Genomic DNA, 42742 nt, shown 5'->3' with positions numbered 1-42742 from the left:
AAAGCAACATGGTTTAATTCAAAGTATGTCTCGTAAAGGAAATTGCTTAGATAATGCTGTAATAGAAAGCTTCTTTGGAATATTAAAATCGGAGTGCTTTCATGGTGAAAAATTTCAATCAACTGATGAGTTAGAGAAAACTATACGAGAGTACATTCATTATTATAATCATGAGAGAATCAAGGTGAAGCTACAAGGTTTATCCCCTGTACAATATAGAAACCAGTTTTTAAAAACTGCTTAACTAACTGTCCAACTTTATGGGGTCAGATCATCCTACCGCAAAGAAAAGGGGACGCAAGGGTCTAACGAATTATAGTAGAACTATAACCCGCTACGAGTTACGGTCTGTCAAAACCGTCTGGCAATGTAGGCCAGCAACGAGATAATAATCGGTGATTTTAATTACGTCAATTTAATGTTTAAAATATTTTTGATTTAATAATAAAACTAAATGTATTTTTAAAATAATAGGATTAATATTTATATTTAATTAGAAAAAATAAATAATAAAATAATCTTATTAATAATAGGGTTCAGTATCTTATAAATAAAATATTATAGAGATAGCTGCCTATTCTAAACTTTTAAGCATTTCTTTAGCATCCGAATCACCTGCATCGGCAGCGTGCTGAAACCATTTCTTTGCCAGTTGTAGGTTTTTCGGTGTGCCTTCACCATTTAAATACATCTGGGCCAAGTTGTACTGAGCATCGCTTTCATTGTGCTCAGCCGCTTTGGTGTACCACTTAAGTGCTTGCTCATCGCTTTGTGAGACGCCGTGACCTTTTTTATATAGATGAGCTAAATTATATTCTGCGGGTGGGTAGCCTTGCTTGGCAGCACGACTAAACCATTCAAACGCCTTTCCATAATCTTGCGCAGTTCCTTCACCTCTGTCATATAACACCCCTAAGTTATATTGTGCTTTCGCATGGTCCTTGGCCGCAGCCTTAGTAAAATAATCAAAAGCGCGCTTGGCATCTTTTTCGACGCCCGTGCCTGTGTAATACATCATCCCTAAACTATATTTTGCCCCCATACTTCCATTTTGATCAGCCACAGTTAGCCATTTAAACGCTTGCTCATAGTTTTTAACAACGCCTTGTTCGCCACTTAAAAGCATCATCCCCAGATGATATTGAGCAACGGATTGTCCTTGTTCTGCACGATATTGAATATCGGCCACGCTCGGTTCAGCAAATGCTGAAGAATGAAGAGAGAAAATCATCGTAAATATATAAAAAGTAGTATTTTTTATTTTCATATCTCATCCTGCATTTTATTAATTTGAGTAGTTGTTTTCTTCAATATCTATTTGAATATAAAAGAAAAATATTAAATATATTTGGTTGGTTTATAGTGCTTTAAAATGATCTGATTTTACGGTTTAAATACCTATTTAATAAAAAATTAACCTAAAACTGCATATTTAGACTAGTTACATTTTGAAAATGAGTATAGATAGACAGATTAGTCTTTTTTTAATTAAAATGCGGCCTAAATATAAGTTTGATTGATAATAAAAATGCAGATGAGTGTGTCGAGTATATTGGAGCGTTTAGGCCTTGTTTCACAAAATCGCGCTGTTCATATCCAATTCTCAAATCAGTCTTTAAATCAGCAAGTTTTCTTGCAACGCATTGAGGGTGAACATACCCTCAATCAAGGTAGCGTTGCTGAGTTACTGTGTCTATCGACAAACGCACATATTGCATTAAAACAATTTATTGGCTGTCAGGTTGCCGTAGATCAAGTCACCGATACAGGCCAGTTCTTTAGAACCACGGGCATTATTACCGAAGCGAGCCAAGGGCAAAGCGACGGCTCACTCACCATTTATAACCTCACCTTAAAAGACCCAACTGCACTCTGGCATAAACGCCGTAATAGCCGCGTGTTTATGAACAAAAGCGTGCGCGATATTAGCGAAATTCTATTTAAAGAATGGCAGGGGAAAAGCCCGTTATTTGCCGCAAGCTTAACACTCGACACATCTGGCTTAACCAAAGACTATGATGTGCGTCCATTTGTGATGCAGTCAAACGAAAGCGATTATGACTTTTTAACCCGTTTATGGCGTAGTGAAGGCATTAACTGGTTGGTCGATGAATCGCAACTTTTTGTCACTGACCCGAATGCTTCCATTCAGCCACAAATGTTACGTTTAATTGATGATAACCAAAACTATCAGGCACTTGAACGTCGTAGTCTCCGCTACCAACGCAGCAGTGCGACAGAACAGTTTGATACCATTACTCAAGTCAAGGCAGAGCGAAGCTTGCAGCCAACGTCTGTTCATATTCAACGTTGGCAAGCCGATGCGCTGCAACAAGAAGAAGGCAGTGGCAGCGTACAAGGCACACAAAAGCACAGCGAACACTATGACAATGCCAGCTTAAACCTTGAAGATGCATGGCATGTCAGCCCCGCGTGGATGCAGGACTTAAATGGTAAAGACCAAGCTACAGCTTCAGGCAATAACCAGATTGAACAGCTGAACCAGCACATCAATGCTTATCATTACCTAAGTTCGAAACAGTTTACGGTTTCAGGTAACGTCCGTGATGCACAGGTCGGTTACTGGTTTGAACTTAATGATCACCCGGAACTCGACCAACATGACAGTGCCGATAAAGAATTTTTAATCTTAAGCAAGCACTACTACAACCAGAATAATTTACCGAAAGAATTACAACAGCAACTTGAGCGTTTATTACCAAAAGACAAGCTCAAGGCAGCCCAACTCGATAGCCAAAACCCTGAGCAGCGCCACTATGCTGAGCTGAACGTGGTTCGTCGCAATATTAAAGCTGTGCCTGAATATAACCCACTAGAGCACCGACCAGCCGCTCACCCGCAGCGCGCTAGAGTGGTGGGGCTAGAAGGCGAAAGCATCCATGTCGACCAGTGGGGACGCATTAAAGTCCGTTTCTTGTTTACCCGAACTGACGACCATAGTCATGACGGTGGAGCGGGAAGTAACGACAATGACACCGACTCCGCTTGGGTGGATGTGCTGACCCCATGGGCAGGTGCGGGTTATGGCGCACGCTTCCTGCCACGTGTTGGTGAGATTGTTGTCATCGACTTCTTTGACGGCAATGTTGACCGCCCATTTGTGGTGGGACGCATCCACGAAGCCGAACGCCACCCAACCCAGTTTGATCAGAAAGGCCAATTACCTGATACTAAAAAACTTAGCGGCATCCGCTCAGAAGAAGTCGACGGTAAAGGCTTTAACCAGCTACGCTTTGATGACACCACAGGGCAAATCAGTGCCCAGCTACAGAGTAGCCATGCGGCCAGCCAACTTAACTTGGGTAATTTAAGCCATCCAAAAGATAAAGCGGAAAGTGATGGCCGTGGTGAAGGTTTTGAGCTAAGAACAGACCAGTGGGGTGCGGTAAGAGCTGGCAGTGGCTTACTCATTAGTACTCACAAACAGGACCAAGCTCAAGGCGTACACCTCGATGCAAATGAGGCCAAGCAACAAATCGAAGGCGGCCTCAACAATGCCAAGGCACTCAGTGAAGTTGCTAAAAATCAGCAAACTGACCCGTTAGAAAATTTAGAAAACTTAAAATCTTTTATTGAAAAACTTGAGCAGCAAGACAACGCAAAAGCCAAAACCTTTAAAGAAGCGATTATGCTGCTGGCAAGTCCGAATAGTGTCGCGTTGAGTAGTAACGAAGACATTCACTTAACCGCAGATGGGCAGCTAAACCAAACTGCTGGAGACAGCATTAATCTGTCTACCCAAAAGAACCTGATTGCACATGCCCAAAATAAAATTAGTCTTTTTGCAGCTCAAGAAGGGGCAAGACTCTATGCAGGCAAAGGCAAAGTTGAGATACAAGCGCAAGGCGATGGAGCAGATTTGATTGCCCGTAAAGCTGTTCAGGTGATTTCGACTGAAGACAAAATCGAAGCGACCGCAGCCAAAGAAATTGTACTCACCGCAGGCGGTTCTCAAGTCAAAATTACCGGTTCGGGCATTTTTATGACTACGAGCGGCAAGTTTGAGGTGAAGGCTGGACAGCATTTGTTTAAAGGAGGAGCTGAAGTAGGCATGAACCTTCAAGGGTTACCTGCTTATGAAGCCTATAATGAGAGGTTCAAGATGTTATTACCTTCAGGTGAACCACTTTCATTTGTTGATTACAAGATATCTTCTGAAGGTAAAGAAATTTTTGCTAACTCAGATAAGAAAGGTCAAACCAAAGAAATACATAGCCCTAAAGAACAGGGGCTTAAGCTCGATTTGTTATGGTTGGATCTAGAAACAGTAGATGAAGCCGAAGTTTGGGTAGATCCAGCGCAAGGAAGTAAAAATGTCTAACAGTTTAGATTGGAACAGTAAAACGAACATAAGTGAACATAGTTGTAAGGATGCTCACTGTGACTGTTTGACATTTTGGGAAATATATCAGCAAGAAGCGATCAAGAGATTATCTAATTTACAAAGAGCGAATAACTATAAACTTGAGCCAGGATATGAGGCAAGAGCAAGAAGAATTGCCTCTGTATATGCCAAAATATTTTTAGAAATAGAGCTCGGTGGGAATAAAAATCTACTAGGACGATATTATTGGATGGGCTTAGGAGCCTTTGCCTCAAAAACAGTTGCAACTATATTCAAGCATTGGGGGAGTCTGCTTGGCTATAATGTCGGTGTACAAGAGGCTATAAATCTTTTTGCTCGTGGCAATTTGTGGTTGTTTATGGATATTGCTCCTTGGCATTTAGCTTGGAGTGTATCTTCGGAATCTTTTAAGAGTTGTAAAGATACACGAGATACAAGTACATTCAAATTTGTTAAGCCAGCATTAATGAATTTGCCATGGTCATCGTGTTTACCTAGTATTAAAAATTTAAAAGCGACAAAAGAAATTAGAAAGGCTTTTGCTCTATTACCTGAAATTGAGAAAGCTTTTGCGAATGAAAAAAGTGAACAAAAAAAATTTAAAATTGCTAAAGATGATTTATTTGCGCATTTAATGTTTATTGCTGTACAGGAGCAACATAATATTCTTCAAGTTGTTGTTTGGGAAAATACATCAGTTAAATTTGGCGCGTGGATGCAACGTTGGTTTATAGGTATGCCAGATGCCACACTTGTTCTATCAAGTGATTATAGTGTAGACGCGGTAAAAAAGAATTGGTTTGGTAATTATACAGGTAGTAAAGCTGATCAATTAGTAGAGCTAAAAGAGGATGTCTATATTGCTCCTCTCAAGGATACGATTGCTGAAGATTATGATAGTCGTATGAAATGGATTGGTAAAGCAGCTGAAAAATATCACCGTTTAATGCTTGATGAAAAAGGTCGGCCATTTTTACAACAAGAATTGAAAACCATTTCTAAATGGGGAAATAGTAAAGCCGATTTTAAAATACATTCAAGTAGTAATGAAGGGAAGGTGTGATGTTAGACAAGGCTGGAAACTTATCATGAAAAACTATTTATCTTTATTTATCTGCATTATTACATGCATCTTTTTAACTTCTTGTAAGCCCGCAAATAATACTACCCAAGGAAATAAGTCGATGAACCAAAATCAAGATGTAATAGCCCTTCATTTTGGTGAACAAGGCATGCAGGATTTTAGTAAAAATAGTACTACGCCAGTTGATCGTCAGCCTGCAGGGATGAATTTTTTATCATTAGATTGGACTCCACCAAAACTAGGTCGAGTACGTGTGATTACTGAAAAGAGTAATTTAGAAATTGAAAATGTGATCAGTGTGCTAGGTACACAAGTAGCTCGACGAAGCAATGATGGTATTCAAATCATGGACATTAATGCTAGCTTACATCCAAATGAATATACCACGAGCCAAGAAGCCTATACTGCTTATACTAAATTAGTACATCAGATTAATGACAAACAATGGAAGCAATATTTTTTACCTTTTAGTGCTCGAATTGATAAGCAAGATAATTTTAAGCATATGAATGAAACGATGGGTAAGGTTATCGATCCGACTTATGTATTAAGTTTTAAAGAATGGCAGGACATTTTATCGAAAACAAATAGACTCGTATTTAACTTATACAATGGTGATGCAGAATTAAGTATTAGCCTTCAACAAACGTATCAAGATGATAAAAAAGAACAGTATATGGTGAGGTATAGCTTTGAGAACTTTAAATATGCAGGACGAAATGCTATATCTGATACAGATAAGATGAATTCAGAGCAGTTAAAGCAAGCATTTGAAACTGAAGTTGCCAATAATAAGAAAGCCCGTAAAACTGAAGAAAATAATATGAAAAAAGAGGGTTACCATATAGATGAGAGCTATATAGACCCAGATATTTGGCCTTATGTGCAATAAGCTGTAAGAAGCGTAATTGATTACGCTTCTCTTGTCATAAGAAATAGTTTAAGCAGCTTGAATGGGCTTCACCACAAAAGGAAACAGTTTCTTGCTTATGCTGGTGTAAGTACCAGAACTGCTCCGCAATGGTTTCTGGATGTACCGTGTAGGTCTTATCTTGTGCTCCAGATGTCCCATCAACAAAATCATTCACAATCACTTGGCTCACATAAACATTTGAGTCCGCTAGACTATGAGCAAGTAAGTTGGTGGTTTTGTATTGGGCGGCAGCTGTAGTTGCTAAGGATGAATATTCTTTGGCAACAAAGTCGATGCCAACTGCATCGAAAGCAAAAATCCCGTTTGTCGATAAAATACTGCCATGATTCTTTTCTAAATCACCAGAGCAAATATTGCAAGCCGAATTAAAAAAGGTTCAAGTAAAATGAAATTTTTATCATGTATATGGATATTTTTATTATTTGGTTGTACTTCTAAAAATATAGATTATCAATCTACCGATATTAATTTTGGAAAATTTAAATATTTCCAATCTATGTATAGTGGAGAAAAAACATACCAAGGTTTTGTTACAAGCTCTTCTTCTTTAAAAGAAATTTCTGAAAAAAATGCATTTCCTATTTCTAAGCTAAATTGTTTGGAAAATCAGTTTATGGTAAGAGGTGGAGTAGACTTAGATTCAGAAGAAATTAATAATCAATTATATAAATATATGGCACATGTCGAAATATGTAAAAATGATGATTGTTCAGTCGATATTAAAAAAGCAAAAATTGATACTGAATGTAGAATCGAATTAAGAAAAAATTACTCAAATGATGCTTATCAATCAAATAAAGCAAAGTTGACGAATGCTAATTTTGAATAAAATCAATTTGTTGGTGCTAAATTTGATCTATAATTTATTAAGTTGAGAACTAGAAATGTAATAAACCCGCCAAAGCGGGTTTATTTATTTATCAGAGAAGCGTAATTGATTACGCTTCTTCTGTCATAAGAAATAGTTTAAGCCGCTTGAATGGCTTCTCCACAAAGAGAAACTGTTTCTTGTTTATGTTGGTGTAAGTACCAGAACTGCTCTGCAATGGTTTCTGGATGTACTGTGTAGGTCTTATCTTGTGTGCCCGGTGTTCCATCAACAAAGCCATTCACAATCACTTGGCTTACGTAAACATTTGAGTCAGCGAGACTATGAGCAAGCAAGTTGGTGGCTTTGTATTGAGCGGCAGCGGTGGTTGCTAAGGATGAATATTCTTTGGCAACCAAGTCGATACCCACTGCATCGAAAGCAAAAATTCCATTTGTTGATAAAATACTGCCGTGGTTCTTCTCTAAATCACCTAAGCAAGTTTGAACCGTCGCAATATAGCTCGAAACACGAATATGAAAGCTTTTACTAAGCTCTAGTGGAGGGTTTTCTAAGATATTTCCTTCAATATCATGGAAAGCATTCCAATGAATATTTTTAATCTCTCCTAATCGGTCTTTAATACGATTAATAAGATTTGGTATATCTTCAAGAACCGCTAAATCACATGCAAAAGCGTAAGCTTCAATACCTTGTGTTTTAAGTTCTAAAATGGCTTTTTCGAGTTTTTCAGCATTACGTGCCACTAAACCGATTTTATAGCCTTCTTTACCAAATTTATGTGCTACGGCTTTGGAAATACCCGTTCCATAACCAAAAATTATAATATTGTTGTTCATTATAAAGTTCCAAAAAACCAATTATTTGGTTAGAAATAGTTTATAATATGTTTTTATAATGTATTCAAGCGCAAAAGTTATCTCTAAGAATAGTACTCAAAGAATAAAAATGCTTAAAAGCGGGGATTAGGGAGTCAGCTTTACATGAGTTATTGGGCTAAACATGCGCGGTTGAACGAACTTCCAATTTGGCTTAAAAAATTTTCTTGGTAAAATAAACCGGAAAATACAAATAAAGTGGAATTTAAATTTAACTAATTATGTTTAAATGGGAATAAATTCTTTTAAATTGGCTTAATGTTGTAAAAAATCCCAAAAATAATAAAAATTCGCTTTTCTTAGAAAAACAATCCCGCAGGGTGGTGGCTAAACTATATCTCAAGGGTGTGATAGGGATCGAAAAGAGTAGCATGCACCAAAACGTATAACGTTAGTGTGTACTCACCCAAAAGGTCTCGATTCGGCTTAGGACGCTATAGATCAAAAGTTTATAGGCACAAGGTTATAACTTACAAAGTTATGATTGTTGAAGTAAACCATAGATGTTTTCCCTTGACACCCTAAAAAATTCTCTATAATAAAAACGATACTTTACAAGAATATAATTTATGAATAAGCCTTATCTTTCTTCGCTACCTTCTGACAGTCAAATCTCATCTCAATTGAACAATGCCTACTTCCACGACTCGTGGAGCATTGTGCTTGGTCAACCTGATCTAAGTGTATTTGAGCAGCTTATTAAGCTATTTCAGCACACTCCGCAGTGGATAGAGTGGAGCATGAATATGCGTAATAAAATTACTTCAAAGATTGGGCTTAAAGATTTAGGAAGTTTTAAGCAGATTGATACTCATAAAAAAGAAAATGAGTATGTGGCAGGTGACCGAATTGGAATTTTTACTTTTTTGCAGCGTACCGAAAATGAATTAGTGATTGGAGACGATGACAAGCACTTAAATGTGACTTTATCTATTTATAAAAATGAAGATACCCAAGTGCTTACCGTAACTACAATAGTGCATATTAAAAATTGGCTTGGGCGATTGTATATGCTACCTGTAATTCCTGCCCATCGAAAAATCGTACCAGCGACTTTACAGATTTTAGGTTAGATTACTATTTTTATTTACGATGTGATCAGCCAAAATTGTTTATATAATAATCTTATTATCATAATAAAGAGCTGAATAATATGGAAAATAAAAATCAGTGTCGGCAGTGCGCCGTTTGTGGGAAAAATTTTTCTTTAAAAGATCTAGTGTCTGGTGAAGTCATCCGTAATGTGATTAGCGACGAAATTTTAAAAGACTATCCAGATTGGAATTACTCAAGTTTTATTTGTCGGGCCGATCTGGCAGATTATCGAATTAAATATGTGCAGTCGCTATTACGCTCAGAAAAGGGTGAACTCTCTAATTTAGAAAATGAAGTGATTGGCAGTATGCAACGCCACGAGCTAATTAGCCGAAATACCGAATCCGACTTTGATCAAAAATGGACGTTTGGGGAAAAACTGGCAGATAAAATCGCATCATTTGGAGGAAGTTGGGCTTTCCTTATTTGCTTTGCTCTATTTTTGACAGGCTGGATTATTCTAAATACGGTCGTAATGGTAGTACGGCCTGTTGATCCTTATCCCTTTATTTTGCTGAATTTAGTATTGTCATGTTTAGCTGCAATTCAGGCGCCTATTATTATGATGAGCCAAAATCGCCAAGAAGCAAAAGACCGCTTACGTTCTCAACATGACTATCAGATTAATTTAAAAGCCGAGCTTGAGATTCGCCATTTGCATGAAAAAATGGATCATCTTTTGTCGCATCAATGGGAAAGACTTGCGCATATTCAAGAAATTCAGCTCGATCTTTTGGCTGAAATGAATAAAAAACGATAAAGATTTTCTGAGTTTCACGTGGAACATGAGTAGAGCGTTATAGATTATTTTGCGGTAGAACCGAAATTTCTTTATGATTTGCCGCCATGCTCCATTGCTGCTTCTACGACCATGCCTTTAAACGACAACTTTGTTTACGCTCCACCACAAGATCCACTTTCAATTCTATTTGAAGATGACGATTTAATTGTGGTTGATAAACCTGCGGGTTTGTTGTCGGTAATGGGCCGTTTACCAGAGCATCATGACAGTGCTTATTTAAGGGTGCTGGAAAAGTTCCCTTTGGCTAAAGTGACGCATCGTTTAGATATGGCGACGTCGGGCTTACTTATGTTTGCCAAGCATCGTGATGCAGAAGTTGCTGTAAGTAAAATGTTTCAGGCCAGAACAGTTAAAAAGCATTATATTGCGTTGGTGCAAGGCCAAGTCGCACAAGAGGGCAGCGTTGAAGTTCCTCTCATTACTGACTGGGAAAATCGCCCAAGACAAATTGTACATTTTGAATTAGGAAAACATGCTAAAACCTTGTTTCAACCACTCATTTATGATGAAAAGAACAATCAAAGTCGAGTATTACTTGAACCAGTAACAGGACGTTCACATCAGCTACGTGTGCACATGATGCATATAGGACATCCGATTATGGGGGACAAGTTATATCACCCTGAGCCTAAACGTTTTCGCTTAAACCGCATGGCCTTACATGCCGCATATTTGGCTTTCCAACATCCCTTAAATGGAACGGATGTAGTGATTGAGTCACAAGTGCCTTTTTAAAATTTATATAATTAAAAAATTAATTTGATGCAATTGGGAACGGAATATATACCCAAACTGCAATAAAAGTCGGGTATTCTTGATGTCGAATAATATTAATACTGCGACAACAACAAGGAACATTTTATGACTCGTGACTACGAACAATTTCCAGATGACGATAACGGCAACGTACTTTGGCAAATGGCTGAAGATGGGGATGACTTAACCGAGCTGCATGAAATTGAATTTTCTATTGCTTTTCATGATCAGAAAAATGCAGAGCAATGTGCGCTGTATTTGCTTTATCAAGAACAAAAAGTTTCACTTTTTCAAGATGACTCTGTTGAGCCAAATGAATGGGTGATTACTATCTTCGTTAACATGGAACCTGAGTATTCAGACATTGTTGACTTGGAACAATGGTTTGCCAGCATCGCTGAGAAATTTCAGGGCGAATATGATGGATGGGGCTGTATGGCCTATGTCTTCGAGGAAGACGAAGAAGATGACCTGTTGCAGTAAGGTCTAAAATAAAAAGTAGAAGATAATCATGAACTTATCTCAAAAACAAATTGCAGTACGGTTTTTAGAGCTTGCCGCAGCTGGTGAAGTCGATGAAGCTTACAGCAATTACACTGCGCCGAACTTCAAGCATCACAACCCTTATTATGCGGGTGATGCGACTTCTTTGAGGGAAGGGATGCGTGAAAGTGCAATTGAAACTCCCAACAAAGTCTTTGATGTTCAACATGTCATTGAAGAGGGCGATTTGGTTGCTGTGCATTCAAAACTTGAAATGCAAATGAATGGGTTAACCACCTTGGCCGTGGTTCATATTTGCCGTTTTGAAAAGGGTAAAATTGCTGAGTTTTGGGATATTGGACAAGTACAGCCCGACCCACTCGTCAATGAAAATGGTATGTTCTAATCAAAAGCCCGAAACTATTCGGGCTTTTTTATTTTATAGATAAATTAAAATTTCCACTGTGCCGAGATTGAAGCATTCAGTGGCTCACCTGGTTGAACCCATAAATCGCTATAACTTGAGACATAGTAGGTTTTATCAAACAGATTATTTACATTGAGCTGATAACGTAAACGGTCAGATGGTGCATAGTAGCTATTTAAATTGACCAGCGTATAACTTGGTAAGTTAAATCCATTATCTAGATTATGCCCGCTACGCTCATCCACATAGGTGAGGTTGGCACCTACACCTGCTTTTCTTGCACCTTCTTGTAGAAACTCATAGTTAGTGCTTATAGCACCTTGGTGTTTAGGAACATTGCTCAGCCGCGCGCCTTTTGCCAAGTCTTGGTCTTTTTCAATTTGAGCATTGGTATAACTATAGTTGACATTGACGAACCAGCGATCAGTGATCTGGCTATTTAAGTCAAACTCAACTCCTTTACTACTCACTTCACCTGCTGCGGTTTGAAAATTACTGTCGATTGGATCGGTTGTCAGTACATTCTGTTTTTTCATTTTAAACAAAGCGAGACTAAGCACACTTTGATCATTTATTTTATATTTGGTGCCGACCTCATAACTTTCGCCTTTTTCAGGGGCAAAAGTCTGACCATTTCGATTCATACCACTATTCATGGCAAATGAGCGACCATAGTTGCTATAAAACGCCCATTGGTCAGAGGCTTTAAAATTTACTCCGAAACGTGGACTATTCTGGTGAAGCGTTTGGTTGCTTTCAGTCTGAGTCAGGTGATTTTCAAAGTCTTGTTCGACCTGATCAAAACGGTTGCCAAATAGCACACTCCACTGATCATTAAAAAAGATCTGGTCTTGAATATTGAGTGCAAAATAACGCTGCTGTTCTTTGGTGTCGGTAAACGGGGCTAAGTTCGGTAAATATTTGCCATATTCGGGTTGGTAGATATCAATTGTGTTTGGCATGCCAGTACTGTGATTACGACGAAGCTGGTTTTGTTTATAGTCGAGTTGACCAAGCTCGGTCGAAAGCAAAATTTCATGGCGAGCCCACGAAGTATCAACCTTGCCAAGTACCTCTGTCTGAGCCAGCACATCTTGACTTGTATAATCACGATAGCGACGTTGACGCTCTAAAGTACGTCCATCGGCTTGCATACGACGAGGTTCGGTTGCAAAGCCGACCATTTTGGCGTCTTTATAGCTGACTGCACTGTTTAGCTTCCAGTCAGGGTTAAATTCGTGACTCAGACGTAATTGGTAAAAGTAATCTTTTATTTTCAAATCACCGTCGTCAGGTTCACCTGTAAAGGTTTTCGGGTCCATCACAAACTGGTGATTGACGGTGCTGACACCACGGTCAAAGGTTCCTTTGTGTTCTGTAAATTCACTGTCAAAGTCGAGTTGCGTCTGGTCTGAAATTTTCCATGTGAGCTGTGGTGAAAAGAACCAACGTTCACTACTGACATGATCACGGAAGCTTTGATTATCTTCATGAGCCACTGCTACACGATAAGCCAGTTCATCGTTGATAGGGGCTGTATGTTCCAGACTAATTCGATATTGTTCTTGGGTATTGGCACGTAGGTTAAGTTCACTTTCGCTTTCCCACTGCGGTTTTTTACTGTTGAGGTTAAGCAAACCACCAGTTTCGCCACGACCATATAGAGCAGCCATTGGCCCTTTTAAAAACTCTAAAGATTCAATATTTACGACATCTTTTGGCGCACTAATCCCTCGGTTGATACTCAAGCCGTTACGAATCATAGAGGCGCCTAAGTTGGGATCGGTACTAAAACCACGGAAAGAGTAGTTATCCCAAAAGCCACCACCAAAACTGTTTTGATGAAAAACCCCACTCACCAAGCTTAATGCGTCATCAATCCGTTGAACGTCTTGTTGTTCCATCATTTGTTTTGAAACATAAGCACGGTTAAAAGGGACATCTAAAACATCGTGAGTAAATTTAGTCGCCGAGCTATTTTGGCTCACACCTTCTTGGGTACTTTCAGCCTGCACGCGTATGGTCTCAAGTACTGTTGAGGTTTCGTCTCCCCAAGAGAATGTTGATATAAAAGATAACCCTAACGAAGACAACAATCCTAATTTGTGTTGCATAAATAATCAGCCATGAAAGACAAAAGAACTAAAATGTAATAGTATAACGTTACATTATTTTGTTTATTATCGCTATGCTTATAGAAAAAAATATTGAACGTTTACAGTCGATTGATGCATTGCGTGGTTTGGTCATCCTGATTATGTTGCTCGACCATGTAAGAGAAACATTCTATTTACATAAACAAGTTACCGATCCAATGGACGTAACAGTAACAGAACCAGCATTATTTGGCAGTCGATTATTGGCACATATTTGCGCTCCGGTTTTTGTACTTTTAACGGGTATTTCTGCATTTTTATTTCAGTCCAAAAAACAGGACTTACAACAAACGCGTGCCTTTCTATTAAAACGCGGCTTATTTTTAATTGTGTTAGAGCTTACGCTCGTGAACTTTGCATGGACAGCAACTTTTCCACCCGAAGTCATTTATTTACAAGTGATCTGGGCGATTGGTATTAGCATGGTGGTGCTAGCGTGCTGTGTAAGTTTGCCTTTACCTGTTCTTGCGGGCGCAGGTTTGGTTATTATTTTTGGGCACAATTTATTAGATTCAGTGCACTTCTCACAAGGCGTCTTGCAAAATATATGGTTTGTTTTACATGACCGTGGTTGGATTGAGATTGCAGACATCAAGCTTCGTACAAGTTACCCTGTTTTACCTTGGATTGGCGTGATTTTATTGAGCTATGCGCTAGGTCAGTTCTTTAGTTCAAAATATTCAGCAAAGCAAAGAAGCCGCACTTTACTTAGCCTTGGTTTAGTAAGTATTGGATTGTTTGTTTTACTGCGTTTTATCAATGTCTATGGCGACCAGCCGTGGCAACATTTTGAGTCATTACAACTGAGTCTAATGAGCTTTTTTAACCTCACTAAGTATCCACCGTCTTTATTATTTATTTTGCTGAATGTTGGAATTGGCTTGCTTGCGCTTGTTGCTTTTGAGCGTATGCAGCAATATTCATTCCTAAAACCCTTGGTGGTGTTTGGCTCGGTGCCTATGTTCTTTTACTTACTGCATTTATATGTGTTGAAACTCATGTATGTGTTTGCACTCAGTGTGTGGGGAGCTAACTACGGAAAGTATTTGTCGGTCAATCATGTGTGGATGCTGTGGTTAATCACGATTGTGTTGTCTTTTGCGCTCTATCCAGCAGTTAAGTGGTTCTCGAAGTTCAAACATCAAAATAAACATATTTCGTTTTTAAAATATTTCTAATTTTCAAAACTTGAGTAAAGCGAGTTCAATGGAGCTTCGCTTTACTTGCTTACATCTAGATATAGAGTTTCTTTGACTTCTTCCATAACCACATAACTGTGTGACGATGCCGAAGCAGGGAGTTTCTTTAGCAGATCTCCTAATAAGCGGCGATATGCACTCATTTCTTTTAAACGCGCTTTTACGAGGTAGTCAAATTCGCCTGAAATAAGGTGACATTCAAGCACTTCAGGAATCTCAACTAAATCTCTAGCCACCTGATCAAACACATCGCCAGATTTGGCAGATAACTTAATTTCTAAAAAGACAAGCAAGTTACGATCCACAAAGGCTGGGTTTAGTCGAGCGTAATAACCCATGATAATGCCATCGCGTTCAAGACGCTTTACACGCTCCGAACAGGGGGTGGTCGACAGGTTAACTCTCGATGCCAATTCACTAATCGCAATTCGTCCTTCACGCTGCAAAATGTCCAGAATCATGCGATCTATACGATCTAAGGGGCGCATAGATATTTCCTCTTTTTTTTAAATTCTCGCGAGAAAAACATAAATTTACCTAGATTATAGTCTAAAAAACAGTGAAATAAACTATTGAAACAGAAATATACTAGTTAAATAAACTGGTGTGCGTGAGGGAATGGAAATGCGCGTAATTGTTTTAGGTAGCGGCGTTATTGGAGTGGCAAGTGCCTATTATCTAGCTCAACAAGGAGCTGAGGTTACTGTTCTCGATCGCCAGTCAGGTCCTGCTGAAGAAACAAGTTTTGGTAATGCAGGTCAAATTTCGCCTGGGTATTCGACTCCTTGGGCAGCACCAGGAATTCCTTTTAAAGCTGTGAAATGGATGTTTCAACATCATGCACCGCTTGCGATTAATTTAGATGGCAGCATGTGGCAGTTACAGTGGATGGCTCAAATGCTAAAAAACTGTAATCCGCAAAGTTATGCTGTAAACAAAGAACGTATGATGCGCGTGGCTGAATACAGCCGTGACTGCTTACGTGAACTTAGAAAAGATACAGGCATTAATTACGAAAACCGTGCAAAAGGCACGTTGCAGTTATTCCGTAAAGAAGCACAAATGGAAGCGGTTCAACGTGACATTAGCGTGCTACAAGAATGCGGCGTAAGCTACGAATTATTAAATGGCAACGAACTTGGTCGTGTAGAACCAGCGTTGGCAAATGCGCAAGATAAATTAGTTGGTGGTTTACACTTACCAAATGACGAAACAGGTGACTGTTATTTATTTACCAATGCTTTAGCTCAAATTGCTAAAGAGTTGGGCGTTAACTTCCAGTTCAACCAGAACGTAGAAAAGTTGATTGTTGAAGGCGATGAAATTAAGGGTGTTTTGGTCAATGGTAAGGTCTTAACCGCAGATCGTTATGTCCTAGCGTTTGGTAGCTATTCACGTGATTTCTTGAAACCACTTGATCTACAGTTACCTGTATATCCTGTGAAAGGTTATTCGTTGACGATTCCAATTGTTGACCCTGCTTTTGCTCCGCAATCTACAGTGCTTGATGAAACCTACAAAATTGCGATTACTCGTTTTGACCAACGTATTCGCGTAGGTGGTATGGCTGAGTTAAGTGGCTTTAACTTAGGCCTGAATGAAGACCGCCGTGCAACATTGCAAATGGTGACTCAGGACTTGTTCCCGGGCGGCGATATGGCACAGGCGTCTTTCTGGACTGGTTTACGTCCAATGACACCAGACAGCACTCCAATTATTGGCGCAACTCGCTTTAAAAATCTGTTCTTGAATACAGGTCACGGTACTCTAGGCTGGACGATGGCGTGTGGTTCAGGAAAATTAATCAGTGACATCGTATTGAATCACAAAACTGATATCAGTACCGATGGCCTTTCAATTCAGCGTTATTCACACGCGCATGCTGCATAACGGACGTTAGGAAAGTAATCATGCCTCGTCCTATTACCGCAGTCATCCACCGTCAAGCCTTACAAAATAACTTGGCGGTGGTACGCAAGGCTATGCCAAACAGTAAGGTCTTTGCCGTTGTAAAAGCCAATGCTTATGGACACGGAATTGAACGTGTTTATGAAGCGTTTAAAGCAGCAGATGGCTTTGCCTTACTTGATCTTGATGAAGCAAAACGCATTCGTGCTTTAGGTTGGACAGGTCCAATTTTATTGCTCGAAGGAATTTTCTCCCCTCAAGATTTATTTGATTGTGTGCAATATCAACTCAGTTTCACTATTCATAGTGAAGCGCAAATAGAGTGGGTTCAAAAACATCCTTATCCTGCTCAATTTGATGTTTGCCTAAAAATGAACAGTGGTATGAACCGTCTTGGTTTTAAACCACAGCACTATGTTCAGGCTTGGGAACGTTTAAATAACTTGGCGAACGTGTCCAAGATTACGCACATGATGCATTTTTCGGATGCAGATGGCGAGCGTTTTGGCCAGCAAGGTATTGATTATCAAACCACTGCATTTGAAGAAATTATTAAAGATTTACCGGGTGAAAGGTCGGTAAGTAATAGTGCGGCAATTCTGCGTTATCAAGACCAGCTCAAATCAGATTATGCACGTAGCGGCATCATGCTCTATGGCAGCTCGCCAGACTACCCGACGCATAGTATTGCAGATTGGGGCTTACAACCGACCATGAGCTTACGCAGTGAAATTATTTCCGTTCAGCATTTAGAGCCGAATGAAAGTGTAGGGTATGGTTCAAACTTTGTCGCAGAGCAGCCCATGACGATTGGAATTGTCGCTTGTGGCTATGCTGATGGTTATCAACGTATTTCACCAACAGGTACGCCTGTTTTAGTGGACTCAGTCCGCACTCGCACAATTGGTCGTGTCAGCATGGATATGCTGGCAGTCGATTTAACGGGCATTGAAAATGCCAAAGTTGGTAGCGAAGTGGTGCTCTGGGGCCAATCAAGTACAGGTGTTGTTTTACCTATTGATGATGTCGCAGTTTCTTCCGGTACGGTGGGCTATGAACTGATGTGTGCTGTCACCGCCCGTGTTCAATTTATTAATCAGGTATAAGGAAATCCGAATGTCGAATTCAGATATACAAAAGATCAATACTAACGAAGTCATGAGTGCCGTGACTGTTTTTAACAAAGTGGTTTATCTGTCAGGTCAGGTGCCTAAAAATACCGAGCAAGATGTGGCAGGCCAAACTCGTGAAATTCTTGCAACGATTGATGAACTTTTGGCGTTAGCCAATACAGATAAATCTCGTTTGCTCTCTGCACAGCTCTATTTGAAAAATCTTTCTGACTTTTCAACCGTAAATGCAATTTGGGTTGACTGGTTAAAAGGGTGTGTTGCTCCATCGCGTGCCACAATTCAGGCCGATTTGGTCAATCCGGATTGGTTAATTGAAATTGCCGTGACGGCAGCACAAAAGTAATTCGTTTTTACTCCAAAAATGATGATGTATCTAACAGAAGGAAGATAGATACGGTTTAACCAGTCATTTTTGGTGAACAGATTCAGTGACCTATGGCATACGGTTCAATTTTCGCCGTAGGTTGCTGATCTTAACAAAGGAATTCAAAAAGGAATTTTAATATGACAACGGCTCGTCATTCAGATACGGAAAATTCTCCTGATCATCTGCAACGAAAACTGTCTAACCGTCATTTACAACTGATTGCTATTGGCGGTGCAATTGGAACCGGCCTATTTATGGGTTCGGGCAAAACTATCTCCCTCGCAGGTCCTTCAATCCTTTTGATCTATATGATTATTGGAGGAATGTTCTTTTTCTTAATGCGTGCAATGGGCGAGTTGCTCCTTGCAAATCTGCATTACAAATCTTTTGTTGATATGGCTCATGATCTGATTGGTCCTTGGGCTGGTTATTATTTGGGCTGGACTTATTGGTTAGGTTGGGTGCTGGTGGGTATTGCGGACCTTTCAGCAGTCATTAACTATTTAGGTTTCTGGCTACCCGATGGCGCAAGTTTCTCACCAATACAGCAGGCCATGATTAGCGCAGGTTGTGTGTTATTTGTGATGGGTCTTAACCTCTTAACAGTACGCCTATTTGGTGAAATTGAATTCTGGTTTGCTCTCATTAAGATCTTGGCGATTATTGGTCTGATCGGAGTGGGCGGCTACATGATTTTCAGCCATTTCCAAGCTCCGCAAGGCGCTGTCGCAAGCATCAGTAATGTTTGGTCACATGGCGGTTTATTCCCGAAAGGTACAGAAGGCTTCTTGGCAGGATTCCAGATTGCTGTATTTGCTTTTGTCGGGGTGGAACTTGTAGGTACAACGGCTGCTGAAACCAAAGACCCGCAGAAGAACTTACCGAAAGCGATTAATGCGATTCCGGTACGTATTATTTTGTTCTATGTATTGGCACTGTTTATTGTGATGTCGGTAACCCCTTGGGATCACATTCGTGCAGATAAAAGTCCGTTTGTTGAGTTGTTCTTAAATGCGGGTATTCCGGTTTCTGCAATCATCATGAACTTGGTGGTGCTATCTTCGGTCATGTCTTCAATGAACAGCGGCGTGTTTTCAACCAGTCGTATGTTGTTTGGTTTATCAAAAGACGGTCAGGCACCTGGTGCATTTGGTCGTTTATCAAAACGCGCAGTTCCTTCAAATGGTTTGATTTTCTCTTGTACCTTTATCATGGGCGGAGCGGTGCTTCAGTACTTTGTTCCAAACACGATGGAAGCATTTACTTTGGCAAGTTCACTTTGTGTGATTCTATTCATTAGTGTCTGGAGTCTCATCATGGTGTGCTATTTACGCTACCGTAAATTACGTCCTGAATTACATGAAAAATCAACATTCAAAATGCCAGGTGGCGTTTGGATGAGTTATGTTGTTTTGGCATTTATGCTTTTCACTTTGGTGATCTTGGCATTAGAGCCAGATACATTGAAAGCTTTATATGTCAGTCCAGTATGGCTGGTTATTTTAGGTGTTACCTATCATGTGTTGTATAAACCACGTATGAAAAAACTAGGACGTGAACTCGTCAACGATCATTAAGTTTGATTAAAAAGCCAATCAATTATGATTGGCTTTTTTTATTTTTATTAGATTTTTTATCGGAATAATATTGTTTATTTTTGAATCGATAGAGCAGTTTGGAGGGTATTGGAAAAGTACATATAGCAGGATCACATGCTACACTTCGGCTAATCTGGAAACCCAGATTGATTAATTAAAATTGCCGTGAAGGCAGTACATAAATAATGTGACTTAAAAAAATCAGGACAAACGATTTATCAATTAAGGAAAAAATATACTTGAACATCTTGTCCTGAGGTATAGACTCAGCAACCCACGATATACGGTTCGTTTTTCTCCCTATAGGTTGCTGATTTAAGTTAAGCAAAATATAAAAAGGACTTCTAATATGACAATGGTTCATCATTCTGATGAGGCAAGCTCCCCTGATCATTTACAACGGAAATTAAATAATCGCCATCTACAAATGATTGCAATTGGCGGTGCAATTGGAACCGGCCTATTTATGGGCTCGGGCAAAACCATCTCCCTCGCAGGTCCTTCAATCCTCGTTATCTACATGATAATTGGTGGCATGTTCTTTTTTCTGATGCGTGCATTGGGTGAACTACTGCTTGCCAACTTACATTACAAATCATTTGTCGATATGGCTTATGATTTGATCGGACCATGGGCTGGCTATTATATAGGCTGGACTTATTGGTTAGGCTGGGTACTGGTCGGTATTGCTGATTTGTCTGCGGTCATTAACTATTTAAGTTTCTGGCTGCCCGAAGGCGCCAGTTTCTCACCCATGCAACAAGCCATGATTAGTTCAGGCTGTGTATTATTCATTTTAGGGCTTAACCTTCTTACTGTTAAGCTATTTGGTGAAGTTGAATTCTGGTTCGCACTCATTAAGATTTTGGCCATTATTGGCCTGATTGGAGTCGGTGGTTACATGCTCCTCACTCATTTTCAAGCTCCGCATGGTGAGGTTGTGAGTGTAAGTAATGTGTGGTCGCATGGCGGCATATTTCCAAAAGGTGTAAGCGGATTTTTGGCAGGTTTCCAGATTGCTGTGTTTGCCTTCATTGGCGTTGAATTGATTGGTACAACTGCTGCTGAAACGAAAGATCCAGAGAAGAATTTACCGAAGGCAATTAACGCGATTCCTGTACGTATTATTCTATTCTATGTGTTGGCACTCTTTGTGGTGATGTCAGTAACACCTTGGGATCACATTCGTGCAGATAAAAGTCCATTTGTTGAGTTGTTCTTAAATGCAGGTATTCCTATTTCTGCAATTATCATGAACTTGGTCGTACTGTCTTCAGTGATGTCTTCAATGAACAGCGGTGTGTTTTCAACGAGCCGTATGCTGTTCGGTTTATCAAAAGATGGACAGGCACCGAGTGCATTGGGGCGTTTATCAAAACGTGCCGTACCTTCAAATGGTTTAATCTTCTCATGTATTTTCATTATGGGTGGGGCAGTGCTTCAGTACTTTGTTCCAAACACGATGGAAGCATTTACTTTGGCAAGTTCACTCTGTGTGATTCTCTTTATTAGTGTATGGCTTCTGATCATGGCATGCTATTTACGTTACCGTAAGTTAAGTCCAGAGTTACATGCTAAATCGACCTTTAAAATGCCGGGTGGGGTGTTGATGGCGTATGTTGTTATTGCATTTTTCCTGTTCACTTTGGTGATTTTGGCACTCGAGCCAGATACATTAAAAGCGGTATACGTGAGTCCACTATGGTTGGTGGTTTTAAGCGTAACTTATTTTGTGTTCTATAAGCCACGCATCAAAAAATTAGACCAAGAACTCGTTTAATGAACTATAAATGATTTCAAAAAAGCCAATCGATCATGATTGGCTTTTTTATTTGTATTCTTTAATCAACCAACAAATGCTGATATTTATCAGCTTGTTTACGCAAATAGTCCCAAACCAATTTAATGCGCGGTTCATGTTGTAAATCAACAAAGGTCAGCATCCAAAACGTGTGCGTAAAGCGAACTTGTTGCTCTAACACCTCTTCAAGTTCCGGTTTATCATCTGCCAAAAACTTGGGCAAAATCGCAAGTCCTGCACCCGCACTTACCGCAATTTGCTGGGCCAAAATACTGCTACTACGGAAGTTGGCATTCAGCTTTAAAGGGAGTCGTTCTAAACAGTACAACTCGGGGCTATACACTAGATCATCAATATAGTTCACAAATCGATGTTGGGTTAAATCTTCTAAGGCTCGAATAGGCGGGTTTTGGGCCAGATAGTTTTTGCTACCATAAATTTTTAAACAATAATCTGATAATCGCGTAATGATGTAAGGGCCAGACGTAGGACGATCAATTGACACCACAATATCTGCCTCACGGTGTGAAAGCTTAATCATTTTTGGCACTGGAATTAAGTCGATGGTGAGTAGTGGGTATTGAATCGAGAACTCAGCCAGTAAGCGAGCTAAAAACGCAGTACCAAAGCCTTCAGGTGTGCCAATTCGCACACGACCTTGCAAAGGTTGATGTGGTTTTTCAATTTGTAAGAAAGCTTGTTCCATTTGCTCAACTCGAGGAACCAGTGCCATTCCTTCGAGTGTCAGCTCATAACCCGTCGCTTCACGCTTAAACAGCGTTGTACCCAAAGCAAGTTCTAGGGCCTGAATCCGTCTAGCCACCGTACTGTGCTCGACACCAATAATACGTGCAGCATTGGTCAAGGTTTTAGTCCGAGCTAAAACCAGAAAAAAATGTAGATGATCCCAATCCACTTTCATTTTTGTTGTCATCCTTGTGCATATTTGCACAACAATCGTGCATGAATTTCCGTTGGTGGTCAAAGTTTTCTTTGCTAGTCTCAATTGAAACTGGAATAAAGAAAATACATAGATAAGTATTTTCTAATAATTGAACACAATAAAAATATGGCCTACAGAGAGGTTATGAACACAATCCAAAAAATCGAATTGGAAACCGCTAAATTACTCATTAACGGAAATTTTATCGAATCTGAAACAGAGGAATGGCAAGACATTATTAACCCTGCGACTCAGGAAGTGATTGGTCGTGTACCATTTGCAACGGTTAAAGAAGTTGACGCTGCTATTCAAGCTGCACAAGATGCTTTTGCTTCTTGGCGTCAGACTCCAATTCAGGCACGTATGCGCATCATGCTCAAGTTACAAGACTTAATCCGTGCCAACATGAAAGAAATTGCGCAAGTACTAACGGCTGAACAAGGTAAAACCTTGGCAGACGCTGAAGGCGATATTCAACGTGGTTTAGAAGTCGTTGAACATGCCTGTTCAGTTGGTACTTTGCAAATGGGTGAATATGTTGAAGGTGTCGCGCGTGGTGTAGACACGTATACCTTGCAACAACCTTTGGGTGTCTGTGCGGGTATCACGCCGTTTAATTTCCCAGCCATGATTCCACTTTGGATGTTCCCAATGGCAATCGTGTGCGGCAATACATTTGTTTTAAAACCATCAGAACAAGACCCGTTATCAACCATGATGCTGGTTGAACTTGCCATTCAAGCAGGTATTCCAGCAGGCGTACTCAACGTTGTGCATGGTGGCAAAGAAGTGGTTGACCGTTTGTGTACCCATAAAGACATTAAAGCGATTTCATTTGTAGGTTCAACTGCGGTTGGAACACATGTTTATAACCTTGCAGGACAACATGGCAAACGCGTTCAGTCGATGATGGGTGCAAAAAACCATGTGGTTGTGATGCCAGATGCCAATAAAGAGCAAACCTTAAATGCTCTAGTGGGAGCAGCGTTTGGTGCAGCAGGGCAACGTTGTATGGCATTGTCTGTTGCAGTCATGGTTGGTGACAGCAAACAGTGGATTCAAGAGTTAGTCGAAAAAGCCAAAACCTTAAAAGTAAATGCAGGCCATGAACCAAATACTGACATTGGCCCAGTCATTTCAAAACGTGCTAAAGCGCGAGTGCTGGACTTAATTAATAGCGGTGTTGAGCAAGGTGCAGAACTTCTGCTTGATGGTCGTGATGTTCAAGTACAAGGCTATGAATCGGGTAACTTTGTCGGCGCGACGATTTTTAGTGGCGTAAATACCGACATGCGTATTTATAAAGAAGAAATCTTTGGCCCTGTACTTTCGATTATTTGTGTAGATACCCTTGAGGAAGCGATTGCGCTTATCAACGCCAATCCATTTGGTAACGGTGTAGGTCTATTTACTCAAAGCGGTGCCATTGCACGTACTTTCCAAAACTTAATTGATATTGGTCAAGTGGGTATCAATATTCCAATTCCTGTGCCAGTGCCTTTCTTTAGTTTTACCGGTTCAAGAGGTTCGAAACTGGGTGATTTGGGGCCATACGGCAAACAAGCTGTGCAGTTCTATACTCAAACCAAAACCATCACCAGTCGCTGGTTTGAAGATAGCCATGAAGTTGGCGGTGTAAATACAACCATTAGTTTACGTTAAGGGGATCACGGATGAATATCGCCTTTATCGGTCTAGGCAATATGGGCGGCAAAATGGCCCATAACCTACTTAAAGCCGGGCTCAAAGTTTATGGTTATGACCTCAGTGAAGTCGCGATTCAGCACTTCGCCGAGGCAGGTGGAGTGGTGTGTAGCAGCCCGCAGGATGCAGCTAAACAAGCAGATGTGGTCATTACCATGTTGCCTGCGGCAAAGCATGTTAAGGAAGTTTACTTAGGTGAGAATGGTGTCTTGGAAGTGCTAAAAGCAGGTAGCTTATGCATTGATAGCAGTACCATTGACCCACAAACCATTAAAGACATTGCTGCTGTTGCGCATGGTAAAAATATTAAAATCTGTGATGCACCCGTCTCTGGTGGAACCATTGGTGCTCAAGCAGGAACCTTAACCTTTATGGTGGGTGCCGATGATCAAACCTTTAATGAAGTAAAACCTGTGCTTAGCCACATGGGCAAAAATATAGTTCATTGTGGTGATGTCGGCGCAGGTCAAATTGCCAAAATCTGCAATAACCTGATTTTGGGTATTTCAATGGCTGCTGTTGCTGAAGGTATGGCGCTGGGTGTGAAGCTAGGTATTGACCCACAAGCATTGGCAGGCGTCATTAATACTTCAAGCGGTCGTTGCTGGAGCTCGGACGTATGTAACCCATGGCCGCATATTAATGAAAATGCCCCAGCATCTCGAGGTTACCAAGACGGCTTTGCAACTCAGCTGATGCTAAAAGATTTGGGTCTTGCAGTAGAAGCGGCAGGCCAAGTCAAACAGCCAGTCGTATTAGGTGGCATGGTGCAACAGCTGTATCAGCAAATGTGCATGCGCGGTAATGCCAATCTCGATTTTTCGAGCATTATTCAGCAATACCTGCCACAAGAGGCATAACGGTAAAGCCAAAGGATGGCTTTAAACACATAAACCCTGTCGTGAATAACAACAAATCCAGACTGAGGGAAAAGATATGATGGATTATCAAAATGCTGCACAGACTTTCGATTTGGAAAGCACTGCAAAACAGATGTTATCAGGTTCACTTGATGCCTTAAATGCTTGTTATGAATGCTGTGATCGACACGCAGATGGCGACAAAATTGCACTGTATTGGCAAGGAAAAGATGGACGAAAAGAGCAATATACCTTCCGTGAATTAAAAGAGTGGTCAAGTCAGTTTGCCAACTTTCTAAAATCACAAGGTGTAAAAGCTGGCGACCGTATTTCAGGTCTATTACCAAGAACACCCGAATTGATCGTGACTATTTTTGCAGCTTGGCGAATTGGTGCTGTCTATCAACCACTATTTACTGCATTTGGCCCAAAAGCGATTGAGCACCGTATTCAGCTTGCACAAAGTAAGCTGGTGGTGACCGATACGGGCAACCGTAGCAAGCTTGATGAAATTGAAAATTGCCCTGCAATTGTGACTGTCGCCGACGCACAAGGTACTCCGCTTAAAGCAGGTGATTTTAATTTTTGGAATGAAGTGAAACAGCAGTCTGATCAATGCGATCTGGTTATGCGTAGCATTCAAGATCCTTTCTTGCTCATGTTTACTTCAGGCACTACAGGTCCTGCTAAACCATTGGAAGTGCCTTTAAAAGCATTGATTGCCTTTGGTCGATATATGCAAGATGCCATTGGTTTAACCGAAGAAGATTCGTTTTGGAATATTGCTGATCCGGGCTGGGCGTATGGTCTCTACTATGCGATTACTGGGCCGTTATTCTTGGGTCACGCTACTTTGTTCTATGAGGGTGGTTTCAGCACAGATAGCCTATGCCAAATTGTGAAAGATTATAAAGTTAATAATTTGGCAGGTGCACCAACGGCTTACCGTATGATGATGGCAGCTGACCCAGCACAAATGGCGCCCTTAAAAGGGCAGTTCCGTGTAGTGAGCAGTGCAGGAGAGCCGTTGAATCCAGAAGTGATTCGCTGGTTTAAACAAGTGCTTGATGCTCCAATTTATGACCATTATGGGCAAACTGAAGTGGGCATGGTGGTGTGTAATCATCATGGCTTAAAGCATGAAATTCATGCCGGTTCAGCAGGTTTCCCAAGTCCGGGCTACCGCGTTGCGATTGTCAATGAACAAGGTGAAGAGCTTCCAGCGGACACCCCAGGAATTTTAGCAGTCGACATTAGCCAGTCTCCAATGATGTGGTTCGGTGGCTATAAAGAAAGTCGTAAATCGCCTTTCGTTGGTCATTACTATTTAACTGGCGACACTGCCGAGCTTCATGCCGATGGCAGCATGAGCTTTGTTGGTCGTAGTGATGATGTAATCACTACATCGGGCTATCGTATTGGGCCTTTCGATGTAGAAAGCGCACTACTCGAACACGATGCTGTAATTGAAGCAGCAGTGATTGGTGTACCTGATCCGGACCGTACCGAAGTGGTTAAGGCCTTCGTAATTTTAGCTGCGGATGCTCAACCTTCCGATACGCTTGCTGAACAACTCAGTCAATTTGTAAAAAAACGACTTTCTGCACATGCTTATCCACGTTTAGTTGAATTTGTGAGTGAATTACCTAAAACTCCAAGTGGCAAAATTCAGCGCTTTTTATTGCGTAATCAAGAAATTGCTAAACAACAAGCTAAAGCAGGGTAAAGGAAATAATAATGCAATTTACCGAAGAACAATTACTCATTCGTGATATGGCGAAAAGTTTCGCCCAAGAACAAATCAAGCCTAATGCCAGTGATTGGGACCGAGATGGAACTTTCCCAAAAGAAACTCTGACTCAAATGGGGCAACTCGGTTTTATGGGTATGCTTGTTTCAGAGCAATGGGGTGGTTCAGACACGGGTAACTTAGCCTATGTACTAGCTCTTGAAGAAGTTGCGGCAGCAGATGGCGCAACCTCAACCATCATGAGTGTACATAACTCGGTTGGTTGTGTGCCTATTTTAAAATTTGGTACCGACGAGCAAAAAGAGCGTTTTTTAAAGCCTTTGGCTCAAGGTGAAATGATCGGCGCTTTTGCCTTAACTGAACCACATACTGGCTCAGATGCGGGAGCTATTAAAACCCGAGCAGTGAAAGATGGTGACGATTACATTTTAAATGGTGCAAAGCAGTTTATTACCTCGGGTAATAATGCCGGCGTCATTATTGTGTTTGCCGTGACCGACCCGAGCGCAGGTAAAAAGGGCATTAGTGCCTTTTTAGTCCCACGCGAAACACCGGGCTATGAAGTGATTCGTGTTGAAGAAAAACTCGGTCTGCATGCTTCAGATACCTGCCAAATTGCGCTGACGGATGTACGCATCCATAAAAGTCTCATGCTGGGTAAAGAAGGTGAAGGTCTGAAAATTGCTCTCGCCAATTTAGAAGGTGGACGTATTGGTATTGCTGCACAAGCAGTCGGTCTAGCACGTGCGGCGCTCGAAGAAGCAACTCGCTATGCCAAAGAGCGTATTACTTTTGGAAAACCAATTTTTGAGCATCAAACTATCGCTTTTCGCCTTGCCAGTATGGCAACTGAAATTGAAGCAGCGAGACAACTGGTTCACTACGCTGCGCGTTTAAAAGAAGCAGGTCAACCGTGTCTCAATGAAGCTTCAATGGCCAAGTTATTTGCTTCAGAAATGACTGAACGCGTATGTTCGAGCGCACTACAAGTATTTGGTGGCTATGGCTATCTCAGAGACTTCCCAATTGAGCGCATCTATCGTGATGCCCGTATCTGTCAAATTTACGAAGGCACAAGTGATATCCAACGTTTAGTGATTGCACGTAGTCTATAAAATCAGAACAAGGAATAAATAATGCAGTGGCAAAGTATTTTATTAGAAAAGCGTAATGGGGTTGGACTGATTACATTAAATCGCCCTCAAGCGCTCAATGCTTTAAACAGCGAATTAATTAGTGAAATTAATCAGGCATTAGATCAGCTCGAAAAAGATCGTGAAATTGGCTGCATCGTATTGGCAGGTTCTGAAAAAGCTTTTGCCGCAGGTGCAGACATTAAAGAAATGGCTGATTTAGCATTTCCTGATATTTATTTAGATGACTTTTTTCATCTTGCAGACCGTATTGCACAGCGCCGTAAACCTCTAATTGCAGCGGTGAGTGGCTATGCATTGGGTGGTGGCTGTGAGTTGGCGCTGATGTGTGACTTTATTTATTGTGCTGATAACGCCAAGTTTGGTTTACCCGAAGTCACTTTAGGTGTGATTCCGGGTATTGGTGGCACACAACGTTTAACCCATGCGATTGGTAAAGCCAAAGCAATGGAAATGTGCCTTACCGCCCGTCAAATGGGCGCTGTAGAAGCAGAACAAAGTGGTTTAGTTGCACGTGTGTTTACTAAAGAAGAATTACTTGAACAAACCTTGCAAGCAGCTGAAAAAATTGCGGCGCGATCTTTAACCGCAAATATGATGCTTAAAGAAACTATCAACCGAGCTTTTGAGGTGAACCTCACTGAAGGCTTACGTTTTGAAAGACGCATGTTCCATTCAATATTTGCAACATCTGACCAAAAAGAAGGAATGCAGGCTTTTGTTGAAAAACGAAAGGCAAATTTTAAAAATCAATAAGAGATCAATAAAATGAATACAGAAAATCACTTAATGATTGAGCAACAAGGTAAGTTGGCCATGATTACCTTAGACCGTGTGACTCATCTCAACGCATTGTCGCTAGATATGATTAAAAGTATTGGCACCCAATTGGAACTGTGGCGAAATGATGCTGCTGTTCAGGCAGTGTTAATTAAGTCAAATAGCCCAAAAGCCTTCTGTGCAGGTGGAGATATCCGCTATCTCTATGACAGTTATAAAAATGGCACGGCCGATTACAAAGGCTACTTTAGTGCCGAATATAAAATGCTAAATATACTGCGTGAATATGAAAAGCCAATCATTGTTGTGCTTGATGGCTATGTATTAGGTGGCGGTTTTGGCTTGGCTCAGGCTTGCCACATTGTGGTGAGCAGTGAAAAGTCCAGATTTGCCATGCCTGAAACAGCGATTGGCTTTTTCCCAGATGTTGGTGCAACTCATTTCCTATCTCGTCTTGATGATATTGGTGTTTATATGGCAATTACGGGTGAGCAGATCAGCAGTAGCGATGCGCTTTACCTCGATTTAATTGACTATCATGTGCCAAGCGAGCAGTTACAAGCGTTGCAAGATGCTCTCGTTGAAGCGCCAAGTTTAAGCAAAGAGGGAATTGAACGCATCATTACCCGATTTATTACTCGCCCTGCCGAAAGTGAACTCAAACAATTGGCAGAAGGTATTCGTAAACACTTCGGATATCAGCATTTAGATGAAATCGAGCAAAGTCTTGAAAATGAACAAGATGAAAGCTTAAAGACTTGGGCAAGTAAGATGCTTAGTATTTTGCAACAGCGCTCATTTATTGCCAAACAAACCAGTTTGAAACTGCAACATTTAGGCCGTGGGCTTTCTTTACCACAGTGTATGCAGCTTGAACGTGATTTACAGGATATTTGGTTTGAGCATGGTGACTTTATTGAAGGTGTCCGCGCTCTCATTGTCGATAAAGACAAACAACCACAGTGGCAAGAACGTAATTCGAAATTTGAACCAATTTTAGAAAAATTGAGCTAAACCGAATTATAAAAACATAAAAAGCTTAAGGAGATAAAGCGAGACCTGAAAATGCTTATGGTCAGGGCTGGTCATAAGCATAAAAAAGATAAAACAAGAAAATCTAAAAAGGATATTACGATGCAATCAATACATGGAAACGGTTCAAATACTAAAAAGTCGTCACATCGATTAGCAGGTATCTCTAGCATGGTCGGCACCACCATTGAGTGGTATGACTTTTTTATTTACGGTGCGGCAGCAGCGCTCATTTTTAATAAGCTATTTTTCCCAAATCTAGACGCACTTACCGGCGTGCTTGCCGCATTCGCAACCTATGCCGTTGGATTTATTGGAAGACCATTAGGCGGCTTAGTCTTTGGTCATTTTGGTGACAAGATTGGCCGTAAATCGATGTTGCTACTGACCTTGATGCTCATGGGGATCCCAACCGTACTGATTGGCTTATTACCGACTTATGAATCAATTGGATATTGGGCCGCGATTGGTTTGGTTGTCTTGCGATTCATTCAAGGTATGGCAATGGGCGGTGAATGGGGCGGTGCTGTACTGATGGCCGTTGAACATGCTCCCGAAGGCGGTAAAGGGTTCTGGGGAAGCTTGCCTCAAGCCAGTACAGGTGGTGGCTTAATGCTAGCCTCAATCGCGTTGGGTCTGGTGTCGTTATTACCTGAAGAAGCACTGTTTAGCTGGGGTTGGCGTTTACCATTTCTTGCCAGTATTATTTTACTGGCAGTAGGTTGGTATATTCGAGTAAAAGTGCCAGAGTCACCAGATTTCGAAAAAGTAAAACAACAGTCTGAAGAAGTCAAAGTTCCTGCTTTACAGGTTTTTAAAAACCATCCAAAGCAACTCATCACCATTATTTTGGCTCGCGCAGCTGAGAATGCATGGTTCTATATTGCCTCAACATTTACATTGGCTTATACCACTGCACAACTTGGAATTCCACGCCAAGACATTTTATTTGCCACCATTTGCGGCGCAGCCGTGATTTTAATTATGACGCCGTTATGTGGACATTTGTCAGATAAAGTCGGCCAACGCAATATGTTTATGTTTGGCCTATGCATACTGGCGCTTTACTGCTATCCATTTTTTACCATGCTCAATACAAAAGATCCGGTATTAGTGTGGACAGCAATTGTTTTAGCAATTGGCGTTGTGTTCCCAATTATGTACGCACCACAAGCTCAGCTTTTTGCCCGTCAATTTCCGGCAGAAATTCGATATAGCGGAATCTCGATTTCGGTACAGTTGGCTGGTGTATTAGGTGGTGGTTTGGCACCGATGATTGCTACTAAATTGTTGAGTGTCGGGCAGGGTAATCCATATCTAATTATGCTTTATATTGGAAGTATGGCTGTAGTCGCAATTATATCGACGTCATTTATGCCTTGTGATAAAAGCTTTGTAGTAGATACGCATCATACAAACCCTAAAAATTTAAATCTTAATACGAATGCTTCAGATCATTCTTGAGCTATTTGGAGAATAAAGGCCTAAGTTTTTCTTAGGCCTTTATTGAGGTAAGCTTAAAATTAAGATAATGACGATATATAGCTGTTGTAGAGATGAGATTGGTTTTTGTACGAATATATTGTATCAGGGGTGAAGTGGCTTTTTTCCAATCAAATGCGTTTTGATTTTTTGTCCAAGTAGATGAACCATTAAACCTAGCATCACAACAACAGAACCAAGCCATTGCCAGTTATTTAAATGTTCATCTAAAAAAATATTGGCAAAAATCATACTAATGACAGGAACCCATAACGAAAGTGGGCTAATCTTGGCTGCTGGATAACGTGTCAGCAAATAAATCCATAAACCATATCCAATAATAGTTGCGAAATAAGCTAAGAAAGCAGCAGCTCCCAAACCACGCCATGTTAAGGCGTGCCAGTCTACAACGACACCTTGCCAACCTGTATCTTGGATAGCGAATAATAAAAACCAAAGAGGAGTAAGAATATTTCCCCAAACGACTAACCCGATTGGATTAATGGACCCCATTCGTTTTATAACAATATTTCCACATGCCCAAGAGAATGCTGAACATAAAACGAGTATCAAGCCTAATAAAGGGATATGACTATGCTGTTGACCTAATGCAATCAGTAATAGTCCTAATGATGCGATAACGATTGCTAGCCATTGATTCCAAGATGCTTGCTCCTTAAGAAGAAATACAGCAATCATCACTGTAAAAAAGGCTTGTGATTGAACAACTAAAGCAACTAGCCCAGTAGGCATACCTGTGGCAATAGCACTAAACATAAAGGCAAATTGAGAAAAGTTGCTAATAAACCCATATGCCAAGAGCCATTTCCATCCGACTTGTGGAATACGAATAAAAAGTAGAGCGGGGATTAGAACTAAAATATAGCGTAAACATCCCAACATCATGGGGCTAATTTCACTCACACCAACTTTCATAAAATAAAAGTTAATACCCCAGATGAACACCACTGCAAAAGCAGCGAGTTTATCTTTCAACAACATGTGCTTATTCCTGAAAAGAGATTTACGACCTATCTAAAAGACAGGTCGTGTAAACGAGAGGAGGTTAGATTTTGTTATGCTTCGCAGGAACGAGAGTATCTAACTTGGGATGTTGATTACGTAATTTAAGTAGTTCCACATAGTCACGAATCATAAAAATGCAGAATAAAATCGCAGCACTAGCAATACCGAACCAGAACGCTTTTTGTAAACTTGGAATGAGGGACATTGCGGCAAAGATACAAACCATACCAATAATGGCAACATAACTGAGGTATGGGAAACACCACATACGAACTTTAATTCGTTCAGGGGCAACACGTTCTAGGTGACGACGTAAACGGATTTGAGAAAGGGCAATGATGATATAAACAAATAAAGCTACCGTACCATAGGACTCGACCAAGAAAGGAAAGATACCCTCAGGTGAAAAATACGAAGCTAAAATGGAAATATAACCAAATAGTGTGCTGAATAAGATGGCACGAACAGGGACTCCATTTTTAGACAATTTAGTTAAGGCACGAGGGGCATCACCATTTTTGGTTAAAGCAAACAACATACGGCTTGCAGCATAAACTCCTGAATTTAGACAACTCAGAACCGCAACTAAAATGACAGCATTCATAATATCTGCAACAAAAGGGATATTGAGTACTTTAAGTGCACTTACATAAGGTGTTGCGATATCGGGGCTGCTCCACGGCACAAGGCATACGACTAAAAAGATTGAGCAAACATAAAAGAGCAATACACGAGTGATGACAGATTGAGTTGCCTTAGCAACAGATTGCTCTGGATTTTTTGTTTCTGCTGCAGCAATTGTGACGATTTCAGCACCAAAATAAAAACCAGTAGCCGCAACTGCACCTGATAACACAGGAACCCAACCATTTGGCATAAAGCCACCATGGTTTAATAATTCACCTAGTCCTGAAGCTTGATGGTTTGGCCAGAAACCAAATAAATATAATGAACAAAGGAAAATAAATACCCCAATTGCTGCAACCTTGATAGATGAAAACCAAAATTCAAATTCACCAAAAGATTTGACAGAGAACAAATTGGTTGCGGTTAATAGAACGAGCAGAACCAGACTCACGATCCATTGGGGAATATCAGGTAACCAGTAAGCGAGAAGTTTAGCCCCAACAATTGCCTCAAGGGCAATCACGATCACCCAAAAATACCAATACATCCAGCCTGTCATAAATCCAGCGAGGCGAGATAAAAATGGTGAATCTTGAAAAGCGTAGCGAGCATAAGCATAAAAGGAACCTGTTACCGGTGAAGCAGTGGCTAACTCCCCCAGCATACGCATCACTAAAATGATTAAGGTACCTGTGATGAGAAATGAAAGAATGGCTGCAGGGCCGGCAGATTGAATCACTACTGAGCTACCGACAAATAGCCCCATACCAATGACACCACCAAGTGCCATCATCTGGACATGGCGTGGCTTCAAGCTACTTTTTAAATCTTGGTTTGAATCTGAATCATACATGGCTAACTCCCCTCATAATTTTTATAACCGTATCGTTAGGCTGATCGTTGAATAACACTTAAAGCATTTCGTCTTTTAAGTAATACCAGCGGTACAACAAGGCTTGCCCCAACCGTCTAAAAGGTCGAAATAAATGTGAAGGTAATGGTGACTGATAAATAGGTAGATCAAATTGTGGGCGTTGAATGCCCATTACTCGTTCTGCAAGACGACGTCCTGCCATTGCTGAAAAAGATACACCATTGCCGCCATAGCCAATTGCATAATAGATAGTTTCATCAGGATTAGGCTGTACAATTCGTGGCATCATGTCATGACTGACATCGACCCAACCCCACCATGAATATGCAATTGGTATACCACGCAAGCTTGGGAATTTGCGATAGAGTCCTTCTTTTAAACGCTCTAGATGTACAGGGTTATTTGCATCGGCTCCTGTTAAAGCACTTCTGCTGCCACACTGTACTGAACCATCAGGCAATAAGCGGTAATAATGGCGTAAAGTGCGAGTATCTGTAATGAACGTTGTACTATGTAGGCCTGCTTCTTTAAGCTCAGCAGCTGTTAACGGACGGGTGACAATAGAATTAGATAAAATTGGCATGATTTTGCCAGACAAGCTTGGATGCAAACCATTAGGTGTATAACCACCTGTTGCTACAGCGACTCGTTTAGCTTTGACCGTGCCATGGGGGGTACGTAGATAGTGAATACCATTACGTGTTTCCCAATCTAATACAGGACTTGAGGTATGTACTTTCGCGCCGGCAGCACGCGCTCTTTTTAAATATCCAAAAGCCAATTTTAAAGGATGTACACCAATACCATCAGGTTCGAGTAACGCACCGGCAGCTTCTTGGTCTCCAACAAATTCTTCGTGAAGTTGTTCGCGGCTTAGCATACGAGTGTTATAACCAAACACATCTTTCATGACTTTGCCTTCGTTTTCTAAAAACGCCAGTTTTTTTGCACGATGAGCAATATATAAATGCCCACCATCTTGTGCATCACATTCAATACCAGTTACCAGATGTTTAAAATAATCAAAACCTTCGCGGATTTCTGCATCTAAACGTTTGGCTATATCTAGTCCCCATTTTTCGATCCACTGTGAACGATATAACCGACCAGAAGCATTTTGACCTTGTCCACCATTTCGGCTTGTACAACCCCATGCACTACGATTTGCTTCAAGAACTAATGGCGCAGTGCCAAATTGTTCTGTAAGAGTTAACGCAGTTGAAAGACCAGTAAAACCGCCACCAATAATGACAATGTCGGCCTCTGTATCACCTGGTAATGGGCCATCATCATCGGGAGGTGTTCCAGCCGTTGCAACCCAGTAGGTTGGTGCGTATTGTTCGTTGCCAGTTACGATCTTATCTGTCAACGGATCAAATTTAGCGTTGTAGGTTTTAAAGCCACGATGAATAGGTTCAGATATTGGATCAACTATTTTGTCTAAAGAAGTTAATTGTTGTACTGATTGATTCATGGGCAGGCTCCTTAAGCGGCTGCTTGCACGGGGCGATTTTTACGGAATGCATTTTTGACTAAAATTTTTCCATCTTTAAAGGTGAAAACATCAACCATGTTGGCTTCAATCTTTCCACCTTCAGGGGTTGATGCTGTAAATGTTGTTTCAGAAATTCCGTATAGCGCATCTTCGCTCAACCAGTGTTTACCATTAAGCCACTGTGCATCAGGAAAACTTTTAAAAGTATTTTCAAATGCTTGACGAACAGCTTCATGCCCTTGAATACGTGTACCGTATACCTCATCACCTGCAACTGTTTCAAAACAACAATCAGGATGCATACAGTCCATGAGTTGCTCTACATCGTGTTTATTCCATGCTGTAGAAAAGTCAGTGATTAGTTGCAAAAGTTGAGCTTGGTTCATCTTTTTAACTCCAAATACATACGAATCTTTTTTGATGATTAAACTGTACGGAAATAGAGCAATTAGCCGTAGTACCAGATTTAATGTTTTGATGGAGCCAGATTTAAATTAATTTAAATATTTAAAATTTATTAATTTTTTATGTTTTTCATATATTGGAATGGGTCTTGCATTTGTATTTGTGATGCCAGATTTCGGTAAATCATAGGTCTTCAGAAGCAAAATGCACCATGTTAAGCATTTGGGCTTCAAAATAGGTCGAGAAATGCACTATGGAAAGAGATCAGTTTGTAACAAGTCCAGTAGTACCAGGTATATGGAACGTATTATTTGCAGAGACTGAGCAAAGTGGACTCAATTTGCAGGGACGAATTTGCCGTATGATGTTTACTGCATTAGTACAAGGTTATCTCAAGCCAGATATGGCTGTTCCATCAAGTCGTTATTTGGCAGATCAACTTGGAGTTGGTCGTAATACTGTGACTATTGCATATCAACAACTCGTAGCTGAACGTATTTTAGAGTCTAGGCAACGTAGTGGACACTTTGTGCATCCCAGCTTCCAAATTGATAGTAGTGAAAGCAAAACGATAAAAACGACATCAAAATCTACAGAATGGGTTTCACGCTTTCGTCTTTGCCCATCAGCACAAAGGCATATTAATAAACCTGCGGATTGGATGAGTTACCCATACCCGTTTATATATGGTCAGCCTGACTTTGAAAGCTTCCCGGCTTCATCTTGGCGTGAGTGTGCTGTTAAAGCTTTATCAGCTAAAGATGCATCGATATGGGCAAGGGATATTACACAACAAGGTGATGATACTTTTCTTATAAATGCAATACGGCAACATATTTTACCGACCCGTGGAATTATGGCCAAAGAAAATGAAATATTACTTACGGTAGGAAGCCAGCATGCATTGTATATGTTGGCAGCACTACTACTTAAAGAACAACAAAGTGTTGGTGTAGAAAACCCTGGCTATCCTGATGCACGAAATATTTTTATGTTGCATACACCAAATATTGTACCATTAGCGGTCGATCATGAAGGCGTTACTCTAACAAATGCTGTGGGCTGTGATTATTTTTATGTGACGCCAGGGCGACAATGCCCAACAGGCATCACCATGTCTCCTTCACGCCGTAAAAAGCTTTTAGAACTGGCGGAGCAGCAAGATAGTATCATTATAGAAGATGAATACGATGCACAGGTTTTGGTTCAAAATACTACGATCCCTGCATTAAAAAGTTTAGATCGGCATGGGAGAGTGGTTTATATCGGGAGCTTATCTAAGCCTCTAGCACCAGGTTTACGCTTAGGATACATCGTAGCAGCCCCAGAACTCATTAATGAGTTGCGTCATTTGCGTCGTCTAATGCTTCGGCACCCCAATGTTTTTAATCAAAGAGTATTTGCCTTTTTTATTGATCAAGGTTATTACCATGGCATGTTACGTCGTCAGTTTCAGCTCCATAAATATCGTGGTGAGCAGTTAATATCAGCATTACACCATCACTTTCCTACATGGAACGTTTACGCATTAAATGGTGGCTCGGCATGTTGGATTGATACCCAAAGTGATATCAATTGTACTGTTTTAGCCCAATACGCAGCTAATGTAGGAGTTTTTATAGAGGCCGGTCAGCCATTTTTTCTAAGTACAGATCACCATCAACATTTTTTAAGGTTAGGCATTGGATCTATTACTGCCGATAAAATTGATGAGGGAATTCAGGCTTTAGATCAGGCAGTTAATGATTATAAGAAATACAATTAAAAAAATTTTTATGAGTCAAACTAATTTTTCGGGTAGTGCTTTTAGTACATTTGAAGCGAAAAAAGAGGTGCAAGTGCTACTTTTTTCTCGCTCCAGCTGTTCAATGTGTACCTAATTGATTATGAACTACACATCAATCAAGCATGCAAACATCGCATAGCCATCAATAACCATGGGTGGGCCTGCACGATGAGCACGAAAACCCGCAGCACGTAATAACCGCTCTACCCCCAGAGGAGAGGTGGTAATGAGTTGTTTTGCGCCTTGTTCCCTTGCAAAGTTGATAGATTCTTGCAGAATTGCAATAGAGACGGGCGATGACACAGCTTGACTAGCTGAAGATGGCGGATTTGAGAAATCTACTGCTGAGAATCTTGATAACTCCCAAATTTCTGGTGAGCAAGGAATAGGCATTCCATTAAGTAATTGAGGAAATATCTCACCAAGTAAATAAGGTTGAGTAGTTGGTAGTAATCTGGCACAACCAATAATATTAGATTCTCTATCTTGAGCGACGACATAGGCGGTATCGACTTTGTCAAACTGATCTAGTTCTTCATTATTAGGACAGTTCAACTCCCAACCTAAATATTCAACAAATACCCTATAGCGGTAATTTTTAAATTTAGTATATAGGCCTTCTGAAAAATTATTTTGAAATCCAGCAATAACATTCATTACAAGTGCTTCCACTTATTTTTCAAGTGACTTTACTTAACAGGTGAGGAAGCGGTAACTGTAAGAATTTACAGGTTTCTAAGAGAAATATGGAGTTAATTTAGCCATTGTTTGGGTTGTATTGATTTGAGCATAAATGAACTGTTCCCAGAACAAAGTATCGATTTTCTTTTCAATTAGTGTTTCAGTAACTTCAAATCCAATATCTGTACCAGATACATCAACAAGCATAATATTGCTTCGAGGCAGTCCAATTCTTTTTATACTCGTGATGCCATTGTACTCAATGAATTCCCAATCCCATCCCGTACTTAAAGCTGGGGTCAGTGATGTTGCCCATTCAGTAAAACCATAATAGAGAATTTGAGAATCTTCAATTTGTGTTGATTCAACAATAGATATGAGGTGTTGGAGCGGATAGTTCATGAGCTGGTTTTCATTCATTCGAATAAAACCATCTGCTGATATTGAGAAATGAGGGGGGATGGTGACCATGCTACCTGTTCAAGTGACTTGAATTGGGGTTCAATGGATAAATAACATAAATTATTGCCAATAAAATACTGTTATGTTTAACAGGTTAAATGTAATTGTATGGCATACACCGTTAAGCTGTTCTTACTAGATAGTTATTCAGCCTTTAAGGCTTACTTATGAAAAAACGAGAATTTTGTAGTTTTAATATGCAAACTGCCTTTTAAAAAATGCTAAGTAGATTGGTGTTGTTATAGATTTTTTAGTGTACATCAAGTCTCATTGTTAAAATAATAATCCTAAGCAAGGTGAGTTGTAATGTAATTGCTTGATTTATTAAATTATTAAAGGTGTATTTAGTTTCTTTACATAATAATTAGTAAAATTATACCGGCTAGATAGTTGATAGAAAATATTGTTTAATTAAATTAATGAAAACTGAATATTAATAATAATTAATAGATCTTCTGATCTTTTTTAAAATACTTATTTTTTGGAATAAAATGCATCCTGTAAAATTTAATTTTTCAAGCATAATCCGCACATGGAATATAACAACCTTAGAGGCTCTCATAAATTTAGTTTGGCTGAATAATTTACGACCATATCTGGCTTAAAAGAGTTGTTAATTAGATGATGAATTCAAAATCTGAAATTGAGAAATCAGATAAATAAAATTAGGTATCTAAAAGCGTTGTTGAAATAAAGGTAAACGAAGAGACCTGCGCTTCAATTGGATTGTTTGAATTCACAATATGCAACTGAACAAAAAATGATTTGTGAATGGAGTCTAATGAGAGTAAATGGAAAATTGGCAAGAGGATTTATTATCAGAATTTCTGATCGTAAAAAATGAATACCAGCTGTTTGAGATCGTTAAATCTACAGCTTCAAAGCTTGGATTTGATTATTGTGCTTATGGTATGCAGTCGCCATTATCTATTGCTGAACCAAAAACGATTATGTTGAATAATTATCCAGAAGCATGGCAAAAGCGTTATTTGGAACAGCATTATGTGAAGATAGATCCAACTGTGCAGCATTGTATGGTATCACTTCAACCTCTTGTCTGGTCGAGCCAATCTGCAAAGACACAAGAAGAAAAAGATTTCTGGGAGGAGGCGCGCTCTTATGGCCTTAATGTCGGTTGGGCTCAATCAAGCCGTGACTTTATTGGAACCAGAGGGATGTTAACACTCGCAAGATCCAGTGACCAATTGTCGGAAAAAGAGCAAAAGGCACAATATACAAATATGTATTGGTTGTCTCAAACAGTACATTCCAGCATTGCTAAAGTTGTAAATGAGATGGAATTCGCTCAGTTTAATCTTTATTTAACGAACCGAGAAAAAGAGGCACTGCGTTGGACTGCTGAAGGTAAAACGTCAGCAGAAATTGCCCAGATTCTAGGGGTGACTGAAAGAACAGTAAATTTTCACCTCGGAAATTCAATGCAGAAGTTAAATGTGAATAATAAAATTTCAGCAGCTATCCGAGCTGTGATGTTAGGACTTTTATAAAGTATACGTATAAATAATACATCTGAATAAAGTAAATGCTTGTAATATTTATATTTTAAATCAATCATTACTATAGCTTATTATAAAAGCTATTTATCTGAGTTTTATTTTAAAATTAAACCGAATGGGAAAATTTAGTTCTATATTATTTTGTTATTCATGATCTTATATGAAAGTCAAAGTTAATTATATTGATTTGTAAAATTATATATTGTTTGTAAGAAATTATAATGTTGAAGTGTGATTTATTTTTAAATGAATAATATAGGTGGATTGTTAATCTATACTTAAATGGCTTATTGCTATAAGAAATTAAATCTCAAAAAATCAAAAACTAAAATATCAATAAAAGAATTATACGAGCTAAGAATTCGCTTATGGATTGAAAGCTTTTAGATACTTGTTTAATACTAAAAAAGTAAAGATAAAAATGAATTTAATTTTTAATCTAATTGCAAAAATAAAAAATAGAAATGAGTAAGACAATTTATAAAAGGTGTCCAGCTTCTCGATTTTTATAAATATAGACCAACCTGTAAGCACTTACAGGTGTAATAAATGGCACCCACACATAAAATATAATGTGAATTTATATTTTAAACAAAAAGTATATTCATTTTTATTAAAAGCCCCGACGAGAAATGTAATTTCTAAATTAGCGAATTTTAAGGGTGCATTATAATTAATCGGAGTAAGTTATGGCTGTAATGGATACGGATAATATCATTGCAACATTGGAATCCCACGCAAATTTAAATGGAAGTAAGGTTGCTTTCGAGTATTTAGGGCGTCAATCGGGTGGTATTCAGTCTCTTACGTATAAAGATTTGAACGCTCGGGTTCAACATCAAGCTCAGGTATTAATGAATCTTGTAGACAGTGGTGATCGCGCTGTGTTGCTGTTTGAGCCTGGGTTGGACTTTATCGTATCGTTCTTTGCTTGCCTAAAAGCTAAAATTATCGCGGTACCCGTCAGCCTACCGTTTAATCGTAATGGTTTTTCTAATATTTTGAATATTATGAATGACTGTGAGCCAAAGATCGTACTCACAACCAAAAAGATTCTTGAGCTATCAGGTCTGATCACATTAAAAGCTCAAAATGAAAGCTTAATATTACATGCCGTTGATGCTGAGCTACAGCGTGATTTGGTACAAAAAGATTTCCCGCTCATTACTGAAGAAGATATCTGCTTCCTGCAATACACTTCGGGATCAACAGGTTGGCCTAAAGGGGTAATTGTTACCCATAAGAATATTATGGCAAATGAAGTCATGATTGCTGAAGCTTTTGGCACACAACCTGAAGATATTGGCCTTACCTGGCTACCTGTTTACCACGATATGGGGTTGATTGGTTCAGTTTTGCAAACTGTGTATGTGGGCCTGACTTGCTATGTCATGTCACCGCTAGACTTCATTCGTAAGCCTCTAAAATGGCTGCAATTTATCAGTGAAAAAGGTGTCACGATTACTGGTGGACCAAACTTTGCTTATGAATTATGTCTGCACCGCATCTCTGATGAGCAGGCTGCATCACTTGATCTGAGTCGTTTACGTGTGCTGTTTAATGGTGCTGAGCCGATCAAAGCTCACGTCATGCAACGTTTCATGGAAAAGTTCAATACCCAGTCGGAACTGAGACTAGATACTTTCTTGCCATGCTATGGATTGGCAGAGGTTACGCTTTTAGTTAGTGGTGTGACTGGTCCTCTCAATGCAATTTCAATCGATCGTGACAAGTTAAATGCCAATCTAATACAGGCCAGTCAAGATCCGACCGCCGTGCAAGTGGTGAGCTGTGGCAAGATCTCGGCACATATTGATTGCCGTATTGTCAATCCGCATACCCGTGAAGAAGTAGCGGCTCATGAAGTTGGTGAAATCTGGCTAGCAGGTGAGAGCGTTACAGCAGGTTACTGGCAGAAGCCAGAGGTCAATCAGGAAACTTTTGCGGCGACTATCATTGATGACGCGGGTCAGCCGAGTCAAGTGCACTACTTGAGAACGGGTGATATGGGTTTTGTCAAAGACGGAGACCTATATGTAACTGGCCGCCTTAAGGATGTGATTATCATCCGTGGCAAGAACTATTACCCGCAAGATATCGAGTGCTCTGTTGAAATGGCACATCCTGCTGTTCGTAAAGGCTGTGTTGCAGCAGTGAATGTTGCTGATTCTGAGGGAGTTACGGTTGTACTTGAGATCAAGAAGAAATCACTAGACAAGACTCTCAATTTTGAAGCCATTAGAACTCAGGTCAAGGAACAAGTGACAGCTGATATTGGCTTACCTGTAGAAGGTGTCTATTTACTGCATCAAGGCCGAATTAACAAAACTACTAGCGGCAAAATTAGA

The 42742-nt window shown here is 40.1% G+C and carries 37 protein-coding genes and 1 pseudogene (1 of these 38 running past the window's edge); 26 read left to right on the top strand and 12 right to left on the bottom strand.

Annotation, left to right across the window (positions count from 1 at the left end; all coding sequences use genetic code 11):
* Positions 1-244 (top strand): IS3 family transposase (locus tag HMPREF0013_RS0105795; RefSeq protein ID WP_031944229.1); only part of this gene is annotated, 244 nt, incomplete at its 5' end.
* A gap of 330 nt (positions 245-574) precedes the next feature.
* On the opposite strand, the gene HMPREF0013_RS22780 is transcribed toward HMPREF0013_RS0105795, so the two are convergent.
* Complete coding sequence (locus HMPREF0013_RS22780; protein WP_005079579.1) at positions 575-1267, bottom strand: tetratricopeptide repeat protein; 693 nt, start codon at positions 1265-1267, stop codon at positions 575-577.
* A 261-nt stretch (positions 1268-1528) separates the two neighbouring features.
* On the opposite strand from HMPREF0013_RS22780, the gene HMPREF0013_RS22775 reads away from it, so the two are divergent.
* From HMPREF0013_RS22775 to HMPREF0013_RS22765, 3 genes are read left to right on the top strand one after another with little or no spacing between them, the layout of a single operon-like run.
* Positions 1529-4342 (top strand): type VI secretion system Vgr family protein, encoded by a 2814-nt coding sequence (locus tag HMPREF0013_RS22775; RefSeq protein WP_025464201.1) that lies wholly within the window; start codon positions 1529-1531, stop codon positions 4340-4342.
* Positions 4335-5429 carry a DUF2515 family protein gene (locus HMPREF0013_RS22770; protein WP_005079574.1) on the top strand — a complete coding sequence of 365 codons (1095 nt, stop codon included), beginning with the start codon at positions 4335-4337 and terminating at the stop codon, positions 5427-5429. The genes HMPREF0013_RS22775 and HMPREF0013_RS22770 overlap by 8 nt, the downstream gene beginning before the upstream one ends.
* A 25-nt stretch (positions 5430-5454) precedes the next feature.
* A complete protein-coding gene (locus tag HMPREF0013_RS22765) occupies positions 5455-6342 on the top strand; it encodes a hypothetical protein (protein ID WP_005804793.1) in 888 nt (295 codons plus the stop codon).
* Between the two features lie 34 nt (positions 6343-6376).
* Here HMPREF0013_RS22765 and HMPREF0013_RS25225 read toward each other — a convergent pair.
* A pseudogene (locus HMPREF0013_RS25225) lies at positions 6377-6733 on the bottom strand (short-chain dehydrogenase); the annotation flags it as partial.
* A gap of 36 nt (positions 6734-6769) precedes the next feature.
* Here HMPREF0013_RS25225 and HMPREF0013_RS22755 point away from each other — a divergent pair.
* Positions 6770-7213, top strand: a complete 444-nt coding sequence (locus tag HMPREF0013_RS22755; protein ID WP_005079571.1) for a hypothetical protein — start codon at positions 6770-6772, stop codon at positions 7211-7213.
* Positions 7214-7350: 137 nt separating this feature from the next.
* Here the strand turns inward: HMPREF0013_RS22755 and HMPREF0013_RS22750 are convergent, their stop codons facing one another.
* The gene (locus HMPREF0013_RS22750) at positions 7351-8052 is read right to left on the bottom strand and encodes an SDR family NAD(P)-dependent oxidoreductase (protein ID WP_005079569.1); all 702 of its coding nucleotides are present in this window, start codon (positions 8050-8052) and stop codon (positions 7351-7353) included.
* Positions 8053-8660: 608 nt separating this feature from the next.
* Here HMPREF0013_RS22750 and HMPREF0013_RS22745 point away from each other — a divergent pair.
* From HMPREF0013_RS22745 to HMPREF0013_RS22725, 5 genes are all read left to right on the top strand, one after another.
* On the top strand, positions 8661-9164 hold the full coding sequence (locus HMPREF0013_RS22745) for a DUF2867 domain-containing protein (RefSeq protein ID WP_005079567.1): 504 nt from the start codon (positions 8661-8663) through the stop codon (positions 9162-9164).
* Positions 9165-9244: 80 nt separating this feature from the next.
* Positions 9245-9946: a DUF1003 domain-containing protein gene (locus HMPREF0013_RS22740; RefSeq protein ID WP_005079566.1), complete on the top strand. Its 702-nt coding sequence runs from the start codon at positions 9245-9247 to the stop codon at positions 9944-9946.
* Positions 9947-10057: 111 nt separating this feature from the next.
* Positions 10058-10723: an RluA family pseudouridine synthase gene (locus tag HMPREF0013_RS22735; protein WP_005079564.1), complete on the top strand. Its 666-nt coding sequence runs from the start codon at positions 10058-10060 to the stop codon at positions 10721-10723.
* A gap of 126 nt (positions 10724-10849) precedes the next feature.
* The gene (locus HMPREF0013_RS22730; protein ID WP_005079563.1) at positions 10850-11227 is read left to right on the top strand and encodes a ribonuclease E inhibitor RraB; all 378 of its coding nucleotides are present in this window, start codon (positions 10850-10852) and stop codon (positions 11225-11227) included.
* 28 nt (positions 11228-11255) lie between these two features.
* The gene (locus tag HMPREF0013_RS22725; protein ID WP_005071906.1) at positions 11256-11633 is read left to right on the top strand and encodes a nuclear transport factor 2 family protein; all 378 of its coding nucleotides are present in this window, start codon (positions 11256-11258) and stop codon (positions 11631-11633) included.
* 44 nt (positions 11634-11677) lie between these two features.
* Here HMPREF0013_RS22725 and HMPREF0013_RS22720 read toward each other — a convergent pair whose 3' ends face one another.
* Positions 11678-13768: a TonB-dependent receptor gene (locus HMPREF0013_RS22720; RefSeq protein WP_005079559.1), complete on the bottom strand. Its 2091-nt coding sequence runs from the start codon at positions 13766-13768 to the stop codon at positions 11678-11680.
* 74 nt (positions 13769-13842) lie between these two features.
* Between HMPREF0013_RS22720 and HMPREF0013_RS22715 the strand changes: the two genes are divergently transcribed.
* Positions 13843-14988 (top strand): DUF1624 domain-containing protein, encoded by a 1146-nt coding sequence (locus HMPREF0013_RS22715; RefSeq protein ID WP_005804789.1) that lies wholly within the window; start codon positions 13843-13845, stop codon positions 14986-14988.
* Between the two features lie 41 nt (positions 14989-15029).
* On the opposite strand, the gene HMPREF0013_RS22710 is transcribed toward HMPREF0013_RS22715, so the two are convergent.
* Entirely contained in the window at positions 15030-15497 is a 468-nt protein-coding gene (locus HMPREF0013_RS22710) for an Lrp/AsnC ligand binding domain-containing protein (protein ID WP_005804788.1), read from the bottom strand.
* A gap of 136 nt (positions 15498-15633) precedes the next feature.
* On the opposite strand from HMPREF0013_RS22710, the gene HMPREF0013_RS0105785 reads away from it, so the two are divergent.
* The 5 genes from HMPREF0013_RS0105785 to HMPREF0013_RS22695 all read left to right on the top strand — a co-directional run bounded on the left by HMPREF0013_RS0105785 (position 15634) and on the right by HMPREF0013_RS22695 (position 21795).
* A complete protein-coding gene (locus HMPREF0013_RS0105785) occupies positions 15634-16899 on the top strand; it encodes a D-amino acid dehydrogenase (RefSeq protein WP_025464200.1) in 1266 nt (421 codons plus the stop codon).
* Between the two features lie 20 nt (positions 16900-16919).
* The gene (alr, locus tag HMPREF0013_RS0105780) at positions 16920-18023 is read left to right on the top strand and encodes an alanine racemase (RefSeq protein WP_025464199.1); all 1104 of its coding nucleotides are present in this window, start codon (positions 16920-16922) and stop codon (positions 18021-18023) included.
* A gap of 10 nt (positions 18024-18033) precedes the next feature.
* Positions 18034-18393 (top strand): RidA family protein, encoded by a 360-nt coding sequence (locus HMPREF0013_RS22705; RefSeq protein ID WP_000071347.1) that lies wholly within the window; start codon positions 18034-18036, stop codon positions 18391-18393.
* 161 nt (positions 18394-18554) lie between these two features.
* The gene (locus HMPREF0013_RS22700) at positions 18555-19994 is read left to right on the top strand and encodes an amino acid permease (protein ID WP_002118023.1); all 1440 of its coding nucleotides are present in this window, start codon (positions 18555-18557) and stop codon (positions 19992-19994) included.
* 370 nt (positions 19995-20364) lie between these two features.
* On the top strand, positions 20365-21795 hold the full coding sequence (locus HMPREF0013_RS22695; protein WP_005804787.1) for an amino acid permease: 1431 nt from the start codon (positions 20365-20367) through the stop codon (positions 21793-21795).
* Between the two features lie 61 nt (positions 21796-21856).
* Here the strand turns inward: HMPREF0013_RS22695 and HMPREF0013_RS22690 are convergent, their stop codons facing one another.
* Entirely contained in the window at positions 21857-22738 is an 882-nt protein-coding gene (locus HMPREF0013_RS22690; RefSeq protein ID WP_005071920.1) for a LysR family transcriptional regulator, read from the bottom strand.
* 165 nt (positions 22739-22903) lie between these two features.
* Here HMPREF0013_RS22690 and HMPREF0013_RS22685 point away from each other — a divergent pair, with 165 nt between their 5' ends.
* From HMPREF0013_RS22685 to HMPREF0013_RS22655, 7 genes are all read left to right on the top strand, one after another.
* Positions 22904-24421, top strand: a complete 1518-nt coding sequence (locus tag HMPREF0013_RS22685) for a CoA-acylating methylmalonate-semialdehyde dehydrogenase (protein ID WP_005804786.1) — start codon at positions 22904-22906, stop codon at positions 24419-24421.
* An 11-nt stretch (positions 24422-24432) separates the two neighbouring features.
* The gene (mmsB, locus tag HMPREF0013_RS22680) at positions 24433-25323 is read left to right on the top strand and encodes a 3-hydroxyisobutyrate dehydrogenase (RefSeq protein ID WP_005804785.1); all 891 of its coding nucleotides are present in this window, start codon (positions 24433-24435) and stop codon (positions 25321-25323) included.
* A 76-nt stretch (positions 25324-25399) separates the two neighbouring features.
* Positions 25400-27049 (top strand): AMP-binding protein, encoded by a 1650-nt coding sequence (locus HMPREF0013_RS22675; protein WP_005804784.1) that lies wholly within the window; start codon positions 25400-25402, stop codon positions 27047-27049.
* An 11-nt stretch (positions 27050-27060) separates the two neighbouring features.
* The gene (locus tag HMPREF0013_RS22670; RefSeq protein ID WP_005804783.1) at positions 27061-28188 is read left to right on the top strand and encodes an acyl-CoA dehydrogenase family protein; all 1128 of its coding nucleotides are present in this window, start codon (positions 27061-27063) and stop codon (positions 28186-28188) included.
* A gap of 21 nt (positions 28189-28209) precedes the next feature.
* On the top strand, positions 28210-28983 hold the full coding sequence (locus tag HMPREF0013_RS22665; RefSeq protein WP_005804782.1) for an enoyl-CoA hydratase: 774 nt from the start codon (positions 28210-28212) through the stop codon (positions 28981-28983).
* 12 nt (positions 28984-28995) lie between these two features.
* Entirely contained in the window at positions 28996-30021 is a 1026-nt protein-coding gene (locus HMPREF0013_RS22660) for an enoyl-CoA hydratase/isomerase family protein (RefSeq protein WP_005804781.1), read from the top strand.
* Positions 30022-30141: 120 nt separating this feature from the next.
* Positions 30142-31503, top strand: coding sequence for an MFS transporter (locus HMPREF0013_RS22655; protein WP_005804780.1), 1362 nt, complete (start codon positions 30142-30144; stop codon positions 31501-31503).
* Between the two features lie 123 nt (positions 31504-31626).
* Here HMPREF0013_RS22655 and HMPREF0013_RS22650 read toward each other — a convergent pair whose 3' ends face one another.
* The 4 genes from HMPREF0013_RS22650 to HMPREF0013_RS22635 all read right to left on the bottom strand — a co-directional run bounded on the left by HMPREF0013_RS22650 (position 31627) and on the right by HMPREF0013_RS22635 (position 35929).
* Entirely contained in the window at positions 31627-32523 is an 897-nt protein-coding gene (locus tag HMPREF0013_RS22650; protein ID WP_005071928.1) for an EamA family transporter, read from the bottom strand.
* A gap of 64 nt (positions 32524-32587) precedes the next feature.
* Positions 32588-34027: an amino acid permease gene (locus tag HMPREF0013_RS22645; RefSeq protein WP_005071933.1), complete on the bottom strand. Its 1440-nt coding sequence runs from the start codon at positions 34025-34027 to the stop codon at positions 32588-32590.
* Positions 34028-34085: 58 nt separating this feature from the next.
* Entirely contained in the window at positions 34086-35522 is a 1437-nt protein-coding gene (locus HMPREF0013_RS22640; RefSeq protein ID WP_002118046.1) for an NAD(P)/FAD-dependent oxidoreductase, read from the bottom strand.
* Positions 35523-35533: 11 nt separating this feature from the next.
* On the bottom strand, positions 35534-35929 hold the full coding sequence (locus HMPREF0013_RS22635; RefSeq protein ID WP_005804779.1) for a nuclear transport factor 2 family protein: 396 nt from the start codon (positions 35927-35929) through the stop codon (positions 35534-35536).
* A 272-nt stretch (positions 35930-36201) separates the two neighbouring features.
* On the opposite strand from HMPREF0013_RS22635, the gene HMPREF0013_RS22630 reads away from it, so the two are divergent.
* The gene (locus HMPREF0013_RS22630; RefSeq protein WP_005804778.1) at positions 36202-37713 is read left to right on the top strand and encodes a PLP-dependent aminotransferase family protein; all 1512 of its coding nucleotides are present in this window, start codon (positions 36202-36204) and stop codon (positions 37711-37713) included.
* Positions 37714-37839: 126 nt separating this feature from the next.
* Here the strand turns inward: HMPREF0013_RS22630 and abaI are convergent, their stop codons facing one another.
* Positions 37840-38406 carry an acyl-homoserine-lactone synthase AbaI gene (gene abaI / locus HMPREF0013_RS22625; RefSeq protein WP_005804777.1) on the bottom strand — a complete coding sequence of 189 codons (567 nt, stop codon included), beginning with the start codon at positions 38404-38406 and terminating at the stop codon, positions 37840-37842.
* Positions 38407-38469: 63 nt separating this feature from the next.
* The gene (locus HMPREF0013_RS22620) at positions 38470-38886 is read right to left on the bottom strand and encodes a DUF4902 domain-containing protein (RefSeq protein WP_005079551.1); all 417 of its coding nucleotides are present in this window, start codon (positions 38884-38886) and stop codon (positions 38470-38472) included.
* A gap of 782 nt (positions 38887-39668) precedes the next feature.
* On the opposite strand from HMPREF0013_RS22620, the gene abaR reads away from it, so the two are divergent.
* The gene (abaR, locus tag HMPREF0013_RS22615; RefSeq protein WP_005804776.1) at positions 39669-40385 is read left to right on the top strand and encodes a LuxR family transcriptional regulator AbaR; all 717 of its coding nucleotides are present in this window, start codon (positions 39669-39671) and stop codon (positions 40383-40385) included.
* Positions 40386-41083: 698 nt separating this feature from the next.
* Positions 41084-42742: the 5' portion of a fatty acyl-AMP ligase gene (locus HMPREF0013_RS22610; protein ID WP_005804775.1), read on the top strand. It continues 231 nt past the right edge of the window; the window shows 1659 of its 1890 coding nt (coding positions 1-1659); the start codon lies at positions 41084-41086; its stop codon lies off the right edge, out of view.

The sequence above is a fragment of the Acinetobacter sp. SH024 genome (genome assembly GCF_000163635.1).
GTDB classification, from domain to species: domain Bacteria; phylum Pseudomonadota; class Gammaproteobacteria; order Pseudomonadales; family Moraxellaceae; genus Acinetobacter; species Acinetobacter pittii.
The sequence above is the reverse complement of the archived record's forward strand: the minus strand, read 5'-3'. Positions and strand labels throughout refer to the sequence as shown.

Excerpts from the sequence above, each read along its gene's own strand:
- HMPREF0013_RS22635 (WP_005804779.1), bottom strand. The coding sequence starts at position 35,929 with ATGAACCAAGCTCAACTTTTGCAACTAATCACTGACTTTTCTACAGCA.
- HMPREF0013_RS22690 (WP_005071920.1), bottom strand. The coding sequence starts at position 22,738 with ATGAAAGTGGATTGGGATCATCTACATTTTTTTCTGGTTTTAGCTCGG.
- abaR (WP_005804776.1), top strand. The coding sequence starts at position 39,669 with ATGGAAAATTGGCAAGAGGATTTATTATCAGAATTTCTGATCGTAAAA.
- mmsB (WP_005804785.1), top strand. The coding sequence starts at position 24,433 with ATGAATATCGCCTTTATCGGTCTAGGCAATATGGGCGGCAAAATGGCC.
- HMPREF0013_RS22695 (WP_005804787.1), top strand. The coding sequence starts at position 20,365 with ATGACAATGGTTCATCATTCTGATGAGGCAAGCTCCCCTGATCATTTA.
- HMPREF0013_RS22755 (WP_005079571.1), top strand. The coding sequence starts at position 6,770 with ATGAAATTTTTATCATGTATATGGATATTTTTATTATTTGGTTGTACT.
- HMPREF0013_RS22730 (WP_005079563.1), top strand. The coding sequence starts at position 10,850 with ATGACTCGTGACTACGAACAATTTCCAGATGACGATAACGGCAACGTA.
- HMPREF0013_RS22670 (WP_005804783.1), top strand. The coding sequence starts at position 27,061 with ATGCAATTTACCGAAGAACAATTACTCATTCGTGATATGGCGAAAAGT.
- HMPREF0013_RS22715 (WP_005804789.1), top strand. The coding sequence starts at position 13,843 with ATGCTTATAGAAAAAAATATTGAACGTTTACAGTCGATTGATGCATTG.
- HMPREF0013_RS22740 (WP_005079566.1), top strand. The coding sequence starts at position 9,245 with ATGGAAAATAAAAATCAGTGTCGGCAGTGCGCCGTTTGTGGGAAAAAT.
- HMPREF0013_RS22710 (WP_005804788.1), bottom strand. The coding sequence starts at position 15,497 with ATGCGCCCCTTAGATCGTATAGATCGCATGATTCTGGACATTTTGCAG.
- HMPREF0013_RS22745 (WP_005079567.1), top strand. The coding sequence starts at position 8,661 with ATGAATAAGCCTTATCTTTCTTCGCTACCTTCTGACAGTCAAATCTCA.
- HMPREF0013_RS22655 (WP_005804780.1), top strand. The coding sequence starts at position 30,142 with ATGCAATCAATACATGGAAACGGTTCAAATACTAAAAAGTCGTCACAT.
- HMPREF0013_RS22660 (WP_005804781.1), top strand. The coding sequence starts at position 28,996 with ATGAATACAGAAAATCACTTAATGATTGAGCAACAAGGTAAGTTGGCC.
- HMPREF0013_RS22720 (WP_005079559.1), bottom strand. The coding sequence starts at position 13,768 with ATGCAACACAAATTAGGATTGTTGTCTTCGTTAGGGTTATCTTTTATA.
- HMPREF0013_RS22665 (WP_005804782.1), top strand. The coding sequence starts at position 28,210 with ATGCAGTGGCAAAGTATTTTATTAGAAAAGCGTAATGGGGTTGGACTG.
- HMPREF0013_RS22700 (WP_002118023.1), top strand. The coding sequence starts at position 18,555 with ATGACAACGGCTCGTCATTCAGATACGGAAAATTCTCCTGATCATCTG.
- HMPREF0013_RS22640 (WP_002118046.1), bottom strand. The coding sequence starts at position 35,522 with ATGAATCAATCAGTACAACAATTAACTTCTTTAGACAAAATAGTTGAT.
- HMPREF0013_RS22645 (WP_005071933.1), bottom strand. The coding sequence starts at position 34,027 with ATGTATGATTCAGATTCAAACCAAGATTTAAAAAGTAGCTTGAAGCCA.
- HMPREF0013_RS22780 (WP_005079579.1), bottom strand. The coding sequence starts at position 1,267 with ATGAAAATAAAAAATACTACTTTTTATATATTTACGATGATTTTCTCT.
- HMPREF0013_RS0105785 (WP_025464200.1), top strand. The coding sequence starts at position 15,634 with ATGCGCGTAATTGTTTTAGGTAGCGGCGTTATTGGAGTGGCAAGTGCC.
- alr (WP_025464199.1), top strand. The coding sequence starts at position 16,920 with ATGCCTCGTCCTATTACCGCAGTCATCCACCGTCAAGCCTTACAAAAT.
- HMPREF0013_RS22770 (WP_005079574.1), top strand. The coding sequence starts at position 4,335 with ATGTCTAACAGTTTAGATTGGAACAGTAAAACGAACATAAGTGAACAT.
- HMPREF0013_RS22765 (WP_005804793.1), top strand. The coding sequence starts at position 5,455 with ATGAAAAACTATTTATCTTTATTTATCTGCATTATTACATGCATCTTT.
- HMPREF0013_RS22725 (WP_005071906.1), top strand. The coding sequence starts at position 11,256 with ATGAACTTATCTCAAAAACAAATTGCAGTACGGTTTTTAGAGCTTGCC.
- HMPREF0013_RS22750 (WP_005079569.1), bottom strand. The coding sequence starts at position 8,052 with ATGAACAACAATATTATAATTTTTGGTTATGGAACGGGTATTTCCAAA.
- HMPREF0013_RS22675 (WP_005804784.1), top strand. The coding sequence starts at position 25,400 with ATGATGGATTATCAAAATGCTGCACAGACTTTCGATTTGGAAAGCACT.
- HMPREF0013_RS22735 (WP_005079564.1), top strand. The coding sequence starts at position 10,058 with ATGCCTTTAAACGACAACTTTGTTTACGCTCCACCACAAGATCCACTT.
- HMPREF0013_RS22775 (WP_025464201.1), top strand. The coding sequence starts at position 1,529 with ATGCAGATGAGTGTGTCGAGTATATTGGAGCGTTTAGGCCTTGTTTCA.
- HMPREF0013_RS22630 (WP_005804778.1), top strand. The coding sequence starts at position 36,202 with ATGGAAAGAGATCAGTTTGTAACAAGTCCAGTAGTACCAGGTATATGG.
- HMPREF0013_RS22650 (WP_005071928.1), bottom strand. The coding sequence starts at position 32,523 with ATGTTGTTGAAAGATAAACTCGCTGCTTTTGCAGTGGTGTTCATCTGG.
- HMPREF0013_RS22685 (WP_005804786.1), top strand. The coding sequence starts at position 22,904 with ATGAACACAATCCAAAAAATCGAATTGGAAACCGCTAAATTACTCATT.
- HMPREF0013_RS22620 (WP_005079551.1), bottom strand. The coding sequence starts at position 38,886 with ATGGTCACCATCCCCCCTCATTTCTCAATATCAGCAGATGGTTTTATT.
- HMPREF0013_RS22705 (WP_000071347.1), top strand. The coding sequence starts at position 18,034 with ATGTCGAATTCAGATATACAAAAGATCAATACTAACGAAGTCATGAGT.